Genomic DNA, 57671 nt, shown 5'->3' with positions numbered 1-57671 from the left:
GAGGAAGTACTTTCAACGCCTAAATGTGAAGAGAGGCGCCGGTATCCGAGACTACCGGGAAATACCGTTGTCTCTTCATGGAAAGTATTGGAAAAGATATAACTGACACGATCACTTCCTCCTGAAAACGAGGCGGATACTTCGGTTTTCTGAGCCGTATTTTCAAGAAATTCCTTTTGGAAATCCGTGTTGTTGTTCCGATCCCAATCCATCAGGTCGGGAGCATTATTAGAGGTGGGCGTTATCCCGTCATTGGCAAAGGCTTCCTGTCTGATGTTTAAGTACTGGGAGAGTGATAGTGTAGATACCGTATTGGTAATTTTGCCCATACCGGTATAGGTGTTTACATCCAGGCGGTGACCCTTTCCCCTGGATTTTTTGGTTTTTATGAGTATAACTCCATTGGCACCCCTGGATCCGTATATTGCAGTGGCATCGGCGTCCTTGAGTACTGTTATACTTGCAATATCATTCGGATTAATAGAGTTTAGCGGGTCTATGGGCCCGGCTGCAGATCCGTAACCGGTGACAGGGTTTACGGGAGAGGCGTTGAAAGGAACCCCATCTATAATATATAAAGGTTGTTCTCCGCTGGCTATAGATACCTGTCCGCGTATGGATACGTTTGGTTTACTCCCCGGCAACCCGTTGCTTTGTGCAATGAACATGCCGGGAACTTTTCCCTGTAATGCTTCCAAGACATTGGTTACCGGCTGCCTGGCGATGTCTTCCGAAGTGATAGTGGATACGTTTCCCGTAGCCAATCGTTTTGACGTTTTTCCGTAACCGATCAGTACCATTTCATCGAGTTCGTTGATTTCTTCCTTCAGGCTGACGTCTATGGTGCTTTGATGACCTACCGTAACCTCTTGTGTCGTGTAACCAAGCGATGAGTAGACCAGGACATTTCTGGTATCGGAAACCACGATTTCGTAATGTCCGTCCAAATCGGTAGATGTTCCCATAAAAGTACCCTTAATAAGCACCGTAGCACCGGGAACAGGCAATCCGTTCTTGTCGGATACTCTACCTGAAACCTTGATTTGTTGCGGTACGGTTTTCTCCTTGATAATAATGGTATTATTTGTCGTGAAGATGATATCGAAATTTTGAGCAGACAAACTTTTACGAATGAGCGAACCTATAGTTACCGTCCCTTTTTTTAATTCGACCCTGGGGGAATCCCGGAACATTTCCGACTCATAAATAAAGGAGTAATCTGTCTGCCGGGTAATAATGTCGAACAATTCATCTATGGAAATAGTTCGATTGTGGTCAATTCTTATACTGGTATTTTGTGCACCCAGCTCTATAGGAACCATGCTGAATACCGTTGTACAAAATAATAAAGCAATCAATTTCATAACGAAATGCAAATGCCTTATCAGGTAATGATTGTTACCTGAGTTAGCGTTAGTTTTCATAAATTTACAGGGTTGTTAGTTAGTATTATTTTCTTTCTGACGATGCACGGGAATAAAGGCGTGAATTTTTGACGAGATTTGACCTTTGTTCCCTTTTTTCATGCTTTTTGGTTAGGTGTATGTAGTATTCATTTCATTTGAAGTATGGTTAGACAATACGTTGATGATACTCTTTGTTTCTGCTACAGGAATATTATCTCATCGGATAATTAGCGTTTTTTCGTGTATTTCATAGGTATCGAAGCCCTGTTTGATGATATCCATGACCTCTTCTATGGACTGTTTTTTATGAATGGTTCCGTTAAATTTTTGCTTTTTGAGTGAGGGGTTCTGGAAAATAACATCCATGTCGTACCATCTGGAAAGTACTTTCATGATTTCGGCAAGACTTTTATCCTTAAAAGTGAAATATCCGTTTTTCCAGGACACTTCCCGGGAAGTGTCTACGGTATTAAGCCTGATACGGTTGTCTGCGCTTTGGAGAACAGCTTGTTCGCCCGGACGCATCACGCGGGAATCTTCTCCGGAAGCTATTTTTACAGATCCTTCTACCAGGGTTGTGTAAACAGTGGCTTCGTCAAGGAAAGCTTTTATGTCAAACTGAGTACCCAATACCTCAATTTCCTGCAGCTCGTGATGTACCGTAAATGCAGCACCCTGATGTGCGGATGCCGGAGATATTTCGAAATAAGCCTCGCCGTAGATAAAGCGCACTATTCTGGGTTTTCCTTCTTCGAAAGTTACAGGATAACTGATTTTTGATTCCGAGTTCAGCCAAATCCTGGAACCATCGGATAGTGTCATGGCATATTGTCCGCCCCTGGGGACCGTCAGCGTATGGAATGCCGTTGTGTTTTCATCTCCTGGTTTTTTCGTGTATATGAGTTCTTTGCCGTTGGTCGTAGCATTCGGAATGGTCTTTGTATCAGACCCGGAAAGGGTCAGCTCTGTCCCGGTGGATAGCGTCAACACTGCAGTATGCTGTCCTGGAACAATACTATTTCGGACTATCACCGGTTGTTCCTCACCGGAAAAAGGTATCAGGCCACTCCATGTGGTTTTGAGCATAAAACCTGCGAGAACGAGTATTACAGCTGCTACGGCGATATACCTGTACATTTGTTTGTTTACCGGAAGAACTTTTGGATAGGTATTGATCTGCGGTTTTATTCTTAACCAGGCCTTTTCGGGATCGAATTCGCCATGAGCTTGTTTCTTATTTCCGTACCATGTGGCTTTTCGAATATTATCGTAAATTTTTCTGTTTTCGGGAGACGTTTCTACCCATCGCTGTACGGCCTTCTTTTCGTTCTCATCGGATTGACCGATGATTACACGGGCTATGAGACGGGAAATATGGTAATACTGTTTGGAAATATTCATTGTTTTTGCTATTGTGTATATGGCATCGCCGGAGATTTCCGGAGTTTTTACCATATAACTGCGCAATAAGGATTTGGTAGTATCTTTCTTTGTGATTTTAACATAAATATTTTAAAAATGTTCCGTAAACTCCATTATGACATGTAAATTATGGGGTATAGGAGGATACTTCCGTTCTTTTTTTATATTTACCCTTTCTAATTCGTTACTGCACTATTGAAAAGCTTAATTCCGGATATCAAAAAGGGAGATCAGGAATCATTCAAGGCATTCTTTGATGATTTCTATCCCATACTGTGCTCTTTTGCCAAAAAATACGTTGGATCTTCAGATTTGAGTGAGGATATTGCCCAGGAAGCCTTTATCAGATATTGGGAACAGCGTGGAAAGTTTGATCATATCCGGAGTGTTAAAAGTTTTTTGTATATCGCGGTCAGGAACCGTTGTCTAACGGTCTTGAAAAGAAACAGGAAAATAACGGATGAGTCTGTATTGCTATCGGTGGAAGGGGCATCTTTTCTCAAAGAGAATATTCTGGATCAGGAAATATTTCACCATGTCCGGCTGGCCGTGGCAAGTCTTCCTGCCAGGCAGGCCGAGATCGTGGATATGACACTGGAGGGCATAAAAAATCCTGAGATTGCAGAAAGACTCGGAATTACAGAGAATACCGTAAAAACAATCAAAAGAAATGCCTTTAGGAAACTTCGGGAATTGTTAAAAGACAGGTACTATCTACTCCTGTTTTTTTAGAGGAGGGTATGCATCTTTTCTAAACACTGCTGAGGACGGATATCCTTTTATCGAACTTACGGAGCAGTGCCCTAATCCCGAAGCCTGTATGAAGAAGATTACACCATAGTATATTTTTTTATTTATTTTGTACGAATGGATCGGTTTATGCTGTTTTTTTATGATGAAATATTAATATTTTTTGTGAAACCTTGACGAAAAACAAATGTGAGCACTCCTTTTTTTATTAAGTTCGCAACGGGCAGATAGTAATGTTTGATCGATGAGATTTGTTTTACTTCTTGTGTTTTTTGTTTTATGCTCCGGAACCGGTCATGCGATACAGCTCCCCGACTACCGTTTTTACAGCATGCCCGAAACTTCCTATTACGGAGGAATACACAGCATTGCCAAAGATCGCATAGGGCGGATCTGGTTTAGCGGGTACGATGCCCTATTCGTATATGACGGCAACACCTACACGCAGATGAATGACCTGGCGACCTGTCATTCTCCCATGTCTTACTGGACGTACGGGCGGGTAGTCACCGACAGCTCGGGGGCCTTATACGTGGCTACGAATCGGGGGCTACTGCGTTTTGACTATGAGACCTTGAGGTTCGAACTCGTCCTGCAGGGAAATATCGGAACGGTCACAACGGCAGAAGATGGTACGGTCTGGTTGATCAGGGATCAGGAGATCGAATCTTTCGGCCCCGGTGAGTTGTCTGGTTTAAGGAAACATCCTTTATCCGGCGGAGCTACGCCGTCCGCATTGATGGATACGCCCGAGGGAGTGTATGCTGCTTCGGGAAATACGCTGTACCGTCTGGATCGGGGGCATTATACACCATATACCCATGTGGAGAATCCGCTTTCGGAAATCCGGGACGTTTTGGTTGTCGGAACATCGAAATACATACTTACTGCACTGGACGGTCTTTATGTATGTGATGACAAGGGAGAAATAACCGCTCATTTCAGGCTGGAGTCGGCAGATGGCAAAACCACCCGTGCCAAGGGCCTTTATTATGATACGGCCGGTATGGTATGGATCGCGACGCAATCGGGGCTTTTTCTTGTCGATCACGCTACGGGAGAGGTCCGCCTGCTCCGTTCCAATCTTCACTATCCTTATTCCCTGCCCAATAATTCTGTATGGAGTATATACCCGGACCCGGACGGGGGAGTGTGGATAGGCACTTACGGGGGCAAACTGGCGTATATGACCTTTTCGGATAACGATGTCAATTATTTTAAGGCTACTCCGGGCGGACTGAATCATCCTATTGTAAGCTGTTTCGAAGAAGATGAAAAGGGAAATTTGTGGATAGGAACGGAAGGAGGCGGCCTGAATTACTGGGACCGGGGTACCGACCGGTTTTCGTATTATACACAGGAGAATCATTCGGGGCTGAATTTTAACCTGGTCAAAAACCTGCATTACGATAAAGAGCAGGAGATTCTCCGCGTTTCTACGTTTAACGGTGGCCTGCAGCAACTCGACCGTAACGGGGAGCATTTCAGCGATCTGCAGGTGTACCGCCCCGAAACTTCAGAACCGTTGAGTGTCTATGATTTTGCCCGGGAAAAAGATGCCGGTATCTGGATGACCAATCCCGATGCCGAGTTGTTATATAAGGATCTGGGGACCGGGAAGGTCACGGAGGTTGCCGTTACCGATGATTCCGGGAATAAGGTTCCGATGAAGATCGAGACGCTGTTTCGTGGTGCGGGCAACGAACTATGGCTGATGACCTATGAAGGTTTATATGTTGTGAATGTAAATACTCTCGCAATTAAAAAACACTATTATATAGACCAGGCACCATATCCCGTAAATAACCTTTGCTCTTATTACATCGCTTCGGATTCGACCGTCTGGTTCGGTACTCACGGTGGCGGGGTTAACCGTCTCTACAGGGACGGGCGCTATATGAATTACGGGGCGGCAGAGGGCCTTCCGGGGAAAACCGTTTTCGGTATCTTGGAAGATACGGAAACGCACGACATCTGGATGAGCACCAATAGCGGGCTGTATTATTATGAGGATAATACCGGCGAGATCCGCGCTTCTGCCATCGACAACTCCAGGCTATGCGGTGCATTTTATGTACGATCCTGTTTTAAGACCTCCGGCGGAGAAATGCTTTTCGGGGGAACCGACGGTTTTATCATGTTTACTCCCGGAAAGATGAAGCAGAATCTTCAGAAACCGCGGGTCTTTTTTACCGGATTGCTGATCAATAACGAAAAAATAGTTCCCGGGGACAAAGGATCCCTGCTGAAACAGGATATATCCACATGGACCGGCCCGACGGAAAAGGACCGCCGGATCGTACTGACTCACAAACAATCTAACATCGAGGTGAGGATGTCATCCAACAGCTATTTGCAGGCCGATAAAAACCGGTATGCCTACCGGATGCTCGGTCTTTCGGAGCAATGGTATTCTTTACCGGAGGGACAGAAATCCGTACAGTTTTTTAACCTTCCCGCAGGTACGTATCAATTCGAAGTAAAAGCCGCAAACAACGATGGCCTTTGGGGTGATGATATTTCTACGCTGTCTTTCAGGATCACCCCTTCTCCCTTTGCTTCGGGGTGGGCCTATCTGATCTATTCCTTACTTTTACTGGGCATCGTATATATAACCTGGAGATATTTTACAAACAAAAAGATATTTGCCCACCGGCTCCGTATAGAACAGTTGAAGGAGCAAAACATGAAGATGCTGACACAGGCACGGATTAATTTTTTCACCCATATTTCCCACGATCTGAAAACGCCGCTTACCCTGGTGATAGACCCGTTAAAGCAATTAAAGACGCTTCTATCCGGTCAGCAGGCTGCGCAAGCCAATGCTTACGTGATGCTTATCGAAAAAAATGTAAACCGTATTCAGAACATGATAAGCCAGCTGTTACAGTTCCGGGAGATCGAAAGTCAGAAAATAACGAGTAACGAACAACCGGGAGACATAGTCCGGTTTGTCAAAGACATTTTTTCTTTATTTGGTGTGTATGCGGAACAAAGGGATATCGAAACCACGGTTTCAACCGGGATTACGGGTTTTTACACCCGGTTCGATCACGACATCATAGAAAAAATTTTCACCAACCTGTTTTCCAATGCTATAAACTACAACATCCGAAACGGGTATGTAAAGGTAGCGATGCGTTGGGTGTCGCCGGATGAACTTTCCGGTATGGGCCTTCCGGAGAAGGCAGATAGTGCTTATATGGCTTTTGCCGTAACCAATAGCGGAACAGAGATTCCTGACGATAAAAAAGACGTTATTTTCGAATCTTATAACCGGTTGCTCCAGGAACAGCCTGCTTTTGAAAAAGGAACGGGGCTCGGTTTGGCGATAGTACGCGAACTGGTGAATCATCTCGGAGGTAAAATCTGTCTGGATTCTGCACATTCGCAGGTGACTTTTACCGTAGTGCTGCCATTGGAGAGGGGCGTGGAAGGCATGAGTTCCGGGAGTCCTGCTTACGAACATACGATTTCGGAGATCGGGCATATTATAAACCGGCAGGAAGAACCCCGGTGGCCCGATGAACAGCGGCGTAAGGCGTATAGTATAGTGGTTATTGAAGACGACAAGGGGCTTCGCGATTATATGAGGCAGCGCTTATCGCGGTATTACAATGTCTATACCGCAGTGAACGGACAGGAGGGCATAAGCAGGGCAGAAAAGATATTTCCCCAGGTGGTGATCACGGATCTGATGATGCCCGAAGCGGACGGGTTTGATGTTTGCCGGAAACTTCGCGATAATATCAGGACCAGCCATATCCCGATCGTGGTCTTGTCGGCCCTTGGCGGAAATACCGAAAATAAGATCAGGGCGCTCGAAAGTGGTGCCAATGTCTTTATAAACAAACCCTTCGATATGGATTACCTGCTCAAACAGGTAGGCAGTCTCATTGCGGATCAGCATAGGCTCAAAGAGCGTTACAGCAGAAAATATATTGCAGAGCCTTCCGAGGTTACCATATCATCTACAGACGAAAAGCTGTTGAAAACGGCTATGGAGCATATCGAGAAAAATATGAGTACCGCAGATTATAACGTCGAGTCCTTTGTGGCGGATATGGGAATCGGGCGTACCTTACTGTACCAGAAAATGAACGATATACTGGGGATGTCCATCAAAGAGTTTATCATGGATATCCGCCTTAAACGTGCGGCCCGCTTACTGGAAAAATCCGATGTAACCATTGCGGAGATATCCTATATGACAGGGTTCAAAAACCCGAAATACTTCAGCACCTGTTTTAAGAAACAATACAATTTAACCCCTTCCGAATTCAGAAATAGGCTATAAACACCTGTTTTTTTTGCCTGATTGTCAAAATTTTACACCTTACGTACAGAATCGAACCATTTCCGTACAAACCGGGACCAACGGAACAAAACCCTTCCTCTACTTTTGAAACAGCCATACGACGATTGTCCGTCCCTGCCGGCTGAGCGATTTGTTTAACCCTTAATCGGCATCATTACCGGAAGCATCTGCAAAAGGTGTGCAGGCCGGAACGGACATCCCGAAAAGTATGTTGTTGACCATTACCAAACCACAAATTGTAAAACGATACTTGTATGTTGAAAAAAAATCATGTAAAGCCGAAAATCGGTTTTATGCTTTCCGTTTTGTTGTTGCTTTCCGTATTTCAGCTGTACGGGCAACAGGACCCGATAAAGATCACGGGTAACGTTATAGATGAGAACGGCGAACCGTTGCTCGGGGTCAATGTCCGGATAAAAGACACCAATACCGGGACAGTTACCGATTTTGACGGAAATTACGAATTGCAGGCACCTGTGGGGGCCACCCTGATCTTTACCTATATCGGGTATACGCCCAAGGAAGTCACCGTAGCGTCTTCGGGGGTTATGGATGTTATCATGGCAGGAGACATGTCGCTCGAAGAAGTTGTCGTGGTCGGGTACGGAAAAGTGCGGAAGAAGGATCTTACCGGGGGGCTCTCTGTGGTAGGAAAGGAAAAGCTGAATATGGTTTCCAGCACCAACCTGATGGACCGTCTTGCGGGCCAGGTTGCGGGGCTGAACATTACGACGTCCAATGCTGCTCCCGGGCAGGACCAGAGCATTCTTATCCGCGGACAGAACTCCCTGTCGGCCAATAACGATCCGCTTATTGTACTGGACGGAATTCCGTATAGCGGATCGCTCTCGGATCTGGATCCCAATATCATCGATAATCTTTCGGTCTTAAAAGATGCTTCGGCAGTAGCGATCTACGGGGCACGCGGATCTAACGGGGTTATCCTTATACAAACCAAAAGGGGACTCGAAGGAAAGCCCCGGGTAAATTACCGGACCCAGTTTGGTCTGGCCGAACCGATGCAGCGTATCGAAGTAATGGGGCCTAATGAGTACATAAAGCTCAAGCAGGATATCGGCCGGCTGAGACAGGGATATTCCGGAGACCAGCTCGATCCTGTAGCGGGAGACATTATCAGCGTGAGCGAACGCGAGAATTATGCCAGGGGTATTACACACGATTGGCAGGATTACGTGTTCCAGACCGGATATACCATGGATCACCAGGTGAGCGTTTCGGGAGGTACACCGTCGACGAAGTATCTTGCAGCTATTTCTCACCTGGACCAGGACGGGGTGGTTTACAATTCGAAGCTGACCCGGACCAATATCTCCACAAATATAGATCAGGTATTTAACGACTGGCTTACCGTAGGTATAGGAAGTCAGTTTATACAGAAAGAGACCGGTGGTGTTACACCGAATATCGAACATGCCATCAAACAAAGCCCTTACGGGAAATACAAGGACGAATCGGGATATTATATTACGGAACCCATGGAGTACTCCCTGATTACAAACCCGATGATCAATGTCAATGCAGATCAGGATGTGACCAGCCGTAACTTTTTTCTCAGCGCTTATGCCAATATGCTTTTGCCGGTAAAAGGATTGTCTTTTCGTACCAACTACGGCTACAATTACCGCAGTGGATTTTCGGGAATATATTATGGCCGTGATACGTTTGCAGGACGGGAACAGGCCGGGCTTATCGGGGGAAGAGCCAGTATCTCCAACAGTCACTATACCGATTACACCTGGGAAAACCTGCTCCGGTACGAATTAAAAACGGACGATCACAGCCTGGATGCCACCGGGTTGTTCAGTATGCAGCAAACCAAGAGGATAAGCAGTTCCCAGAGCGGAGAAGGGTTTATAACCGATGATTCCGGTTATCACATGATGGATACTGCCGAGCGCAACCAGAAAATATCGTCCGGACTGTCGGAAACCGCACTGTTGTCGTATATGCTGCGGCTTAATTATGCCTATAAGGGCAAGTATATGGCCACGGTAACCGCGCGTACCGACGGGTCGTCTGTGTTCGGGGAAAACAATAAGTATGCTTTTTTCCCTTCTGCTGCCCTGGCCTGGCAAATCGGAGACGAAAGTTTTATCAGGGATCATGCCACCTGGGTGGATATGCTTAAGCTCAGGGTTTCCTACGGTGCCAACGGTAACCAGGCGATAACGGCCTATCGGACCCTGGACCGGCTCCATTCGGATGTCAAATATATCTGGGGAGACGGGGGAACTGCCGTTAATACGGCCTACCTGGCCGGTGACGGTATCGGGAACCCCAATCTGAAATGGGAGACAACCTATACGACCAATATCGGTCTGGACTTCCAGTTTTTTAATAACAGGCTGGGCGGAACGGTAGAAATGTACCTGTCCAATACACACGACCTGCTGATGATACGTACCGTACCTATCATGAACGGCTATAGCCGGATATGGGATAACATCGGGCAGACCCGGAATAAGGGGATCGAAATTGCTCTGCATACCATGAATATCAATGCCGGGGATTTCCACTGGACGACCGACCTGAATTTCTCGCTCAACAGGGATAAGATTGTACAGCTCCGGGGAGATAATACCGATGACATCGGGAATAACTGGTTTATCGGAAAGCCCCTTCGCGTGTACTACGATTATAACATGACCGGGTTGTGGCAACAGGGCGATACGTATTTCTACACCGATCCTGACGGTAACCAGAGAGAAATCCAGACCGGGGCTGCCCCCGGTTCGGCCCGGCTCGAAGATGTGGACGGAAACGGGTATATCAATACAGACGACAGGAAGGTCATAGGGTCGAGAATGCCGGATTTCAGAATGTCCATGGGTAACAGGTTCAGCTATAAGAACTTTTACTCCTCTTTTCTGCTCAACGGGGTATTTGGTGTCTGGCGGGACGACCACATGGCCAATATGGGTGCCTGGACTTTCGGAATTACCAATTACGTGCACGGGGCCGATTACTGGACGCCGGAAAACCCGGATGCCGATATCGTTTCACCTGGATATGTGAATACTTTCGGGCATGGTTTTTATAAAAAGGTCTCTTATGTACAGGTAAAAAACATCACCTTCGGCTATACGATGGGGCCCGACCTGGCAAAAAAGCTGGGCCTGAGTGCTGTCGATGTCAATATCAGTGTAAACAATGCACATACCTTCTCGAACATCAGGCAGGTACTGAATTACGACAACAGCTGGATGGCTTCCTACCCTACGGCACGATCGTATATGCTCGGGCTCAATCTAACTTTCTAAACCAAAACCGATATGAAGATGAATACATACTTAAAAGCAGGCGTATTGTTGCTGTGTACCCTGATGGTCACGGCATGCCAGGACTTTCTCGATGAAGATTTTAAATCGGAACTGTCGCCGACCAATACCTTTACCAGCACGTACGGATTTGAAGTAGGTGTCAGCGGGCTCTACGCACTGACCCGTTCGGAGTATAATACCTATGGCGAAGGCGGAGCGTACATTCACAACGGGGCCTGTCCGTACGAGGCGCTGCAGGTGGCTACGGATATTGTATCCCTGGGTTATGGGGATGCCTCGCTAACGGCATTCGCCAATCTCACGCTGACCCCGGAAGAAAGATTTGTAGGGACGTACTGGAACTGGGCCTACAGCCTGATCGCTTCGGCTAATGAAATCCTGCTTTTTTCCGAAAAAAACACCAACTGGGACCAGCCTTCGGACAAAGAACTTTTTCAGGCTGAGGCCCGTTTTTTCCGGGCTTATGCCTATAGAACGCTGATGTACCTCTATGGCGATGTCCCTTATGTAGAGACGATACTTTACGATTTTCAGCTCAACTTTACCCGTACCCCCAGGGAGGAGGTACTCGGGCATGTTATCGAAGATCTGCAATTTTCCGCAGAGCACCTTCCGGAGAATCCGGACAGTGAAGGTTTCAAGCCCGGAAGACTGACCAGGTGGGCCGCTTATCACCTGCTGAGCGAAATGTACCTGCTACAGGAAAATTATGCCCTGGCAGGGGAAGCAGCCCTCGAAGTGATCAACAGCGGATATTTCGAGTTGATGAAAACACGTTTCGGAGTGAAAAAAGATGAACCGGGGGACCCGTTCAGCGATCTTTTCGTAGAAAATAACCAGAACAGAAAGAGCGGAAACAGGGAGAGTATCTGGGTGCTGCAATTCGAATTCAATACGATAGGAGGAGGGACCAATTCGGACGATTGGACCCGTAGAGCATGGAATCCGAAATATCAGAACATCACCGGTTTTGTACTGGCCGATACCCTCGGAGGCAGGGGGCTGGCCCAGATTGTCCCGATGAAATGGTGGGTAGGTACGGACGGCACCAATGCTTCCGGGGATATTGAAGGGATTTTTGATGATGCCGATATCCGGAATTCCAATTATAACATAAAGCGAAACTGGTACTATAACAATTCCGGGGAACCTTCCTTATACGGTAAGAAGGCCAATATTACCGATCAGACCTGGCTGTCTGCCAATACCCTGTTCCCGGCCCTGACCAAATTTTTCTACGGCAGGGAAGAAAACCTGAGTCTGACAGGGAGTTACAAAGACCGTATGAAGTTCCGACTGGCAGAAACCTACCTGTTGCTCGCTGAAGCTTACCTGGGGCAGGATAACCCCTCTAAAGCCGCCGAAGCCGTAAACGAGGTACGACGGCGCTCCGGGGCATCCGTAATCAATACAGGTGAAATGAACATGGATTTTCTGCTCGATGAGCGTATCCGGGAACTCGTCGGAGAGGAAAGCCGCCGTTTTACACTGGTACGTACGCACAAACTGGTAGAGCGGGTAAAGGAGCATAACGATGCACTAAGAGATAAAGTACGGGACTTTCATGCCTTATGGCCTATTCCGCAGTCGATAATTAATGCCAACAAGGATGTCGAATTCCCCCAGAACGACGGGTATGGCAACTGATAATCCCAGCCCTCCATCACACCGGATATGGTGCAAAAAACATCCGGAGAAATCACGGATATACGGGGTGTCAGACCTCAACGATAGCAAAATATTATGAAAACCCGGGGCCGTGTCAGCACACCTGCGGTGCGTACAACGACAATAGCCTGCAAATACTAATACAAATGAAAACAATACCATTTCGATATACCTTATTAGTGCCGTTATGGGGCCTTGTCCTCGGGCTGGGTGCCTGCGATCAGGGCATCCAAGATATAGACAAAACAGAAGAATTTCTGGAACTTTCGGTGTCTTCCGAAGCTGTTGCACTCGATGCCGATCATCTTACTGCAGACATCGTGACTTTTACATGGACCGAAGCCAGGTCGTTGGAAGACGATGACTATATGGTGTCCTATACGACAAAACTGGATGTAGTAGGGAATAATTTCGGAGCTTCCACAGCCATATTCAATTATGAAGACGAAGGAATATACCAACGGAGTTTTACCTCCGAACAGTTGCAAAACTGGGCGAATGAGAAATGGAGTATTCCGGTAAATACGCCATTTACGCTGGAATTCCGTGTCATAGCTCAGTGGGAAGGCGGACCTGCTTTCGAAGCGCCTGAAGTCCGTACGGTTAAGGTGGATGTAGAGCCTGTCCGTACTATAGTTTTTGATGCGGATACGGTATTTCTGAGCGGAACCGCCCTGGGGGATACCGCCCCGGTGGAGATGAGCAGGACCCTGGAAAACCCGAACACGTTTGCATACCTCCTGGATCTGCAGGGCGGGACGTTGCAGATTCCGGTAGCTTTCGAGGGAGAAACGAATTATATAGCTCCTGCAGACGGAGACGATACTTTACACGATGGCGAAGCGGTAGATGTAAAAATGAGAGAATCTCCGGTTTCATGGAAGATAGATACTCCCGGGGAATACCGTATTGTCGTGGATATGCAAAAAGCGGAAGTAACGATATATTCGCCGGAAAAGGCCCTTGAACCCCTTAGTGTGGACTGGACTACAGATGCAGGGGAAGCCGTGACGACAACCATTACCGATCTGTGGATGCACGGCGCTGTAAACGGCTGGGGCACGCCGATACCCTGTAATGTTGCCGTGAGCCTTGCAGACCCGCAGGTACTCGTATATACCGGGGGTGTAACGGGTAAAACAAAATTTATAGTTTACGGAGGTTCCGATAACAATAAGAACCTGGCCTATGCGTTTAGCTGCCCGCCCAAATCCGAAACAGAAGGACAGGAACAGTCGCTTATACCGGACAAAGCGGCCGACCTGTACGGAAGCGCTTCGAGAGGACAACGCAATTCGTATTACACCATTCCTTCGGGAACCAATATGGTCGTGCTCGACCTCAGGAACAAAACCATTGTAGCTCAAAAACGGTAGCAGTTCCGTACCGTAGCCCTGAAAGCATTTTTGTAAAGGCTTGTCCGGATGCATAACGATCGTGTTTTTCGGGGGACGGTCCTTAAACAACGGCTTAAATACGCTAAAACAATATTCAACCCGGGACCATGACAGATTTTGTAATGGCGTCATGGCCTGTAAACCTTTAAACCATGAGAACACCAAGTTACAGAACGATGACTAAACATGTCTTAACCGTACTGGTATGCCTGCAGTTGTTTGGCTGCGCTGCCAGGGACAATGAGACGGAAGACGAGACATATCGGGGCGATAATACCCTGGTAAAACCCTTGTATAACAGGAATTCCGTGTTGCGAAACCCTCTGAACGGATGGGTGATGTATGCCGGGCGTACAGCCGATGAGTCTTACTGGGATACCGAATATTATGTGCCGGATTTGGGCAAAAATGTAAAAGCTATCGATTATGCCTCGGCTTGTTATATCCGTACCAGCTGGGCATCCCTGAACCCGCAGGAAGGTGTTTATGCCTGGAATGATCCCGACTCCCGTATCGGGCAATTGATCCGGGGGGCGGAAGACCGTGGTCTCCCGATAGCATTTCGTATCGTAGTGGACGGACGCGACCAGGGCATGAACACCCCGCAGTTTGTCTTCGATGCGGGGGCGGCATATTATGTAGAGAACGAGGCATTCCCCACACGTATTACCCCACTCCCTCAGGACCCTGTTTTTCAGGATTATTATACCCGGTTTATCGAAGCCCTGGGCGAACGGTTCAATGACCCGGAGCGTACCGCTTTTATCGATGCCTATGGCCTGGGCAAATGGGGAGAAGCGCATAACGTGATCTATGAAGATCCTGCCACTGCTACTGCAGAACGTACCGAACGCCTCAAGGAAGAGGTGTTTACCTGGGTTACCGATTTGTATGTAAGGTGTTTTTCGGAAGTGCCTTTGGTGATTAATTACCACCGGTTGATCGGGCATCCCGAAAGTTGGGGAGCACCCAACGAAAACAGTGACAGGCTCCTGGTCGATGCCATCAATAAGGGATACGGACTCCGGCAGGATGCTTTTGGTATGACCGATTATTATGCCGATTGGGAAAAGCAATTTGCCAGGACCTGGAATTACAAGCGCCCCGTTATTATGGAGGGAGGCTGGATTACTACAGGGACGCACCGGTACTGGACCGATCCGAGCGGAAAATACCGGGAAGGACACCCGGAAGATGTCCGTCAGGGCGAATTCGATGCTTCGGCAGAGGCGTGTGTGAATATGATGGACTTTCGGGTAGGAGAAACGGCATCGTGGTTCGAGAAGAGTTTTCCCCTGGTACAGCGCTTTATTTCCGAAGGAGGATACCGCCTCTACCCCGATAGGGTTTACCTGCCCGAAGAAATCGCCTCCGGTGACGAAACCGTGATTACACATCGCTGGAGAAATACGGGATGGGGATATTGTCCCAATAACATTCCGCAATGGAAGTATAAATACAAGGTCGCTTTTGCACTCCTGGATGCCGATGACCAGGTGCAAAAAATCTGGGTCGATGCGGATAGCGACCCTTCCGAATGGTTGAAAGACGCCCCCGTATCCTATGACTTTAAGGCCAATATCGACGTACCGGCAGGACATTATACCTGGGCCGTAGCTATTGTAGATACGTCAAAGGAAAACCAACCCGGTATAGCAATTGCCGTCAATGATGATATCACGGGTGACGGATGGACGAAACTCATAGAGGTGGAGGTGAAATAGTGGGGCAGATGCCTGATAAACAGATGACGTATTCGTGATGATTTGGGTATTTCCCGGAGCCGTAACGGAAAAGCGTATTTGCGAACCCTGCCATAAACAGGGTGAGGCAATCTTCCAGAGGCAGGCCGCATACCCTCAAAGGCAAACGCAAACCTGCCGGGAGACGATCTTTATATTTTTAAAATTGTTGAAATGAGATTATGGATACATATCTTAAACAGTATTCACGTTAAAAAAACAAAGCATGAACCTATTTCGATTTCAATCCTTGTGCATTGCCGCCATAATCATAGTTCTTGTCTCGGCCTGTACCGGTGATCGTATTCCCGGTACCTCGGCCATGCACCCGAAAGCGCAGATCGACTTTGTAAAACGACAGTTAGAGCAAGATAAAGCACCTTTTACCGCCGCATTTGGCATATTGACGGAAAAAGCAGATGCCGCTTTCGGGACGTCCCACCATGCGGTAGAAGATTTTGCCGTGCCGGGGTTTTACCAGGACAAGGAAAATCACAGGAGATTGTCGCTGGGGTTACAGACCGATGCTATCGGGGCCTACAGTTGTGCCCTGGTATGGGCCTTGACGGGGCAAAGCAGGTATGCGGACCGGGCCCTGTATTTTCTTAAGGGCTGGGCTACGGTAAATAAGAGGTACTCGGAAATGGACGGGTCCCTGGTCATGTCCTATTCGGGGACCGCATTGCTGTTTGCGGCAAATCTCCTGAAAGATTATGAGGAATGGAACGCGGAAGACCAGCAGCAGTTTGAATGGTGGACCAGGCATGTATTCCGCGATGCGGCAAACAGTATCCGTTTCCGGAATAACAATTCGGGAGACTGGTCGCGCTTCGCCTCTTTGCTGGCTGATGTATATCTGGAAGATACTGCCGATTTCGAAGAAAATATACGCCTCATTAAAAGTGACCTCTTCGAAAAAATAGCTACGGACGGACACCTGGTAGAAGAGGTAAAAAGGGAGAAAAACGGTATTTGGTACACACATTTTTCCCTGGCGCCCCTGACCGCGTCCATGTGGGTGATCTATAACCATACCGGGGAAAACCTCTTTTTCCTGGAAAAAGACGGGGCTTCGGTAAACAAGGCCCTGGACTATCTTCTGTATTACAACCGGCATCCGCAGGAATGGCCTTTTTTTAAGGGCCCGGCTACGGGGCATGCCGATTCGAGATACGGATTTTGGCCGGCCAATCTGCTGGAAGCGATGAGACCCGTTTACCGGAGTACGGCTTACGAAACGTTTGTAGCACCTTACAGGCCACTGGTGTATGTAGCGCACGATTTTGCCTGGGTATTCCCCTCACTGATGCCTTTGAGCCTGGACGGTTATCCGTAGACCGGGACAAAAAACGTGAATCTCCGGACCGAAACCATGATCATAATACTATACAAACCTGTTAAAATGAAAAAGAATGAAATTTAAGCTTAAACACGTAATTATCGTACTCCTGGTATCAGGTTTTAGGCTTCCTGTCCTGGGTAACGATCCGGCGCCCCCGGTATCTATATTCCGGCCGTCGGAAATACTCAACATTATGCATCGCGTAGCCGATTGGCAACTCGATTCCTGGAAGACGAAAGGATTCAGCTATGGTAAAACAGACTGGATACACGCCTCCTGCTATACCGGCCTTTATGCCATGGGCAGCCTGGAAGGCGGGGAAAAGTATCTTCGTGTTCTTGTCGATATCGGGGAAGACATGAACTGGAATACGGGCCGCCGCCGTTTCTATGCGGATGATTACTGTATCGGGCAGACCTATGCACAGCTTTACGGCAGGTACGGGGAAGAAAAAATGATCGAACCCTTTACCAGGCAGGCCGACAGTATTATCGGCAAACCGAATAAGGAGTCTTTGTCCTGGAAAAATGATATTCAGTATCGCGAATGGGCATGGTGCGATGCCTTGTTTATGGGGCCTCCCGCGCTGGCCTACCTGAGTACGGTGACCGGTAAGTCCGAATATCTCAACACTGCGAGTACGCTCTGGTGGAAAACGACTGATTTTTTGTACGATCCGGAGGAACATCTCTTTTTTCGCGATGAACGTTATTTTGATAAAAGGGAAAAGAACGGGGCCAAAATCTTCTGGTCCAGGGGCAACGGATGGGTCGTCGGGGGCATGGTGCGGGTCCTGGAAAATATGCCTTCCGATCATCCCGATCGTCCGAAATTCGAAATGTTGTACAAAACCATGATGAAAAGGTTAGCCGATTTGCAACAGCCGGACGGCAGCTGGCGTACTTCCCTGCTCGATCCGGAGAGTTTCCCGGTAAAGGAGATGAGTGGCACCGGGTTTTTCTGCTATGCTTTTGCCTGGGGGCTGAACCATGGAATGCTCGATAAGGATACCTATTTCCCGGTGGTGGCCAAGGCGTGGAAGGTGCTTAACTCGGCCGTTACCAAAGACGGAAAACTGGGATATGTGCAACCCGTAGGGGCCAGCCCCGCACAGGTGAACGCCGATAGTACGGAGGTTTACGGGGTCGGTGCGTTTTTACTGGCCGGGTCGGAATTGTACCGGTATATGAAAGAACATCCGCAGGATAAATAATGTAATGTCTTTTGCCATGCTTCGGGGAGATTAAGAAGTGTGCCCGTATTGTTATCTAAGAAGTGAAAACAAAAGGATATGTGCCTGAAAGCTCCGGTGTAAGCGACAGGCACGGAACAACTTCCCTCGGAGTCTGCCGTAATTATGGGTTAGGAGGTACATACAAGGGCATGTATCCCTCACCATATTGTAGGGCGCGGTTACCGGTACGGGCCGCTCTTACATCAGCTTGAGATAATCCGTGGAGCCGTACCCATATACTGCAATGCCCAGGAGTAGCGTAATAGCGAGGCCCAGGACCAGGGCATAGCGGTTTCCGGCTCCTGCTATTTTAAGAAAAATGTACAAGCGCAAAAACGAATGTACGATAAACAGGGTCAATGCCCCCAGTTGCTCTCCCGGAGCGTACCTGATCAAAGCCATGATCACCAGGAACACCAGTGACATAAACAGGTATTCTGCCGCGATTACGATACCCTGGAATATCCGGTTTTTCACAAAGAGTAAAGGAATGTATAGCAGAAAACCACACCATACCACAGCAAAGTCCCAGCCTATATCGTTGTCGGCAGAGACCAGGAAGGCCACAGTAAGCGCAGAAACTGCGATGACCGTATAAAAATACGGGTTGCGAATGTTTTGGTTTTTCATTGCTGCATGTCGTTCAGGACTGTTCTGCAAATATAGATGTGATTATTCGAAGATAACATCATTGTTTTCAGGGGATTTTAATCTCGTTCGCTTTTTTGCCGGGCTATTGCCGGACAACCGCGTACTATACCGTATATTTTTGATATATTGTCGTATGAAGCATTTATTCCTGTATGCAATATATGCGCTTTCCTGCTGTATGATAGGTGCCCAGGAGGGAAAACCGGAAGGTGAATTTATCTTATATGGCGTCTTTAACGGCAGCGGTACCCGGGCTATTAGCATTTCTTATTTCGACAGGAATGCAGTCTGGGTGGAAGATACGGCGAAGATAGCCGACGGAACCTTCGAATTTCGCGGGTCGGTAATCCGACCTACCTTGGTCACCATACAGGGGAATACCCTATCGGGATCGGTAGACGATCCGGACAGGACCATATTATTCATAGAACCCGGGGCGATGAGGGTACGGGTCACTGAGCACGATTTTAAAAACGCGGTGACGGAAGGTTCGAAGTCCCAGGCACTGCTGGATACCCTGAACGTACGGAGAAAAGATGTCGAAGCCTTGCGCAAACCTGTGGCAAAAGCTTATGCACAGATCAAATCGGTGTATGCGAAGGGCGATACGTCCGTGACGGTGACGGAGAAGATGGAAAGCCTGAGACGTCAGCTCCTTCCTTTTCAGGACCGCCTTAAAACCATCGACCTGAACTTTGTCGAAACCTACAGCGACGCCTTTGTCAGCGCTTATGTGTTGGGCTATTATACGGGGAAAATATCCCGGGATTCCCTGGCATATTATTACAACAGGCTTTCGGATGTTGCGAAAAACAACAAATACGGCCGCGATATCCGTAAGGCCCTGGTCGCGGATGAGCAGCCTGTTGCCATGCCCGGAAGTGTTGCCCCGAAGATCGGGATGCGTGATATCGATGGCCAATGGGTATCCCTGGAATCTTTTCGGTCCGAAAAATATGTGCTGCTCGATTTCTGGGCATCGTGGTGTATCCCGTGCGTGCGGATGAACCCGCAACTGAAAAAGGTATATGAGACCTATAAAGACCGTGGGCTGGAAATAGTAAGCCTGTCTCTCGATCATAACCGTGACGCCTGGGAAAACGAGATCCGAAAATCGTCGCTGAATGCGTGGACCCATATTCTGATAGGTTTCCGGGGAGATGCTTTCGATGAGTTCCGTAAACATTACGGGCTTACGACCATCCCCTTGTATATCCTTATCGATAAAGAAGGGACAATTGTCGGGCGTTATGATTCGATAACAGAAGATGGCGCGCTGTTGCAAAAACTCGGTGAAATTTTTGAATAGCCCGTCGTGTAAGACAAAAGCGAGGCCTTTCAGGTCGCGCCGGCATATACCGCAAGAGGCTTTGTTTCCCCGCCGTCCCTTCTTCTGTAGCGGAGTTGCACATTTGTTGACGGACGGAAGCGGGATTGGAGTATATTTGTGTTTGGGCCGTATGAACACACCCTCAGAAACCATGATCCGTCCATGCCAGGTATTTCACCTTATCAGTTACCTTCAATACCCATTTATGCTGGTAGCAACAGGGTATTATATTCCTTTTGTCATTTCTCTTGCACAACGTCATCCCGACTGGGGCTATCTGAATTATGCCCTGCTGTTATTCGGTGTGGCACTGAGCTTTTCGACTTTACAGGATACGGCTAAAACCCAAAATAAATTTTCGAAAAAAATATGGGAAAGCCCCGAAAAGGGGAGAATGGCCCTGCTGCTGCTCGCTATGCTGGCTTTCGGGTTTATCGCTTGCGGTCTTTTGATGCACTGTTTTTCATCGTCGGAAGTCACGTCGAATATCGCGGTAGGGGTGATCGTTCTCGGAATCGGATTTGTCGGGGTGCTAAAGTCGGGTATAGAGATGTTTGAAAACCACCGAAAAGACAAAAATATAACCCAGGACAACCCGGAGCACCAGGACGGTTTATAGCATAGGCTTAAGCACACCCGGGCGTTGCCAGGGCCAGGTTTTGTTGCCCGTGCGATGTGCCAGGGGACGGCCTTGGAGTATATTAAATCAAAATATGCGTTTCAAGCGCTTTTACAATGAGGAAACTCGATAAAGCAAGCGCTGCAACAGGCCGGTGACCATGGCTCAGCGCTTGCCGGCCCGAGGTAGGAAACAACGCAACAGTAACCATAGAAAAAGGCCGCTTTAAACGCTTTAGGCGGTCTCTTCTGTATTTTAAGGTTTATGAAAGTGCTGCCATAACGGGTTGTTGTTTTTCCACGATCCGGGCCATAAACCAGACAAAGGGTTCTACCTGCCCGCTCAGCACACAGGAACCTGTGCTGATACCGTACAGCAGTTCCTGTATGTCTGCGTTTTGCAGGGCGGTAACCGTCCGGTTGTCTTTGAGCAGCAGGGTACACCGGGGAAGATCGGGGATATCTTCGGCAGCCGTGGTAATTTCCTGTTTACGGATAATTATGGAAGACGGGTTTTCCTCGTCCGCAGTACGTACGGTTAGCACGAGATCGGGAGTTTGCCGCACGGGGGTTCCGGCTAATGAGGCCCGGAGGTAGGCTACAAAATCGTGCTGCCACTTTTCTATGTCGGCCTGCATGGCTATCCGTGTTTCTTTGTCGGTATTCCGGCTACTTTCGGAGGGCTTCTGCGCACGGACCTCGTGTTCGGCAGCGATCAGCGCATCGAGGGTTTTGTCCACATCGTCACGGGTATGGGCGGAGGAGCATATCAGCCGGAGGCGCCCCCTTCCGTTTTCTACGATAGGATAGGTAACTGCCGAGGTTTGAACACCGCGTTTGTACATGCCCTGTACGATGGCATATAAGGTATCCTTGTCGCTGAAATGCGGGGTTACGATAGGACCGTCCCCTGTGCCGAGGTCATAGCCGGCTTCGGTAAACCGGCGGCGCATATAACGGGTCGTATCCCAGAGCCGTTCCCGCAGTTTATCGTCTTCGCGTAACCGTCGTAAGGCGGTAAGCGCCGCAGCCATGTCGGCCGGACTTACAGAGGCCTGGAAAATATAGGCCCTCGATGATGATTTCAGCAGATCTATATGATCTTTTCTGGCGGCGACTACGCCCCCGAGGCTACCCAGGGCTTTGCTGAGTGTGGTCATAATAAAATCGACTTCTTCGGTAACCCCCTGTGCGGCACAGATACCCGCACCGCCTTCGCCGTAAAACCCGAAGGAGTGGGCCTCATCCACCAGCACCAATGCGCCATACGCTTTTGCCGTACGTACAATGTCTGCCACGGGCGCAGCACCTTCGCCCATACTGTATACCCCTTCGAGAACCACAAGGACCGTACGGTACGGGGATACTTCCGATTTCAGTACGGCTTCGAGGTCGGAGGCGCTGTTGTGCCGGAATGTCCGGATCGCAGCCCCGCACAGGCGGGCGCCGTCTACGATAGAGGCGTGACAGAGCTGATCGATGACCACGACATCATTCCTGCCGAGAAGCCCTGCTACGGCGCCGACATTCGCGGTGTAGCCCGTAGGAAAAAGGCAGGCCGAGGGTTTGCCTACCAGTCCGGCAAACTCTTTTTCGAAGGTAACATGCAGGTCGGTCATCCCGGAAGCTGCTGCGGAAGTTCCCATACCGCTCCCGAACTGCTGCAGCGCTTTACCGGCTTCTGCGATCACCTCTTTGTCCCGGTTCAGCCCCAGGTAGAGGTTGGTGGTCCATATAATAGCTTCCTGTTCTTCGTCTTTATAGGCATCGGTAACAGTACCCCGGGTGGCGCTCCCGGTACGGAGTACTTTGCTGTACGGATTACGGTCCTGGTCGTTGACCATACGCAGCACTTCCCGTACCAGTTTGCTCTTGTCGTTGGCAGACCAGGAGGATACTTTTGCCGCCTGAAATGTGGGGTGGCTGGAGCGGATGTGATCCTGGAAAGTCCCCAGGGTATCCGATGCAACTTTACAGGGTGGTCTTCCCGGGGTGTCAGCCGTACCGTTGTCTTTACGCTCCAGGATATGGCGGGAGAGCGCTCCGGGAGAGGGGTATTCCATGGCTACGGTAGCAGAAAGTTTCAGGTTGAATAGTTTGGAAAGCCGGACACTCAGTTCGAGGCTCGACAACGAATCGAGCCCCAGGCTGTCGAAGGAATCGTCCGTCAGGATATATCCGGGGTCGGGGAGATTGAGAATGGCGGAGACCTCGTTACGGATTGTGGTTTGTATGGCATCCTTGCGGTGGCCCGGCAGGTTTTGCGATAGGGTTTCGCGGTGTTCCCGTCCGGGATCGGCAAGGTGTGTTAACCGGTTGCGATCGAGCTTGCCGTTGGGTAAGAGGGGGAGTTCTTCCAGCGGAATGATCCGCTGCGGGACCATATAACCGGGCAACTTTTTTGCGAGATGTTTTTTTATGTCTTCACTGCCGACCGCTGTATGGGAACTCACGATATAGGCGACGAGTATTTTCTGTCCCGTACCGCCATCGATGGCGGCAGCGGCCGCTACGGTAATGCCGGGGATAGATTCCAGTGCGGTTTCGACCTCTTCCAGTTCGATCCGGAAACCCCTGATCTTGACTTGCTGATCGATACGACCCAGAAATTCGATATCCCCGTTTTTATTTCTCCGGCAAAGATCGCCGGTTCTGTACAGTCTATGCTCCGGAATGGTATCGGTAGGTTTCATGCTGATAAAACGTTCTGCGGTACGTTCTTCGTCAAACAGATAGCCTTGGGCAAGTTTGTTTCCGGCCAGGAATAGTTCGCCTTCCGCCCCCCGGGCAACCGGGTTCATCGTTTCATCGAGAATATAGGAACGGGAATCGACGACCGATTTTCCTATGGTGATGTTCCGGGTGTCCTTAAAAATCTCGGTAGCTGTGGAGAAGACGGTATCTTCGGTAGGACCGTAGGCGTTGAATACCCGCGACCCGGTATGCAGTGCAAACCATTGGTCGGCCAGTGGCTGCTTCAGTGCTTCACTGCCAAACACGATAGTGCGTATGCCTCGCGGAACCCATCCGGAGGCGAGCAGTGCCTGTATGGCAGAGGGCACGACCACGCAGCTTTTTACCAGGTTTTTTGCTGACAAGGCCGGCAGGTCGAGCATGTTTTCTGCAAGGACCACTGTTCCGCCCAGGGTTAAGGTCCCCAGGATTTCCATAACAGAGGGGTCGAAACAGACGGAGGTTGCGGCCAGCATACCCTCCAGGGCTTTGGCATCCAGGATGTCGGCCATGGCCCGGGTCATGGTCACCACGTTGCGGTGCGTTACAGCCACTCCTTTGGGGCGACCCGTAGAACCGGAGGTATAGATGACATAGGCGAGGTCGTTTGCAGAAGGGCCTGGAGGGGGTGTGGTATTTTCCGTTTTTACCTCGTTGAGCCATACCAGTTCGTCTACACCCGTACAACGTGCTGCACAGTGCTCATCGTCTACTATAGCTGCCACGGCACGGGAATGTTCCAGCATGTAGCGTACGCGATCTTTCGGGTAAGCAGGATCGAGCGGGACATAGGCACAGCCGGCCTGTAATATGCCCAGCAGGGTAGCTGCCAGCTCCCAGTGGCGGTGCATACACACCCCGACAAGCGATCCGGATGCCACACCGCGTGCCGCGAGTTCTCCGGCAATAGCATGGGCCCGGTCCGTGAGTTGCCCGTAGGTCACAGTCCGGTTTCTATCGATAATTGCCGTACGCCCGGGTTGTGCCTGTGCGTTTTGTGCAATGAGTCCGCAAATGGTGGCTGTAGCGGGATGTTGTTGTTCGTTGGAAGCACGTCCCGTGGTTTGGGGTTTCGTGGAGTTTCCGGTAGGGGCATCAAATCTTTTTTCCATAAGTAGGGGTATATAGGGTTTTAAAAAAGGATAAAATACCATTTGGCTGGTAAGCTGTCCTGTACATTTGGGTTCGTCGTTGTTGCCTGGCAACTTTACGTACTATAATCAGAATTTTTTCTGCCATTTAATATTAGAAAAAATATACAGATCAGCCCGGCATAATATCTTAAAAGTTCCGGATTTTTTCCGGATATGGGAATTTTAAGAAAAGTAGAAGCAACTATCATAAGCCGGGGCGCTGTTCCGTTGAGGTTGTGGAGGTGTTTTTATACCGGAGAGGCGGTAGTTGAAATTCGGATAGTATCTAAGAGCTTTATTTTTTGTGGTCCCGGCAGGATTATTGTTAAGGGATTAGAAAACTGTTTCTATGCGGAAAATACAGACTCCTTTTTTTATCACCTTATTGCAAATTATGATTTTTTGCAGTTGTCAGCCGGACAAAGAAAAAGACGATCCGGAGTACCTGTTGCAACCCTTTAGTACTACGCAAACACAATGTTTTGATATCGGTACCGGCGATGCTATAATGCTTACCGGGAAAGCAGGAACTAAAATATGGTTTGAGCGGAATTTTTTTAACCTTGGTGAAGATCAAAACGTAACGTTGGTACTACGGGAGTTTTATGATTTTCGGGAGCTGTTGTTTCACCGTATCAATACGATAACGGACGATAACAGGTTACTGCGATCTTCAGGTGTGGTATTCCTGGACCTTATCGACGAAAAAGGAGCATCTGTTTCACTGCGGAAAAATCAAAGAATCCCTATACACTTCCCAGATAATCGCCTTGCAGGGCATCAGATTTTGTATGCGGATGCGAAGTCTCCCGGTGATATACGATGGAAGTTAGAGGAATCTCTCTATGTTTCCATAATTGCATTTGATACGGAATACCGTATAGATATGCCCAAAACTATTCCGAGGGACTCGCTTTCCCGTTACCATGAGATAGCTTATGAAAAGATCGGTTATCCCATCATGTCAGATAAGTTGAAATGGATCAATATAGATGCCTTTGTAGAGCCGGATGGTTACCTGGATGTTGAGGTAGAGATTTCCGGAAAAACATGCGATTATTATACTTTTTATGTGCTCTACAAGGGCATAAACTCTTTTATATCGTACCAAAAAGCGAGTGAAGACCTTTTTTTGTCAGAAATTCCTATAGTCCGGAACACCCGCTTACTGGTCGTTGGCCAAAGGGATGATGTGTTTTATTTTGGGGAAACGGTCTTAAAAAGAAATACGAAAAGGGTGCTTATCCAGACCAAACCGATAGGTGAAGATGCGCTGAGGGAGCAGTTTTAAGAAAGGGGCCGGATTATACTTCTCCCGGGGCAGGGTGCACCTTTTATAAAAGCGTGGTTGTTACACAAACGAAAGTACCCAATATGACCTTTTTCGGAGATAAATTAATCGGTAAAGCAGTGAAAATCGGATAGGGGGAGTACAGGGGGCACTCCAAACGTCTTTTGTTATGAAGAATCGTCAGGAAGGATAAAAATCGGGGATGAGGAGTTTTTAGTCTGTTGAAAAAGTTGAAAATGGGCCCGGCAGGCTGAAAATATATTTTATTTTTGCCGGAAACCGATAGCGATATGTTGCATTCATTTTTAATGATAGGTCAATCCAATATGGCGGGCCGCGGATTTTTAAACGACGTCCCATTGATTTACAATCACCATATCAGTATGCTTAGAAACGGACGCTGGCAAACGATGTGGGAGCCTGTAAATTACGATCGCCCCAATGCCGGTATAGGCCTTGCTGCTTCTTTTGCCGCTGCATGGCATTTGAGTAATGAGACCGGCAAAATAGGTCTGATTCCCTGTGCAGACGGGGGTACGAGCCTGGCGGATTGGGATGTAAACGGAGCGTTGTTTCAACATGCTGTTTCCCAGGCAAAGCTTGCTCAAAAAACGAGCAGTTTACAAGGTATCCTCTGGCACCAGGGGGAAAATGATTCGCAACCCGACAATGCCCGGTATTACGGTGAAAAATTTGCGGTTATCATCAAAACCTTAAGGGAGGAGCTCGGTGTGCCGGATATCCCTCTGCTTATCGGGGGGCTGGGTGATTTTCTTACAGAAGGTGTATACGGGGCTTACTTCGCATCTTATACCGAGGTAAACCAGGCATTGAAAAAGTATGCTGAAAACAATCCGAATTGCTATTTTGTCACGGCTTCCGGCCTGACGGCCAACCCGGATAAGATACATATAGATGCATCTTCTCAAAGGATTTTCGGGGTTCGCTATTTTGAAAGTTTTCAAAAAAGACAACATGTTTTTGAGCCGCTGAAAAATGAAACTGAAATGGTGGAACAAATATACCGGCGCCAGCTAAGTCCGGCAGAAGAAAAAGGACTTGCCGATATCGAATTCTCCATGGGTAAATTGTCGGTAGACGCGTATAAGGCTAAAATCTCGACATTGATGTGACATAGTTTCCTTGTCCATAAAAGACAGGTTAGGTTAACAATAGGTATACTATCGTCTACAGCTGCCCGGGAGCTCGAGGAGATTTTAAAATTCGTGTTCTATATTTTTCAGGGGTTGTACCATTCAGGGGCAGCTTATAAGTTTGGGCCGTTACCACAAAGAAAGTCATCATGTGCTCTCCTGATATCCGCACGGATTACTCCGGATGCTCTGGGATCGTCGCTGTTTTGCCTGGAATTCTCATTAACCGGGGTAGCATCCTAAAAAGCACCGGGAGGTTATGCCGGTCGTATCATGATTAATGCATAATTTTAACCCTGATATCTTAAATTTTCGAGAACCGGGATCATTTTGATCCGAAAAAACAAATACTCGTAAAACAAAACGTACTATAGTACCGTTTTCTATCGCGTAGTACTCAGGTTGCCGGCCTCCGTGCTCCGGTGATGATCACAGCCATGAATATTATCGGTTTCAGTATGAAGTTCCGCAACCGTACCACAATGAAGTATCCGTAGCTAAAACCATACACCCATGAAAAACGTACATGTCCTTTTACCGATCCTCTTTCTTTTTATGGGGTGGGTACCCGTAAATGCCCAATATAAGCAGGAAGAATATCAAAAACACCCGCTCCAGAAGATCTTTCCGGAGCAACAGTTCGATTCGGTTGCCGCTATAAATGCCCTGGCCCAGGGCGATGCGACCGTAAAAGGTGTGGCTTTTACCAAACCTAAAAACAACCTGGGGTTTAAAGCTCCGTTGGCTAACAGGATTTTTGCCAACCATATTACGGTAGAGCTGTTTCCGTATACGCCTTATTTTGAGGAGTGGTATGAACTTAAAAAGAAGAAGGAAAACGTCAAGAAAAACAGGATTGTTTATATGGACAGCATTGCGTACCGGTACAGGTTGTATTGCGAAACCAATGCGCGGGGAGAGTTTACGTTTCCCAAAATGAAACCCGGAAAATACATTATTATGGGAACGTTACCCTGGACCTCCGGAGGTTCCTATGACCAGTATTCCGGAAGTGGCTATGGCTCCTACGGGGGAAGGGTAGACTATTACGAGCGCCAGTATTATACGGTGTCTCACAGCGATTTCCTGATGCGTATTATAGAGGTGGAACCGGGGAAAGAAACCATTAAAGTGAAACTGAAATAATCGTTTCCCAATCCCGGGGATGTCAGGGTAAGGCGCCCCCTAAACAAAAACACTTTCAAATATTCTGTATTTTCCCGGATTGCTAATAGGCCATTACGGTTATGCGAAAAGAAAGTAAACAGTACTTATCTTAGCACAACCTTTTGCGTAGGTTACATCTGCGCTGAGATTACCTGTACGGAGTCTATCGAAGTACAGCCTTAGGTAATTGGGCACTTCGGTAAGCTCAGTATCAACATAACCGAGGCTATGATTGGGTTATGAACTTTACAGCAGGCTGAATTGGAGTTTATGGGAAGCGTATCGAAACCATGGATGGTATTGCCTTTAGTGGAAAAACCGGTCTGTACAAAGGTAAAATGGTTTCAAAAAGGTGTACACCAGAATATTTACCGGAGTTTATTGCCATGGAAAGTAACAAAAGAAATTTATAAATATGCCTGATGTCAATAGCACCTTTTATCATTTGCTTGAAGAACATCTTACACCAGAATATGCAAAGTCAAAAGCGATGATCATCCGGGAAGGAAAACGTTCGGGAAAGTTTTACTATCTGAAAAAAGGTATTTTACGAGGGTGGACGCTTCACGAAGGCAAGGAAGTTACTTTTCAGTTCCTCTTCGAAAATCATTTCTTCTGTAGCATGGAAAGCTTTTGGTATAACAAGCAAAGCCTTTATTCTGTTCAAGCGATTGAAGATGTAGAATTATTAGCAATCGATAAACAAAAAACAATGGAACTCCTGGCGCAAAAACCTGCCTTATTGGCAACTTTTAATGAATATTTGATGAACCGCCTGTTAACCTATCAAAAAATGCTTATTGACAGAATAAAAGACAAGCCCGAAAAAAGATATCAGGAGTTGTTAGATCGGGCTCCGGAGATTTTCCGTCGGGTACCACAACATTATATTGCCTCATATTTGGGCATCACATCCGTTTCTTTAAGTAGAATACGTAACCGACGTTAATTAACAATTGTTATCTGTTTCGTTCTTTCCTGTTCTTAGTTTTGTTTCGAACATTAAATCTTAATGCCATGGAAGCAATAGTAAAAGGAATGCTAAAAGACATTATCGAAAACCCGGTGTATGACGAAAAATTGATTCATCAGTATTTTACGGATAATTACACGCAAACCGTTGATCACTCCACTTTAGATTTAGCACATTTTAAGCAACATATCAGAAAGCTGAAAGACTTAATCAAGCATGTGCACGTAGAAGTCATTAACTGTGCTGGTAATTCCAATACGGTTTTTACCAAACACCACGTCTATTCCGTATTGCGAGATGGTACTACAAATACGCATAAAGTATTGGCGGAGTTTAAAATCCGGCATGGTAAAATTGCCTGTTGTGATGAATTAACTTTTCTTATAAGCGGTTCCGGGTCGGGCAAAGACCTGGGTTCGGTGTTATAATGAATAATTTATCCGGGAAACTATCTAATTTTGTCTGTAAGGCGTCCCTAAGAGGCTATAGCCTTCATTTTATGCTGTTAAGGTTGTGCGAAGCATGGCAAGGTAACGTGCACTTACGGTCTCCATGGGGTGTTATCTCCGTGCAGAGTTTATCAAAGGAACAGGCTTTAAATAGACTCCAGGTATCGAATGGCAAAATCCAGCACTTCATCTTTATTTTCTTTTAAGCCTTCGATCGTTTCTTTCCGTTCGATATCCGGGAGTATGCCCCTTGCATAGACTTTTTCGCCATTTGGTTGTACCAGATATAATCCTGTCCATAAAAATTTCAACCCCCCTAATAGCGAGCTTTTATTATAATTTCCATTAGCTCCGGCAGTAGGTTCACCGATAATGGTGCCTAATTTATAGCTTTTGATATACCCCAATAAACTTTCGGAATAGCTAATAGCTTTACCATTGGTTAAAAAAACAATGTTTTTCTGGCCCAAATAAGGTTTTTTGGGGTCAAGACGCCAATCTCCTTTTATATAACCGGCAACATTATCCTGGTCGGGATAGATATATTTAGGCAACCTCATCCACGAAGATGCCGTATCTTTTTCTTTAAGTAAATAGGAAATAACATCCGAGGAGAGATTTGGATAGGGATATCCTCTCAGGTCGAAGATAAGATTTTTGGCTTTAATCAATCTCGGAATTAAATTGTTAAAAGCCTCAATATCATTCATGGTAAGGTTTATATATTTTGTATCCTTTGAAATATCCTTGTATGCCGGCCTGTACCAATTTTTTCGCTTTCCATCATTATAAATGGTATCGGTATACGAAAGCGGGATGGTTTTGCCATTTACCCGGACCGTGATCTCCTCACCGGGCTTTCCGATGACCGATTCTTCCGCAAGTCTCACATGGAGCCAGCCCGGGGTTCCGGCAGATATTTTTGACCGGAACCTGTCTAAAAAGGTATCGGGATCTTCCCCGTTTATTTTAACGACCACATCGCCTATATGTACAGGTAATTTCTCATCTAAAACATTTGTTATTACCAGCTGGTCTTCCAGAATATCCCAGGCCACGGGGAGCCTTCCTTTTTCCTTATCATACCCATCGATTCTGGTGTGCCCATCCTTTAGCCTGGCAACCATCTCCTCGAGAGTTGCTACATGATCGGCAAAAGTCCGGTCTTCATAGGATTTTACAATAGCATTTCTAAGCTCTTTTTCCCAGTCTACATCCAACTCTTTTAAATAGGGATGAAAATGCTCGGCAATGTTATACACCTTGATGACATTGGCAATTCGGAAACCCAGTCCGCTGGTATCAATTTTAGTTTTGTTAAGCTTTTCCTTGAATTGAGCAAAATCGCGATCCGGGACTATAGGGAGCGTTTTTTCATGCTCCAGGCAAAGGGTTACGGGAAGTTCACAATAGGTTGCATTACCTAATTTTTTTGTGAGGATTTGGTTTGGTTTTGGAGTTTCTTCAAATAATTTATCTTCAACTTTTTCAATAACAGAATCTGTAAATTTTAAGGCTATGGTTGTATTTTCTTTATCGGTTTGCTCCTTCTCAGGTAAGAATGCATATCCGCTTCCCTCGCGTTCCCAATCCATTGATAAGTCCATCGGGCTGCCTTTACTGAGGATAAGTTTTTCAGAATTCGTATTTGGTTTTCCCTGTGAGATAGAATAGCTGTCTATAAACAGTGTTCCTTGATCCTTAAGGGAGAAGCCAAAAGCAATTTTATTTGCCAAAGAGTCTACCTTCGTGCTGATCGTGTATTCTGCCCATTCGCCGCTCTTTATCGGTTTGCGGGACATCGCATTATAAAATAAGGCCTCTCCGTTCTTATCTGTAATTTTCAATACCAAATGTCCGGTTCCTTTTGAAAATTCTTTCAGGCGGACTTTTGCTCTGAACGCTATTTCCTGTCCATGGTAATCTATAGCACTGAAACTTTTGAGAATTTTGCCCTGGCCGGATGCTTTACTTTCCCGGGTTATCGCATTGACCCTTACACTATAATATATTTTACTGGGATCGTATGAATCCATGCCAAGCCCCTGATGTTGCCAATAGGCCCATTTAACACAGGAATCTGTAGTGTTGATATTTTCAATCGATTGTTTTTCATTACTAAACAAAACCGTTGGGGCAATAGGGGCATATATATTTTTGAGTATGGTATTTATGGAATCTTTACCGGTATTTTCGAGTATTTGCGTTGTTCCGTATACCGAAAACAAATCCCAGTCTATGGAAGCGGCATTGTCGCTGGGATGAAAATATTTTACCAATCCGTAGGATTTTGCAAAAATCATAAGGTTGTCTATCTCCTTTTCCTGCTCAGGATCGTTGAATGTGGTATGATTTGAGCAAGCTGTGAGGAATACTAAAACAAGGACCGAATTTACAAAAGTGCTAAGGGTACGGGGCATTAATTTTAAGGCATAATGGTTTTACAAATGATTGTAAAACAAGGTTTTATTTTACCTGTTTTTCGAAATGGAAATTCTGTTTACTGGCAGGTGAACACCGCGGTCAGCACATGTTTCGGGTTTCTTTATTGTCACCTGGATTCCGTATGATGAGAACAGGCCCTGTTCAAATTACAGGAACAAGCTCCAAACTGACTGCTTTCCATACCTTTTCCGGTGCTGCTTCCAATTTCCTAAAGATACGGTTTTAGTTCTACAATCCCCAAAACTATATCTTGAGAAAACGAACCCGTCTTCTTATGAATATTTTTAACCACTTGTGTACAGGAACCATGCTATATCATCATGGTCTTTTTGTTTTTTAGAAGATAATTCTTATTTGATATAAAATTATTACTTACCAAATAGTTAAGTTGTTTTTTTAAATTGTTTTTGATTTTTACCTATATTATTATAATATTTGTAAATATTTATACTTTTTCAATGCGATTTGATTATATGTGTTCATATTTTTTGTGATGTTAACACCTTTCAGAAGACTTTTGGAACCAAAAGAAAAAGGTCCGGAAATAGATTATTTACTAAAGGTCAAAATTTCCATTCGGACGCTTACTAAAGAAAACGAAGAACATCCTGATTATCCAAGTCTTTTAAGTATTAGTGATATTTTGAACAGCTATGAAATAGAAAATATAGGTATTCAGATGGATCGGGATAAGTTCGGTAAAATCTCAACGCCTTTTATTCCGTAATTGGAAGGAAAGAAGAATTCTATGATTTTTTACTGTTGAAGGATTATCAATTATTTACATCTAAATATCCACACAATAGAGAGCTGAAACAACAATATTCTAAAATAGAGGCGATGCACAGTTGGGTGGAGAAAACTCAAATAGATTTACACCAACTTTTTTCATGTTTTTATACGATGATAATGGGGTTGTTGAATTTTATCAGTTGCCCGAAATATGTTCGGTAACTGATCTCAAATACTTTTATCGTATGACTGCTAAAACCTAAAATTAATTTACATGTCAATAGCCAAGTATTTTTTAAGGTTACAATATATTGATTTTCTGATCCGGATGAAGGCCACGGGTGATCAGGGGACGCTTGCGAGAAAAATTCATCTGAGTAAATCCGGTCTGGCCAATGTGTTAAAGGATATGAAAGGAATGGGGTTTCCGATTAAATATGATAAAAACAGGCAAACCTATTTGTATACGAGGGAAGGAAAGATGGTCAAGGAGTTATTTGTAGAAAACAAAATTACTGCTAAGGCAATATTGACAACAACGGAATTGAAGAAAATAGATCTTTCAGATGTAAAAAACCTTTGTTTTGATGAGATAAAAGTTTTTAGGCCATGTGAAAAAAATATAAAAGATTGAAAATCTACTTATAATATATTCTGATTCTGAATATTTGTAATTATTAATCAAAATTTAATAACATGAAAAAACTAAAATTAAAAGCTCTAAATCTCAATGCAGAAGAATTATTGACCAGGGCACAAATGAAAGCAATTTTGGGAGGTAGTAATGGTAGCGGAGGCAATGGTGGTAGCGGAGGCTTTAACTGTAGTGTGCCGGGTCAGAAATGTACATCTGACAGCGAATGTGGTGGAAACTGTCCGAAATGTGTTAAAATACCACAACAGGACTATAGTATCTGTGCTACTTCTTAGGGGATGTGTACTGTAATTCAATGAAGCATTGAAAAGGTTTACTAAGAATTTTTTCGATGCTTCTTACTTTATATATTTTTAATATATTATTCTCGATGAAAAATTTTTTGTTATATATAATTTGTAGTTTTTCTTTCGGGGCGATATACGCTCAAGCTGGTAAACCTGGGCATGATTTTACGATTTATGGAGAGTTTACAGGCCGGGATACAAAAGCTCTTACTATTTCTTATTTTGATGAGAATGCAATATGGACAGAGGATACGACCAAGATAGAGAACGGAAAATTCGAGTTTCGTGGTTCAATTACCGAACCCACACGCGTAACAATACAGGGTAACACCAAATCGAGAGCGGTTGACGATCCGAATATGACAGAATTTTTTATCGAGCCGGGAATAACCACCATAGCGTTAACAGAACATGACTTTAAAAACGTGGTTATAGAAGGCTCACGTTCCCAGGAAATACTGGAAGAATTGAAACTGTTGAAGAAAACCATTGAAGCCTCGAGTAAACCTGTTAAAAAGGCTTATGGACAAATAAAGGATAGCTATGCGAAAGGAGATACCTCTAAAACGGTGTTGCGTAAAATGGAAAGTCTGAGACGCGAACTTATTCCTTTTCAGGACAGTATTAAAGCTATTGACCTGCACTTTGTAGAAACTCATAACAATACATTTATAAGTTCTTATATATTGGGATATTATGCGGGGAGAATATCCGGGGATTCTCTGGAATATTATTACAGTATGCTTTCTGATGCTGTAAAAAACAATAAATATGGCCGGCAAATACAAAAGAGCTTGATACCTGATGATAAACCTACAGCTGTTGCCGGAAGTGTTGCGCCGGAGATTCTTATGCGTGATATTCATGACAAATGGGTATCCTTGAAATCTTTCCAATCAAAAAAATATGTGCTGCTGGACTTTTGGGCATCGTGGTGTATTCCGTGTGTACGGATGAATCCTTACCTGAAAAAAATGTATGAGACTTATAAAGACGAAGGCCTTGAAATTGTCAGTCTGTCTCTTGATCATAGCAAAATCGCCTGGGAAAATGCAATACAAAAGGAGAAACTGGACAGTTGGTTGCATATTTTGGTAGGGCCTCGCGGAGAAACCTTTGATCATATTAGTCATCAATACGATCTGACTACCATACCTATGTATATTCTCGTTGATAGGCAAGGGGTTATAGTGGGACGTTATAATGTTATAGAACAGAATAGCCCGTTGGTTAAAAAACTTAGTGAAATTTTTAGCTCACCAATATCTGTTGATAAAAAGCAGTAGTATTTTTGAACTCATAGGTTAGAGTTGTATATATGAATCGAAACTTTATGCGTTTATTCATTGTGATCTTAAGTAGGTATTATTACGTGTTGCAGGGCGGGAGATAGTTTTATGACCACACCAATAGGCAACGCTTTACCAAAGCTAAAACTATGATAGCTTTATTAGTATTAAAGATGTTATGTTGATTCTGCTTGTAGTATCCGGTCGTAAAATTTTACCTTGGCCATAATGGTTCTTCTATATGTGTAATGATACAAATCAATAGAACTCTGACTATATGAGAATTGTCCAATCGTTATGGTCTGGTAGTAAGAACTTACTAACCAATAATTTTGGCTGGCATTCTCCACAGTATCATGTAATGGCCTGGACCTTAAGTTGTCTTAGGTTAAAGGAATATTATAAAGATTTGTACCTGTATACAGATACCCACGGATACAATATCCTCATCGATTATTTGAAGTTGCCCTATAAAGGTGTTGAGGTATGTTACGATACGATCAATCACTATCATGAAAGCTTATGGGCTTTACCCAAGATAATGACATATGCATCTCAAGAGGAGTCTTTTATACATGTTGATGGAGACGTGTTTATTTGGGAACGATTTCCTGAGCATTTAGAGGCCGGAGATTTAATTGCACAAAATATTGAACGCGGAACAGACTATTATAAACAAATGATGACTCATCTGGAAAAGGACCTGAAATATATTCCCGATTTCCTCATAGATAATTTAAAGAAAGAATCTATAACGTCTTATAATGCTGGTATTTTAGGAGGGTCCGACATAACTTTTATAAAAGAATATACAAAAGAGGCCATAAAATTTATTAATCATAATCAAAGAGAGGGCTTTAATCCTTCGATTAATTTTAATATACTTTTTGAACAAATACTTTTTGCATCATTAACCGGATCAGAAGAAAAAAAAGTTACTACCTTATTTTCGGAAACATTTAAAGATAGCGGTTATTCGTCCAGCAGGTTTGCTGATTTTTCCGCAGTACCATTTAACCTGAAATACTTACATATTATTGGAACAAAGAAACGAGAACAAGAAATATGCGAACTTCTTAGCCGGATCTTGCTTAAAGAATATCCCGATTTTTTTTATAAAATAGTCTCTCTTTTTCGTCACGAACATGTAAATTTTGAAAAAAAGATCAGTTTCTTTCTGACTCGGACGTACGAAACCTCTAACGTACCTGTCCCTGCTCATAAAAATGAATCTCTATGTAAATCAGATCAACTTGACACTATTAATAAATGTTCGTATTCAAATTCAAAAGAAGTCAATTCATTTGCTGATACGTTGAAAGAATTAAAACAGAAATGGGGAGATATAAAAAATCAGAAATTATTGGATGGAGAGCTGGCTGCTACAGATTTTTACAGTTATTTTTATCTAAAAAAGGAACAGCAAGCTGAAACCCTTGTTCAGAAAAATTGTTATTTGGAAATACTTGAAGAATCTTTCGGTTGGGATAAAGCTGTAAAAGAAGCTATAAACCCTGATCTTTTGGGTGACGAAGTTGAGAATTTCGGACTTGCATATGTACCACGGTTGTTTTTTGAAGGATATAAAGAAGTAGTGATAAGTGAACTTGATTATAATATTTTAATACTTCTGGAAGAGCCTCATTGTATAAATGATATTGTCTTATATCTGGAAAAATGTTTTCCTCCCGGTAAAGGGAAAAGTAATTACGATATCATATATAACCTGACTTTACATCATTTAAAAAAACTTTTTATTCATCAATGTATTTATGTTAAACATCCTACAGAGCAAATATAGGCTTCTGCCAAGAAAATACCGTCTTTAACAGTGCTTCTGTCTGGGGGGAGCCTTACAGAGCATCCCGTAATATGTAATATCTCTCCTACAGGTTACTCAATAATGTCTTTAAAATTCTATAACTTCAGCTCTTTCAATTATTTTTTTTGAATCTAAGATTTCATAAATCCACTTAGGAAAAGAATTTGTAAGATAAAATTCCCGAAATATATGATTGGAAACAGTATTGAAAAAATGTAAATGAACAACGTTTTTTTCTTTCAATGATGCCATCATGTTACGTAACCGATTTTTTTCCTTTTTGTAAAGATTTGATTGCTCCTGATACTGTGTATATTCTCCATAACTTTCTTTAAATAGATCCAGAGGAGTTCCCGTTGTTAAAAATAATCGCGAGTCTGTATCTATTTCTATTTCAGGATACATCGAAAAGTATTTTAAAGTCCAATAATATTGATTACTCCATCCATATCTTTTATCATAATGATCTATAATATCATTTTTGAAACCAAATGGTTCTAAAATCTTTTTAGCATTTAGAGAAGGATTACTCAAGATTTTTAATATATGATTGGATCGGCATATAAATCCTCCGCTGTTTAAATAGTTATTATTATCATTATTTTTTATTTTATGATAAACCGTTGATAAATCGGGTTCCGGAAAACAGTTCGTTTCAGATGAGAAAATGAAGGAGCCTTCAAGTTGGCTATATAGCTCCATAAGCCGGTGGGCATTGTTGAGCATCATAGTATCATAGGCATCCGTAAATAGAATTAATTCATTAGAATTCAGTTGTTTTAAATACGGGATTAATAATTTATCCTTCATACGGTGACTTTCCCAGGGAGCCTTTGCATATAGAATGACGAGATCGAAGCCAAAATATTCGCAAGAAGGAACCAGGAATTTTCTTAAAAAGAAATTATTTAAATCGGTAGCTACAGTGATTATTTTCATATAGAAGTTTTATGGTTTATAAAGATAGGGATGATCTTCGAATATCTCTGTGTAGTTAGGTCATTGCTCCCAACTGCTTACCAGAAAATATAGGAGGGTTAAGAATGTTGTTTTTCATTTTAATTCGCTTTCTATGTCATTTCATAATAATGCGCTGTGATAAACATGAGGGTTTTACTCCAATAAGCACAAAATCAAAAAGCAGTTCATATAATTCCCCCAAATTTGATGAAGAATCTAACACGCCGTTTTTAGGGCACTAATTGATTCCGAGATATCCACCCAACAGCAAGGCAGGATGTTGACCCTTTACGCTCCTGAAGACCAAATGCAAATGGTTGATCATGATGCACCAGGCTATTATTTCCATACCTTTTTGCTTATGGCAAAAGACCGGCTATCGAGCCATACGTTCTTGGATGGGGTTCTTATGAAAAACATCCGGCCACTCCGCTACGGCAAAACGTACAAAATACAGGTCTTCGGTATGGTGGAACTTGTAGTTGCTGCGTATAGGTTAAAGCTACTCAATTTTGTGGTACGGTTGTGGAACTGGCAAGAGGGGAGAGAGAATGTGGTACAATCGCGCACCAATGGGGATGAATGAATCCCATGAATTCACTATTGTTTAAGAATAATTGCACAATAAAATATGCATTAATGAGTCATAGTGCATTTTTAAAAGTGCAAAAAATAACTTAATTTGCACTTTTATATGGTCGTTTTATGGAAGCATTATTAAATAAATCAGTAAGGTTAGTCCGCGGAGTAAAGACAGACAGTGTGCGTTATCTGTTTGATAAGATAGTGTGGAATAATAGATTAATAGGAATTAAAGGTGCCAGGGGAACAGGTAAAACCACTTTGTTGTTGCAACGGTTAAAAGCACTGAGTCTTCCACCGCACCAGGCGACCTACTGGACCTTAGACGATTTGTATTTTACCGATTCGGGTTTGGCAGATACTGCCCGGCTTTTTTACAACAGGGGCGGGAGAATTTTGTTTCTGGATGAAGTACACAAGTACCCTGCCTGGTCGCAGCACATTAAAAACCTTTATGACGAATACGATGATCTGCAAATCATATTTACGGGTTCATCCATTATAGATATAGCAAAAGAAGAGGTAGATTTAAGCCGCCGGGCATTGATGTACACACTTTACGGAATGTCTTACAGGGAATATATGAACTTCAAATACAGATCAGAACTGCCTGTGCTGTCTTTCGGCGAAATAATCAGCGGTACACAGGTATGGCAAGATAAATTTCCAGAAAAATTCCGACCATTAGAATATTTTGCGGAATACCTGCAGCAAGGGTACTATCCGTTTTCACTGGAAGATGAAGAAGGTTTTGCTACACGACTGCAACAGGTCATCCGTATTATCGTGGAGTATGATATGGCACAGCTATCGGGGTTTGATATCAAGAACGCTCAGAAACTGTTACAGCTTTTATACATTCTTTCTGCCAATGTTCCGTTCAAACCCAATATTTCGGAACTGGCCAGAAAAAGTCACATACACCGAAACACCATAAACGAATACCTGCATTTTTTGGAAGAAGCCCAGCTCATACGACTGGTTTACCCGGCAGGAATAAGTGTAAGTACCTTGCAAAAACCGGAAAAGATCTTTTTGAACAATTCCAATCTGGCCTTTGCATTGGCTCCCAATGCTACTGATAAAGGGAATCTGCGTGAAACTTTTTTTGCATCGCAAATGGCAGTACACCATAAAATATCTCTCCCCAAACAAGGCGACTTTACCATAAACGATACCTATGTATTTGAAATTGGCGGAAAGCAGAAAGGTCGCAAGCAGATTGAAGGGATGGAGCATGCCTTTGTCGTTGTTGACGATGTGGACTTTCCCGCACTCCATATTCCACTTTGGGTTTTCGGAATGTTGTACTAACCAAGAAAGCTCAAACGTCTGGGCTGTGAAGTCAGGGGACATTCGCATAACCTATGACATTTCGGAGAGCGGGAAGAGAGAACGCGATACAATCGGACACCAGCGGGGGAAGGCTATACATTTACCTACAAAAAACTGACAAATGGATAACAACTATTTACCAAAGACAGAAATCGAACTTGAAAATTGGATGGAAGAAAATTGTTTCAATTTTAACAGTTATTCAATAAACGAAAATAGTATTGAAGAAGGTTTTGGAATAGACAAATCAGATGGATTTTATATCTGGTATTATACAGAGCGTGGACAAAAAAACAATTTGAAATACTTCCAGACTGAAGTTGAAATCGTAGCATACGCTTTTAATCAAATTAATTTAGATAAATGGGCAAAGACACATTGCATTGGTTTTTCGACAGACTATAATATAATCAATGATTTGAAAAGCGAATTGCAGAAAATGAAAACAGATTTTTTTAACGACAAAATACCTTATTACGGAATAGACAGACCTGTTTACAGAGTATTTGTATTAGGTTGTGACATTCAAAAAACAGAACATTTAAAAGAAAAATATTGGACAGAAAAATAAAAACTGCCTTCAACACAGGTTTTGCATCAGGTGGGCTGACATGCAGACTTACATGACCCGGTATAAAACAGTAGGCACCGGCTCTGTTCAAAACCTTGCCTGCCCGACAGGCAGGGTTGTAGTTTCTGCTCATGTCCTAATAATACAAAAACTATCCTATTAAAGCATAGCTTTTTGTGCTAAGGAGCATTACGTACGCATACCCGCTACCAGTTGAAAACTGGCAGTAGCGGGGAGCACGTTCACCTTTTGGTTTCGGTCCCTCCCGGGGTGTCGGTTTTCAAATTTATTTAAAGAACTATTACTCAATAAAAATGCTTTGGAATGCACTTTCTATTTCCTGTACTTCTTTATTTGTTAATTCCTCAAATTCTTTGTCCCTTTTTTTCTTTGACAATTTTCCATTGTTCTGGTCAAGAAATTTGATCAATAAATCCACTTTTGTATCAGGTAAGGTTACGTGGACATTGATAAATCGGGTCAGTCGGTCATATTTTTCAAGGTAGTCTAATTCTTCCGGTATGATTCTTTCAATGGTTTCTTCCACGCATGCGTATAAAAACTCTGCTTGCCTGGTTAGATCAAAATACCGGTATAGGTCAATGGTTTCATTAAGGATTTTAACATTGTGATCCGATGTCTCTTCCCATTGAATTAAATCTACCCTTGGAGAAGAAAAATGCTCCAAAACGTCCTGATATTCGTCTATCCTTTCCAAAATAGCAGAAGATACAGGAAAAATCATTCCTCTCTTGGTGTATCCCATCCGGGTGAGCAAATGATGTATAATATACCTGTGAATCCTTCCATTACCATCGGATAGGGGATGGACAAAAACGAAACCAAAAGCTATGGTTGCTGCGGCCAATACAGGATTGTAATGAACGTGTTGCAGCAAGGCATTTGTTTCCAATAAACCTTTCATCAGTAGGGGCAGATCCTTGGCCCTGGCCGATATGTGGTCGGGCATGGGGGTAAATGTTTCTCTATCGTGTTCGCCAATAAAGCCTTCCCCTTTCCGTATGCCCATATACTTTAGCTTTTTATTTCCAATTACAATATGCTGCAACCGTTCAATTTCTTCAATGGTAAGAAGTGCTTTTCCAGATTGGCCTATGGCTTTTCCCCAATTCCTTGCCCGCATATTTGGAGGGTATTCCCCTTCGATGGCGAAGGATGCTTTGGAATCTTTCAGCAATAAAAAAGCTGCGGTTCTCCTTATCAGGTCTTTGTCCCTTTTTCCCAGTCCTTTTTCAATAGTACCGGACAAATCTTTTGCAATATACCGTTCCAGGTTTTTTGTCTTTCGTATCATAGGACAGAAACCGGGAACCCCGGGCAAGTTATTTCTCACCCTGTGCCGGGTAGAATTTTGAGGTTGGCCGGTAAATTGTAACGAAGCATCAACAACTTCTACATAAGTGCCTTTTTTCAGGTCAGGGAAGTCAAGTGTTTTTCCCATCAACCATTCATATAAAAACCAAGCTCTTCTGGTATATTGTCCGGTCGGCTCTTCTTCCAACATTTTCAGTATGATCCCATCGCCAGTCGACTCGAAGAATTTTTTTAATATGTAAAGGTCCAAAGGCTCATATTTCAAAGCAAAGACCAAATGACTTTTGAGATCAGCTTTGGGTTTATATCTAATAGTAAATACCTGCCATTGGTCTGTATTATACCGTTGGTGTTTTTCTGTTACAATGGCTAAAATATCAGGCAGGGGGACCATTATTTTTAGCTTGTTTTCTATTTCTGAAATCAACAAGGAATAGCCTGCCAAAAAGCCTTCTTCCGGTAGGGTACGACCATGAAAAACGGTTACTTTTCGTGAAAAATAATTACTCATAATTGTTCATCATGAAATTCAATGACAAATATAGTATGAAAAACGATTACTTTCCATGAAAAACGATTGTTTTTATAGGGGTGGTGTGAATTATGGTTACATTCTTTTGCAGTCGGGTCTTTTATAGCCCTTTATGGGGTCAGATCATCAACGGTTGCTCCGGGGATATTTTTCTTGCCCGATGCAATACCGGTTTCCATGGCATTTTTTAAGGAATACATTTCAGTGGTCCCTGCCATCTACCTATTGGATGCCTTTACTTAGCATGCTCAGCAACCACAGCATCTCCTCTCGCTACCGCCGGTTTGCAACTGGTGGCCACAACAGTAGGCCAGCAACTAACGAACCCAAAAAACCCATATTGTCTATTTCCAAAACGGTATAATCCCCGGCAAAATTTCTCGCGCTGCTATATTTCCATTCCGTTGGCCCGGTCACAAAACCGGTGCCGGCACCTGTTATAAAATTTGTAGTTTCTGCTCATGTCCTGAACATACAAAAACTATACTATTAAAGCATAGCTTTTTGTGCTGAGGCGCATTACGTACGCATACCCGCTACCAGTTGAAAACTGGCAGTAACAGAGCGCGTTGTTATTATTTGCTAAAAACAGAACGTGTGTGTTTACTAAATTTAGTACATTTATGTTTGCTAATATTTCCACGGAATCAAAAACTAAGAATAATCCGTTAGAACAGCAAAGTATAACTATAGAGCATATAATATCATGGCAACACCGAGAGAACGATTTGTAGAAGCACTTACCTTTCTAAAAAGCTTACAGGATCGGGGGACAGTAGGTATCCATACCGAGGATATACCCAATTCCAAGCACCGTCAATTATTGGTGAAGAACGGTTTTATACGTGAAGTGACCAAAGGGTGGTACATAGCTACTGATCCCAATGAGATAGACGGTGAGACTACCGCATGGTATAGTTCGTATTGGGAGTTTATCGCTCGTTTCCTTCAGCGTAAATATGGCGATCATTGGTGCCTTTCGGCAGATCAGTCCTTGTTACTCCATGCCGGGAACTGGACGGTGCCACAGCAATTACTTGTCCGGTCACCAGACGGTAACAATAAGCCAACCCCATTGCCATACAATACCTCCCTGTTCAATCTCAAGACCAGGATTCCGACAGCAGAGCAAATAGTCATAGAAAAAGGTATCCGTATGTATAACTTACAAGCCTCCCTGATCTATGCCGGCGCCTCGGTATATACCCGAAATGCCATAGATACCCGGACTGCATTATCCCTGATACGCAATGCATCGGAACTCTTACCCGTACTGTTGGAAAACGGCCATACCACGCTGGCCGGAAGATTGGCCGGAGCATTCCGCAATATGGGCAGGGATAAGATAGCCGATCAGATTATGGATACTTTTAAGCAAGCAGATTATGATATCCGGGAAGAAGATCCTTTTGACACCAGGCTGGAACTGAAGTTGCCCGCGAGGGAACACTCGCCATACGCCAATCGCATCCGTTTGATGTGGACACGGATGCGTGAAGAGGTCATTTCGAATTTTCCCAAGGCTCCCGGGATACAAGCCGACCATGAAGCATTTATGAAAGATGTAGATGACATTTACCTGGCGGATGCCTATCATTCGCTGTCTATTGAACGCTATCGTGTAACACCAGAGTTGATTGCAAAAGTAAGTTCCGGCCGGTGGAACACCGAAGAAAGTGAAGAAGACCGTAAACAACGTGATGCCATGGCCGCCAGGGGATATTACCAGGCCTTTCAATCGGTAAAGGAAAGTATTAAAGCTATATTGGAAGGGGGCAACCCGGCCGTACAGGCCGATAAAGACCATTCCAAATGGTACAGGCAGTTGTTTGACCCGAGTGTGACCGCAGGCTTGCTGAAGACTTCCGATTTGTCGGGCTACCGTAATCATCAGGTGTATATCGGCAATTCCAAACACGTTCCGTTGCATGTAGATGCCATGCGAGATACCATGCCCGTATTATTCGAACTCCTCGAAGAGGAGCCCGAAGCATCCGTTCGTGCTGTATTGGGCCATTTTATATTTGTGTTCATCCATCCCTATATGGATGGCAACGGACGTATGGGGCGTTTTCTGATGAATGTCATGTTGGCTTCCGGAGGATACCCGTGGACGGTGATACCAGTGGAAAGCCGGGACGAATATATGCAGGCATTGGAAAAGGCAAGCGTGGAACAGGATCTCAAACCTTTTACAGCTTTTATCAGTAGGTTGGTCAATGACAGGTTACAGGGAAAACCGGTCGCCGCCTTGCCGGGTGCAAAATAAGACAGGTTGAGGTGTATTTCCTGAAATCGACCAAAACACCTGAAGGATCTTCGCCGGCCGATCGCAATATAAAATGCACATGGTTCGGCATAAAATAGTAGGCATACATTGGCACTCCCTTTCCTAAAAATATAAAAACAACACTATGCAATCATAGCTTTTTGTGCTAAGACGCATTACGTACGCATGCCCGCTACCAGTTGCAAACCGGCGGTAGCAGGAGCAATGTCCCGGGAATTCTTACCGTATATCAGAAAAATCTTTATATTTATGAGTTGATACTACCCCGTGTAAATCTAAAAAATTATGGAGTTTACCGTACACTCCATAAAGGACATTGAAAGCTGGTTAGAGATTCATCGGACGACAGGTATGGATATAGATCTTCATTTTCACATTAAACGAAGTCCTGATATTCCCGGTGAAGATTCACTAATTGATATGCCCTTTAAAAATACCAGGGGAGAAGAACCGTTTGACTGGACTAAGGAGAAAAAAACCGGCCGATACGTTTGGAAAGAAGATGTTACTTCAGAAGAAAATACACCCGATGGTTTTGATTACGTAGGGCCAAATGAGGGTGACGTATGGAAAGACTATCAAAACAGTGCGTCGAATGGCCTAAGCAGGTTGTACCGTAAATACATAGGGGCTCCGGATATAGATAAAGATTCGTTTTATAGTGCCCGGAATGAAGATTTGAAGAAATTGCTGGAAAAAATATTTGATGCCATAAAAAATAGAGTAGACAGCGTAAACAATAATTTCGAGCCTATTGATTTGAGCGTCAGGGGAAGTGGACAATACTATGGGACAGGGCGTGCCTTCGGTATCAAAGAAGGTGCTATCCATGGAGCGATTCTAAAATTGGAGTATGAAGGCATTGTTTTTACTGCAAATGTGAGTTTCGACCCGCTGGACCCAAGAGTAGATGCTCCAAATACGCTTAGCCACATAGAATCTGCCGAAATCAGGAAAGGACATTCAAAATATAACGTATTCAAGTTTACGGGCCCCACGATTGGCATAAACCAGCCTATGATATATATACAGATGGACCGCGAGGCTTTTAAGCAAGTTTATAAGGAGATAATGGGTGATGAGTATAGAGACTAAACAAGTTTGTAATGAAGATCATTAAAGTTATATTATCCTTATTGGTCATAACCCTGTTATCCTATATAGGATATCAATATTATCAGTTTACTTCTTTCCGGGAATTCATAAAGCAGTTTAAAAATTCCGGTAATGAATTATCTGTAAGTACAGCCCTTACCTCTTCATTCGATCATTATGGGGAGTTGTGGCCCAAGAATAAAAAGGATCTGGACTCGGTTTTGGACAGGATAAAATTTTTGAATGGCCAGACAGACCGGCTATATATAGAGAAATACGGTTACAACATCCATATAGATACCGTAATGATCGACACGGATACCTTGAAAGTAAAGTATATAGCATACAAACTGTATTCTTACGGACCAGATAAAAAAGACGACCAGCTAAAAAACCTTCCTTTCAACAATCTTCCAATGGAGTATACTCCCTGGGGAATTCCCATAAAAGAAATCACTTTTTGGGAGTATCTTTTTATGGATAAAAACTTCGATGTCGTTCTTGTGTATGCTTCTCCGTATTATAATTGCGAGAATAAAAAATACAGCCAGGTAAATAGTGGAGCTCCCCAATCGAAATCAGGAAGAATGCAAGATGCCTATATCATAAAACCTGTTCAGAAAAGAAATGGTCCTTTGGATATTACCTATATTAAAAAATATGAAGAAGATAAGGAAAACTCATATACCAAAACGTTTAACCAAACCCTCAAAACCATCCGGGAAAATCTAACGGAACAATATCCCGACACGCCCACCGAAGGCCTTATTTTTAACTACAATGGCAAACGCGTAAGATGTATTTGTTCCTTTAACGTCCCGGATGCCCCGGTGACCACTATAGAAAAGATACTCACCGAAAAACTAAATGCTACCGCCAACTATATAGGCATGACGGCCTTTTATATGGAAGTCCCTGTGTTGCAGTAAAATAATGTATACCATCCGGGGCTCGCTTCCATCAGGGCTACAGTAATACCATACACCATATTAAATATGATGAAAAAAGGGATAATTCAAGATATAATTGGTTTGAATTCTATGGAAAGCAAGACAAACCAACAATCATAATAAAAATCGAGGATAAGACAGCATTTAAACAAGTGTATAAAGAGTTGTTTAATGAAGAATATAAAGGGTATTAAAACAGGCCTGGTAATTTTAACCGTGCTAATACTATTCTTTTTAGGATACCAGTATTACCGGTACACGGATTTACAAAACTATTTAGAGGATTATAAGTCTTCTTTTGTCGAGGATGATATTATACTGGATATCACGGACAGCCATGACGAATATGGAGAAGTATGGCCTCGCAATAAAAAGGAAATGGCGGAAATCCTGGAAGATATTCACAATGAACGTGAAGGGAAAACACAATTTATAGAAAAATACGGCTATAATATAAAGATCGATACTGTAGATGTGGAGGATGATACCTTAAAAAGAAGTTATGTAGAATATCAGTTGTATTCCTACGGGCCGGATAGGAGCGATGGAAAACTAAAAAATCTTCCATTTAATACCGGTGATGGTGAAGAGCTTACTAATAATGTTGCCAATATTGTATTTAGAGAGGTGCCTTTTTGGAAATACCTGTTTATGGATAAAAATTTTGATATCATCCTGGTATATGCTATATCTGAGTATGATTGTGCACTCAAAAGATACCATCAAATCAAGGTACGTACACCGGAAAAAAAAGCTGTAAAAATGACTTCTGCCCGTATATTAAAGCCAGGCAGTAAGTCCATAGGTCAGGCAGATGCTACTTATGACCGGGATGAGGAAGATAATATTCACACAAAAGAACTCAATCAAACCCTCCAAGCTATACAAATCGCCCTTGCCCAACAATACCCCGACACGCCCACCGAAGGCCTTATCTTTAACTACAATGGCAAACGCGTAAGATGTATTTGTTCCTTTAACGTCCCGGATGCCCCGGTGACCACCATAGAAAAGATACTGACCAAAAAACTGAATGCTACCACCAACTATATTGGCATGACTGCCTTTTATATGGAAGTCCCTGTGTTGCAGTAAAAATAATTACGCTACCGCACGATTGTACCTTAAATCCGCAACTCCGGATAAAAATGAAAAGAAGCCCTTTGGGATGGCTTAAGGTAGGTAAAAAAGAATGGGAAGTTCCTTTATGGAAACAAAACTGCTTGGCCACAGGGCATATTTTTTCCCTTGAAGAAACCATCCTTTTAAGGCAAAGACCAATGTTTTCAAGGAGCGACTGCTACAGATCTCCTATATTTTCAAAGCTATATCCCCATATATTTTTAAGTGCCATTGCCTTGAACGGTACACCCATTTAGCTGGTACGGCAATAAACCTGAAGATAAACTTTTTAATTCTAAAGGAAGGCAAGAGTCCCTTAACCTTTTTGGAAAATGCCTGGATAATATAATGGTACAGGTTACGACAGATGGCTGTTATTTGTAAGTAAACAAGATTTTGTTCCAGTACAGAGAACGGTAATTTCCCCCATCCAAAATCATTTTTCAGTACATCGAACTCTTTTTCTATGCTTCCCCGTTGATTATAGTAATACACGGTATCGTCCACTTGGCTTTCTTCATCGTTGGTAATGATCACCGAATAATTACAGGCTTCCCCCGTAAAAGCATTGATCTGCCCGTCCCTTCTTTTTTCCTTGGTGACGATAAACCTGTAGGCCTTTAGTTCTCCCTTTGATTTGGTATCCCTTGCCGCCCGTTCAAAAGGGACATAAAATGTTTCTCCCCTGAAAGTGTCCTCCTTTTCTTTATCAATTTGTTTCCATTGTTTTATCGAAGCTATAGTACTGGCCAAGCCTGCGGACATCCTGGCCTTGATGTAAAATTTGTCCGTATGTTTTTCAATGACCTTGATGATCTTGAAAGTGTAAGAAGCGCTGTCTGCCCTAAACCTGTTTACTTTGATGCCCTTGCTTCCAAGGTGCCCAAACATACGCTCAAGGGTTTCTTCTTGCAATATGGCGGCGTTGCTCCTCCCATTTCGATTTTCCACATAGACTATTTTTGAGCCAACAAGCCCAACTCCGGGTATGTAACCAAGTTTTTTGTGGTAGGTACATTCTGCATCCTGTTTTTTGGTAAAACAAACCGTGTTGTCATAGTCCAGATCAACTTTGTTTTTGGACAAGCTAAATAACCTATCTAATACCGAAAGGTTTAAATCCGACAGTTTTTCATTGATCGCAAAGTGATGTTGAAATTGTCCTCTTGGTGTAGAAAAAAGGGTTCCTGGCAGTGCCAGTTCCTTTAACCTGCCCAGAACCCTGTCCGGACTAGGAACTTTTAAAAACGGGGATTGGGACAGGCTTGGTTTAAAATTTCCGGACAAATCTTCGGCGCAATCCCCACCACAAAAGAAAACAGACCAATAACTATATAAAATATCACGCCAATCATAACAACTTTGGGAACCAAGGTTTGGGAGCTATTCGTTGAGCAATTGGCCTAAACCTTGCCTATCAAATTCTTCAATCACAAAATTTATCCCTCCAAATGCGGGAATATTTTTAGATTTTATTACTTTCATATTGGTGTATTTGAGCATCACCAATTTAGGTGAAAACACCAAAACCGCAAAGTATTTGTTATCAAATCTTTGCGGTTGTTTTTAACATGAACCTACGGATTTAAGGTACAATCATGCGGGGGAGGGGTATGCTGTTGATAGACCAATAAGGGTGGTCAAAAGGAAATCATCCATACTGTACTGAAAATGACATTCTACCGCTATACCGGTAATTACAAGGTTGAAATTATTTATCACTCGTTCTTCCGCTCTTTCATCTTTCATTTTACCGCTATAACAGTAAAAAAGTATTGTTTTTAAATTTTATATACATTCGCATTATTAAATTGCGTATTTTTACTGCCTAAACAGTAAATTATGGATGATTTCGAATTAGGGCCTATGGTGAAAGATCATCGAAAAAAAGCAGGGCTTACACAACTCGAATTGGCCAATCTGGCCGGAGTCGGGAAAACCACCGTTTTTGATATTGAAAAAAATAAGGAAACTGTTCGCTGGAATAATCTTCTATCGGTGCTCCGAGTTTTGAACATTAAAGTGGAATTTAAAAGTCCATTGACCAAATAGTATGAGGAAAGCAGTTGTATATGTTCACGGAAAAAGGGCAGGCGTGCTGACAGAGGTTTCCCCTAACGAATATCATTTTGAATATGATGATCACTACGAGGGAGAAGCCATCTCATTGACCATGCCCGTTGGTCAGAAAAAATACAGTTATACTTCATTCCCTCCCTTTTTTGAAGGTGTATTGCCAGAAGGTATTATGTTGGAGGGATTGCTGAGGATTGCCAAAATTGACCAGAAGGATTATTTCTCCCAATTGGTGGCAACAGGAACTGATCTGGTAGGTGCGGTAACAGTTAAACCAATGGAAGATGAATAGATGTCCCATCACATACGAATTATGCGGTACAGCAAAATATAGTGAAAGAGGACTTAAAATGATTTCGCCAAGGTTAGACCATTTAAATGACTTGCCCTATACTGCCACTGAATTGAGACAAGAGGCGGTAAACAGGGCAAAGAAGTTATCCATACAGGGGGTACAGCCTAAATTGAGTGCAACGGTTTCCGTGGTCCATCAGGAGTTTAAAATTGTGGACCAATTTGGAACCTATATCATAAAGCCACAAAACGATCTATTTCCCCAGTTGCCGGAAAATGAAGATTTGACCATGCGCATGGCCAAGATATTTGGCCTGGATGTACCCTTTCATGGGATGCTATATGCCAAGGATGGCAGTCTGTCGTATTTTGTAAAGCGTTTTGACCGCTACGGCAAGGGGAAAAAATATGCCACGGAAGATTTTGCGCAATTGACCGGAAATACAAGGGATACGAAATACCGTTTTACCATGGAAAAACTGGTTCCGGTGATCGAAGAATATTGCTCGTTTCCAGCAATTGAAAAGGCGGATTTTTTCAAACGGGTCATTTTCTGTTATGTGACCGGGAATGAGGACATGCATTTAAAGAACTTTTCCCTGATCACCAAAAACGGTAAAACAACCTTAACGCCAACCTACGATCTATTGAACTCTTCGATTGCCATAAAAAATCCCGAAGAGGAAATTGCACTGACCCTGAAAGGAAAGAAAAGTAATCTGAAAGCTTCTGACTTTACAGACTACTATGCGAAGGAGCGATTGCAGTTGAACGAAAAAATAATAGCAACGATCCTCGGACAAGTGCAAGAAGCAGCACTAAAATGGAAGGAATTGATAGAGATCTCTTTCCTTTCAGAGGAAATGAAAGAGAAGTATTTCAACTTGTTGGAAACCAGATTAAAAATGTTTTAATTAAACTGTAGTGTCGTTATCGGTAGCAGCCATTCTAAGCTAACGTGTAATCCCCAATACCCTCACTTCCTGCTTTATGCTCCCTACTTCCCACTCCATCCTTCACGCTTCGTGCTTCCTGCCCCATGCTTCGCGCTTTCTTCCTGCCGTCTTAACAAGTCCTTTCCCTGGCGTTACAAACGCCCTGAACGATAGGCACTCGTTTCCGCTTTGCTCAAACGAGCGCCAGTGGGGCTTACCCAAAAGGGGACATATCTGCTTTAGATGGCGTTCATGAATATATGCATGCCGAGAAATTACATCCTTTTATGCATAAAGAATAATTCATCTGGTAAATAGAGTAAATTCAATTATTGCTTATAAAAAGACAGCTCTTTTTTTCTTACAAAATGAGACTTTTCATGGCCTTTTCACGGGAATTTATAATCGCAAAAAGAGAAGTATAATACGTCTTTAATAATATTTTTTTTTGCGTAAAACATTCAGATTTAATATCTTGCGCGCTATATATAACTCAATATTTGATTTGGTATTTTTTATTTGTTAACCTTAATTTTTAAATTTTACGTATTATGTCATTTAAAGCAACATTATCTGTTGGCGGCAAGAAAGTGAATATTCTCAACGCCAATTATGACCTGGCACAAGAAGTAGATGCCACAGGAAGACCTTCTTCGGTTACCCGTGGCGGACGAATCTACCTGACCGTTGAATCCACCGGAGACTCTTTCTTTTTTGAGTGGATGACCAATAATTTCGAACGCAAGAACGGTGTAATCACTTATCTCAAGCGAGATACCGATGCCAAACTTCGTGAAGTACACTTTACCGAAGGATATTTGGTGAAGTATAAAGAAAACTTTGAAGCTTCCGGAAGAAACCCTTTAACAGAGACCTTTACGATCTCCTGCCGTATCATTAAGAGCGGAGACGGAGAACATATCAACGAATGGGTATAATCCCGTTCCCTTATTTATTGTAATAAGCGATCAAATCAGATATTACCAAAAGGGGAGGGTTTTGCACCATCCCCTTTATTTACCCTACCCCCCCAAGCATACAATTAAGCCAACTATACAAAAATGTCCCTGAGATCCCGAGGGACAGGATTTTATGCTTTGAAACGCCATGAGTTTCAGGCAATGATGTATTTATATAACCTAATATATACCAATAGCCAATGAGCTTCCTTGCTAAATTTGAGATCGATGATATATCATATAACATTTTGGAGTATGATATACGGATAGAAAAAGGAATAGACCACAACGGGAAACCTGCTACCAATGCAAAGGGAGGTGAAATACGTCTTGTGGTAGAAACGGATATGAAGGATCACTTTTCCGATTGGGTAGTCAGCGCTACCCAGGTGAAGGATGGAAAACTCATTTTTTACAAGCGGGACGGTATGAGCCGGATGAAGTCTGTAAGTTTTAAAAAAGGCTATTGCATCCGGTATAAAGAAAAATTCAGGGCTGTAGGAGACGAACCTATGAGTACGGAGATCACGATTTCTGCAAAGGAAATACACATAGGGAATACTCCTTATACCAAGAAATGGCCCATGCAAATGTAGTAGTGTAAGAAAAACTCAGGGAGGAACATTTTGGGAAACATAAAAACAGAGGATTTTTCGTATATTTACGGTCTGCCCTGGCTTTCCCCCCTAAGCTAACTAAACGGCCATTTGATGGTGTAGAGAAGTATTATAGTTAGGATAAATTACGTGTTGTTATGGCATTACAAACGGAGGTCACAGTTAAGATCGGGGAACTAAAGTTGGTTACTTTTTATGGTTTTTCCTTAATTCAGGATACCAACAACCATCACGAACTTACCATTAGTTGCCGGGAAGATGAGATCTACCTGCAAGACATTGGCCTAAAAGGTAATTACCAAAACCTTATAGGTGAGAATATACTGGTAACCATGCGGGGCATAGACCGTATGTTTTCTACCCATACCGGTTATTTTAAGGGAGTGGTGACCCAGATCAAAACTTGTAGTTCCGAAGAAAAGGATGGTAAACGTATCGAATTCAAGGCCTACAGTCCTACCATATTAATGGATAATGGTCCGGAATCGGCTTCTTACCTGAAAAAAGATCTTGTGGACATTGTCCATGATACTACCCGGTTATATGACCAGCAGCTTTTACAAATAACCAATAAACCGCTAAAACTTCCCGTTTACCCTTATGTTGTACAATACAACGAAAGTGATTATGACTTCGTGAAACGTATTTGTGCACGACAGGGAGAATGGTTTTATTATAATGGAACACAGCTTATCATAGGACAGGAAAATGCCGGAGAAGAAATAGAATTGCATTATGGCTATAACCTCTCCGAGTTTGACTTTGCTATGAACCTGCAACCCACGAGATTTAAATATCACGGGAATGATCTTTCCGAAGGACAGCCTTATCAAAGCCATAGCAGGGACTATGAGAACAGGGTCAATGGCATGGCTTCCGAGCTTATGAAATCCTCCGGGCAGGTGTATTCCAAAGAGACAATGGTACAACGTAACCACCTCGTCAGTGAAGGCATGGGAAAAGTGGATATGGATGATCTGGCACAATTAGACCTTCATAAGAAAGCTGCCAATATGGTCTTTTTACACGGTAAAAGTGAAAATCCAGCCATACGTCCCGGGGTTATTGTCAAAATACTGGATGATGATGCCCGTCTTCATGGCCATTACAAGGTTATAACATCTACCCACCAGTGCACCGATACGGGAGATTATAATAACACCTTTAAGGCTGTCCCCGCATCTGTACAGATACCGCCGTATGCAGTGCCGGATAGCTATCCCAAATGCGAAAGCCAGCCCGCAGAAGTTAAAGACAACAATGATCCCAGAGGTTTGGGGCGGGTACAGGTACAAATGGCATGGCAAAAGGAAAATGCCCAGACTACGGACTGGATACCTTTAGCTGCTGCAAATGCAGGAAACAACAAAGGTTTTCATTTTATCCCGGAGATCGGGGAAATGGTTATTGTAGACTTTATCAGTGGCAATGCGGAGTTACCATACGTCACAGGAACATTGTTTCACAACGGGGCAAAAAGCGGTTATCACAGCCCTACGAATCACCTGAAAGCCATACAGAGCCGCAGGGGTAACAAGGTGGTGATGAATGACCAGGACGGGAGTATGCTTGTTGAGGATGCCTATGGTGCCAAATGGTTTATGGATGGGAATGGAAATATTGAAGTAAATGCACCCAACAGGTTAAGACTAAATGCCACTGACATAGAACTCAATGCGTATAACAATTTGGAAATGAACGTCTCCAATAACATAGTGATGAATGTGATGAGCAAGTTCTTTGTTTTTACGCCTTATTTGAAACAAATGGTTAGTGGAGTAATGAGCCTGTTTGGAGGCAAGACATTAATAAATAGCAAGGAAGAGATAAAAATAGAAAGTCCTGAACTTTATGCCGCGGGGAAAAAGAAACTGTTCCTGCATTCAGAGGAAACCGCTACGATTAACTCGAAAGGTATAGCTGAAGTTAAAGGAGAACAGGGGAATAAACACAGCAATGTAGCAGACAAATATGATGTTGCTCCTGCAGAGGAAATTGCATTGGCTATCGTAGTGTTTAGAACCCAACAAAATGGCTATAACGGGGAGTTTGGATTCGACTGGCTGCGAGCAAAAGACAATGGTCTAACACAAGAGACAGATTATGAAACCATTATAGAAAGTGGCTATAAAGATGGTACAACAGATTTAACTAAAACCGAGGCTTATAACAGATTAAAAACAGAATATACCCAAATACCAATTAATAGAAAGCCTTTGCCAGCGGGAGCAACACCTCCCTCTCCTGCACCATCCAATGAATATTTTGTGCCCTATCTCACGATCTTCCCCAAAGATTATGTAGATGGACTTACCCTTCCTTCCGGAGCTGTAAAACCTTCTTATGAAGCCGAACTACGGGTGTTGGTGGAAATAGAGGAAGAAATAGACAAACTGGCGTTTGATTATGATGATAAAGTATTTACCATAGACAAACCGGAATTGTCGGATAAAACAAAGACAAGCGGTCTAGTCAATTCTGCCGATACTACTGTGAAAATCACTTGTAATAAGGACATCACTTCTGATACCGAGATAGAAATCTATGCTTATCCAAAAGATAGTACAGCTAAAAGCGAGGCAGAGCAGTTATTGGAACGAAAATTGGCAGGGAAGATAAGAGTATTGCGGAATGATGCAACTGTACGGAAAGAACTTAAATTTGTATTGGTAGATGTCGATACGGATGCAGATGGGCAATCTTTTAAAAGCGGTACACATAGCTCTACGGAAGTAAATAATATTTATAATATTTTACATCAAGCATTAATTATTCCTACTTTAGTAGAAAAGGATGATTCGGGAAGTCCTTTAAAATTAGATTTGACTTCAGAGGCTGACTTTCAAGTGGGAGGAGCCCATGTCGATAATAATGGCAAATTGAAATTTGTGGATATGACTACCGGAAGTTTGAATAAAGCAATGTTTCGTGCTATAAAAAATCTCTTTATGAATGCTTCTGATAATACAACGTATAAGGAGGGAGGCTATTTTCCTTTGTTTTTCTTAGGCATTGATCCAAATTATTCTGGTGTAGCGGGGGCAGTAGAGGACATAAATGTTAAGAATGCCATTATGCTGCCGGCAAGAAGTGATACCACTCTTGCACATGAAGGAGTACATGGTATTGGTTTATACCATACGCATAGGGACAAGACCCCAATACCAGAAAGTGATATAAAGTATATTTATGATAAATATACAACAGACAATATTATAAGTTATGCGCGCCCCAGAAAAACCACTTGGAATTGGCAGTGGGTAATTATGCGTAGAGGACTTTAACACATAATAACATGAAAAATATCATCCTTATTACGTTTTTGTTTTGTATGAGTATTAGTTGTAGATCCCAAACCAGAAAGAATGATATTGCAACACAAAAGAAAGATACTATGGAATACTTTGATATGAGCAAATACAAAGATTGGAAGACAGACCCTGAAATATCATCTCCAGGGAATTATATTTCACCTGATGGAGATAAAGTACAGGTCGTTACCCAAAGTGGAGGGAAAGGATTTGTAGAAAAAACTAAAAGGACAGGGACTCCATATTCAATAGTAAAAACTTTCCACCCTAATAAAAGATTGAAAATTAAGGGGCAAGATTTTTATTCAGTGCACTATGGAAAATGGAAATTTTATGATAAAAGCGGTGATTTAATCGAAGAAAAAGATGAGGATAAGCCCTATAAATTCTCAGTAAAAGATTTAATCAATAAATTCAAAAATGAATATAAAGTTGATTTGGAAAATCCTTCAAATGTGATCAATATTAGTAGATATGAAGAAAAAGAACATTTAAGTCGGCCACTTTATGAAGTGGTTTTAAAGACGGATAAATTTTATGAATTTAAAGAATACTTGCTTGAAGGAAATAGTGGTAAAATATTGTTTGAAGATGTAATTACTGAAGGAGAATATGGAAAGCCACTTTTAAATAGGTATTTGGATAGTATTAAAAACAATAAACAATAACTCCATTTAATGCCGCAAAAACTCACAGAAAAAGCGATATTACTATGTAACAAAGGCGCTAAACCTTCTCAACTGAAGGTAACCAGTCAGGATTTTTGTATGGCAGAAGGCAAACTTATTGCCACAGAAGAAGATAAGCAGGCAGAAACCAATATCCCTAATTTTGGTGCTTGTACTGTTACAAGAAGCAAGTGCAGCCCCTCTGTGGTAAAATGGGATAAAACCACGGAAAAAGACGAGATTAACGGCTGTAAAATCTTAACGGAAAATTCTACTTGCCAATGTAGTATCGGAGGCAAAATTTCGGTTCAGGATAAAGGGCATCAGGAATTACACGAGGCAGAGTGGGTCTGTAAATTAAACTCTGTCTGATTGTTCGGGTCTGTAAATTAAACTCTGTCTGATTGTTCTCCCCTTCGGGGGGTACCCCCCGAAGGGGAGGCCGCTAAATCCAAGGGAATCCGGTTCCCAAATTTAATGTATAATTGCTGGATGGTCAAACTCCAATTTTGCAAGGGGCTGGTCCATTTCTTCTCGATATTTTTGGTGGCCAGGTACACCAGCTTTAGCAAGGCCATATCGTTGGTAAAGGCTCCTTTGGTCTTGGTCACCTTACGCACCTGGCGGTGGAAGCCCTCTACGGCATTGGTGGTGTAAATGATCTTGCGAATCGGTTCGGTGTACTCAAAATACTGTGAAAGTTCTTCCCAATTACGTTGCCAGCTCGCG

At 43.6% G+C, this 57671-nt stretch carries 44 protein-coding genes and 1 pseudogene (1 of these 45 running past the window's edge); 35 read left to right on the top strand and 10 right to left on the bottom strand.

All coding sequences use genetic code 11. The annotated features are described in order from the left end of the window. Positions 1-1322, bottom strand: partial view of a SusC/RagA family TonB-linked outer membrane protein gene (locus BT112_RS15565; RefSeq protein WP_175545809.1) — the 5' portion only. The gene continues 1843 nt to the left of window position 1, outside the view; the window shows 1322 of its 3165 coding nt (coding positions 1-1322); it begins with the start codon at positions 1320-1322; its stop codon lies beyond the left edge, outside the window. 300 nt (positions 1323-1622) lie between these two features. Next, complete coding sequence (locus tag BT112_RS15560; protein WP_175545808.1) at positions 1623-2807, bottom strand: FecR family protein; 1185 nt, start codon at positions 2805-2807, stop codon at positions 1623-1625. A 216-nt stretch (positions 2808-3023) separates the two neighbouring features. Between BT112_RS15560 and BT112_RS15555 the strand changes: the two genes are divergently transcribed. From BT112_RS15555 to BT112_RS15520, 8 genes are all read left to right on the top strand, one after another. Further along, positions 3024-3560 carry an RNA polymerase sigma factor gene (locus tag BT112_RS15555; protein WP_072318308.1) on the top strand — a complete coding sequence of 179 codons (537 nt, stop codon included), beginning with the start codon at positions 3024-3026 and terminating at the stop codon, positions 3558-3560. A 262-nt stretch (positions 3561-3822) separates the two neighbouring features. Beyond that, positions 3823-7875, top strand: coding sequence for a hybrid sensor histidine kinase/response regulator transcription factor (locus BT112_RS15550; RefSeq protein ID WP_217652402.1), 4053 nt, complete (start codon positions 3823-3825; stop codon positions 7873-7875). Positions 7876-8150: 275 nt separating this feature from the next. Then, a complete protein-coding gene (locus tag BT112_RS15545; protein WP_072318307.1) occupies positions 8151-11177 on the top strand; it encodes a SusC/RagA family TonB-linked outer membrane protein in 3027 nt (1008 codons plus the stop codon). Positions 11178-11195: 18 nt separating this feature from the next. Further along, positions 11196-12845 carry a RagB/SusD family nutrient uptake outer membrane protein gene (locus BT112_RS15540; protein WP_175545807.1) on the top strand — a complete coding sequence of 550 codons (1650 nt, stop codon included), beginning with the start codon at positions 11196-11198 and terminating at the stop codon, positions 12843-12845. A 167-nt stretch (positions 12846-13012) separates the two neighbouring features. Next, positions 13013-14242, top strand: a complete 1230-nt coding sequence (locus BT112_RS15535; RefSeq protein ID WP_072318305.1) for a SusE domain-containing protein — start codon at positions 13013-13015, stop codon at positions 14240-14242. A gap of 173 nt (positions 14243-14415) precedes the next feature. Beyond that, the gene (locus BT112_RS15530) at positions 14416-15987 is read left to right on the top strand and encodes a DUF4832 domain-containing protein (RefSeq protein WP_072318304.1); all 1572 of its coding nucleotides are present in this window, start codon (positions 14416-14418) and stop codon (positions 15985-15987) included. Positions 15988-16231: 244 nt separating this feature from the next. Next, positions 16232-17341: an alginate lyase family protein gene (locus tag BT112_RS15525; RefSeq protein WP_083564958.1), complete on the top strand. Its 1110-nt coding sequence runs from the start codon at positions 16232-16234 to the stop codon at positions 17339-17341. 76 nt (positions 17342-17417) lie between these two features. Beyond that, positions 17418-18560 (top strand): glycoside hydrolase family 88/105 protein, encoded by a 1143-nt coding sequence (locus tag BT112_RS15520; protein WP_072318303.1) that lies wholly within the window; start codon positions 17418-17420, stop codon positions 18558-18560. A gap of 219 nt (positions 18561-18779) precedes the next feature. Here the strand turns inward: BT112_RS15520 and BT112_RS15515 are convergent, their stop codons facing one another. Next, entirely contained in the window at positions 18780-19211 is a 432-nt protein-coding gene (locus BT112_RS15515; RefSeq protein WP_083564957.1) for a hypothetical protein, read from the bottom strand. Between the two features lie 154 nt (positions 19212-19365). Between BT112_RS15515 and BT112_RS15510 the strand changes: the two genes are divergently transcribed. Both BT112_RS15510 and BT112_RS15505 read left to right on the top strand, forming a co-directional pair. After that, positions 19366-20541, top strand: coding sequence for a TlpA disulfide reductase family protein (locus tag BT112_RS15510; protein WP_072318301.1), 1176 nt, complete (start codon positions 19366-19368; stop codon positions 20539-20541). Between the two features lie 151 nt (positions 20542-20692). Then, a complete protein-coding gene (locus tag BT112_RS15505; RefSeq protein WP_139276262.1) occupies positions 20693-21181 on the top strand; it encodes a hypothetical protein in 489 nt (162 codons plus the stop codon). 262 nt (positions 21182-21443) lie between these two features. Here the strand turns inward: BT112_RS15505 and BT112_RS15500 are convergent, their stop codons facing one another. Next, positions 21444-25025 (bottom strand): amino acid adenylation domain-containing protein, encoded by a 3582-nt coding sequence (locus BT112_RS15500; protein WP_083564962.1) that lies wholly within the window; start codon positions 25023-25025, stop codon positions 21444-21446. Positions 25026-25395: 370 nt separating this feature from the next. Between BT112_RS15500 and BT112_RS15495 the strand changes: the two genes are divergently transcribed. The 5 genes from BT112_RS15495 to BT112_RS15475 all read left to right on the top strand — a co-directional run bounded on the left by BT112_RS15495 (position 25396) and on the right by BT112_RS15475 (position 30059). Beyond that, on the top strand, positions 25396-26337 hold the full coding sequence (locus tag BT112_RS15495) for a hypothetical protein (RefSeq protein ID WP_072318299.1): 942 nt from the start codon (positions 25396-25398) through the stop codon (positions 26335-26337). 290 nt (positions 26338-26627) lie between these two features. Continuing rightward, positions 26628-27470 carry a sialate O-acetylesterase gene (locus BT112_RS15490; RefSeq protein ID WP_072318345.1) on the top strand — a complete coding sequence of 281 codons (843 nt, stop codon included), beginning with the start codon at positions 26628-26630 and terminating at the stop codon, positions 27468-27470. A 534-nt stretch (positions 27471-28004) separates the two neighbouring features. Next, on the top strand, positions 28005-28637 hold the full coding sequence (locus tag BT112_RS15485; RefSeq protein ID WP_072318298.1) for a hypothetical protein: 633 nt from the start codon (positions 28005-28007) through the stop codon (positions 28635-28637). Between the two features lie 436 nt (positions 28638-29073). Next, the gene (locus tag BT112_RS15480) at positions 29074-29607 is read left to right on the top strand and encodes a Crp/Fnr family transcriptional regulator (protein WP_072318297.1); all 534 of its coding nucleotides are present in this window, start codon (positions 29074-29076) and stop codon (positions 29605-29607) included. Between the two features lie 68 nt (positions 29608-29675). Further along, entirely contained in the window at positions 29676-30059 is a 384-nt protein-coding gene (locus BT112_RS15475) for a nuclear transport factor 2 family protein (RefSeq protein WP_072318296.1), read from the top strand. A gap of 167 nt (positions 30060-30226) precedes the next feature. Here BT112_RS15475 and BT112_RS15470 read toward each other — a convergent pair whose 3' ends face one another. Then, complete coding sequence (locus BT112_RS15470; protein ID WP_175545806.1) at positions 30227-32359, bottom strand: S41 family peptidase; 2133 nt, start codon at positions 32357-32359, stop codon at positions 30227-30229. A 683-nt stretch (positions 32360-33042) separates the two neighbouring features. On the opposite strand from BT112_RS15470, the gene BT112_RS15465 reads away from it, so the two are divergent. From BT112_RS15465 to BT112_RS15445, 5 genes are all read left to right on the top strand, one after another. Beyond that, positions 33043-33252, top strand: coding sequence for a hypothetical protein (locus BT112_RS15465; protein WP_139276260.1), 210 nt, complete (start codon positions 33043-33045; stop codon positions 33250-33252). Positions 33253-33531: 279 nt separating this feature from the next. After that, on the top strand, positions 33532-33891 hold the full coding sequence (locus BT112_RS15460) for a hypothetical protein (RefSeq protein ID WP_072318293.1): 360 nt from the start codon (positions 33532-33534) through the stop codon (positions 33889-33891). Positions 33892-33953: 62 nt separating this feature from the next. After that, positions 33954-34187, top strand: coding sequence for a hypothetical protein (locus tag BT112_RS15455; protein WP_072318292.1), 234 nt, complete (start codon positions 33954-33956; stop codon positions 34185-34187). Positions 34188-34282: 95 nt separating this feature from the next. Next, the gene (locus BT112_RS15450; RefSeq protein ID WP_175545805.1) at positions 34283-35485 is read left to right on the top strand and encodes a TlpA disulfide reductase family protein; all 1203 of its coding nucleotides are present in this window, start codon (positions 34283-34285) and stop codon (positions 35483-35485) included. A gap of 280 nt (positions 35486-35765) precedes the next feature. Further along, complete coding sequence (locus tag BT112_RS15445; protein ID WP_139276258.1) at positions 35766-37289, top strand: DUF6734 family protein; 1524 nt, start codon at positions 35766-35768, stop codon at positions 37287-37289. Between the two features lie 108 nt (positions 37290-37397). Here the strand turns inward: BT112_RS15445 and BT112_RS15440 are convergent, their stop codons facing one another. After that, on the bottom strand, positions 37398-38249 hold the full coding sequence (locus BT112_RS15440; RefSeq protein WP_072318289.1) for a glycosyltransferase domain-containing protein: 852 nt from the start codon (positions 38247-38249) through the stop codon (positions 37398-37400). A 298-nt stretch (positions 38250-38547) separates the two neighbouring features. Here BT112_RS15440 and BT112_RS15435 point away from each other — a divergent pair, with 298 nt between their 5' ends. The 3 genes from BT112_RS15435 to BT112_RS15425 all read left to right on the top strand — a co-directional run bounded on the left by BT112_RS15435 (position 38548) and on the right by BT112_RS15425 (position 40758). Continuing rightward, positions 38548-38856 carry a hypothetical protein gene (locus BT112_RS15435; RefSeq protein WP_072318288.1) on the top strand — a complete coding sequence of 103 codons (309 nt, stop codon included), beginning with the start codon at positions 38548-38550 and terminating at the stop codon, positions 38854-38856. Positions 38857-38975: 119 nt separating this feature from the next. Beyond that, positions 38976-40166 carry an ATP-binding protein gene (locus BT112_RS15430; RefSeq protein ID WP_072318287.1) on the top strand — a complete coding sequence of 397 codons (1191 nt, stop codon included), beginning with the start codon at positions 38976-38978 and terminating at the stop codon, positions 40164-40166. 142 nt (positions 40167-40308) lie between these two features. Beyond that, positions 40309-40758: a hypothetical protein gene (locus BT112_RS15425; protein WP_083564955.1), complete on the top strand. Its 450-nt coding sequence runs from the start codon at positions 40309-40311 to the stop codon at positions 40756-40758. Between the two features lie 301 nt (positions 40759-41059). Here BT112_RS15425 and BT112_RS15420 read toward each other — a convergent pair whose 3' ends face one another. Both BT112_RS15420 and BT112_RS22240 read right to left on the bottom strand, forming a co-directional pair. Then, positions 41060-42604 (bottom strand): Fic family protein, encoded by a 1545-nt coding sequence (locus BT112_RS15420; protein ID WP_072318286.1) that lies wholly within the window; start codon positions 42602-42604, stop codon positions 41060-41062. A gap of 131 nt (positions 42605-42735) precedes the next feature. Then, positions 42736-42825 carry a YegP family protein gene (locus BT112_RS22240; RefSeq protein ID WP_394333368.1) on the bottom strand — a complete coding sequence of 30 codons (90 nt, stop codon included), beginning with the start codon at positions 42823-42825 and terminating at the stop codon, positions 42736-42738. Between the two features lie 506 nt (positions 42826-43331). On the opposite strand from BT112_RS22240, the gene BT112_RS15410 reads away from it, so the two are divergent. The 4 genes from BT112_RS15410 (at position 43332) to BT112_RS15395 (ending at position 48055) form a co-directional block, all read left to right on the top strand. Then, entirely contained in the window at positions 43332-44894 is a 1563-nt protein-coding gene (locus BT112_RS15410) for a Fic family protein (RefSeq protein ID WP_072318284.1), read from the top strand. A gap of 306 nt (positions 44895-45200) precedes the next feature. Continuing rightward, a complete protein-coding gene (locus BT112_RS15405) occupies positions 45201-46010 on the top strand; it encodes a hypothetical protein (RefSeq protein ID WP_072318283.1) in 810 nt (269 codons plus the stop codon). 11 nt (positions 46011-46021) lie between these two features. Next, the gene (locus tag BT112_RS15400; RefSeq protein ID WP_072318282.1) at positions 46022-46939 is read left to right on the top strand and encodes a hypothetical protein; all 918 of its coding nucleotides are present in this window, start codon (positions 46022-46024) and stop codon (positions 46937-46939) included. 192 nt (positions 46940-47131) lie between these two features. Further along, positions 47132-48055: a hypothetical protein gene (locus tag BT112_RS15395; protein ID WP_072318281.1), complete on the top strand. Its 924-nt coding sequence runs from the start codon at positions 47132-47134 to the stop codon at positions 48053-48055. Positions 48056-48271: 216 nt separating this feature from the next. Here BT112_RS15395 and BT112_RS15390 read toward each other — a convergent pair. Continuing rightward, a pseudogene (locus BT112_RS15390) lies at positions 48272-49426 on the bottom strand (IS1380 family transposase); the annotation flags it as partial. Between the two features lie 498 nt (positions 49427-49924). On the opposite strand from BT112_RS15390, the gene BT112_RS15385 reads away from it, so the two are divergent. The 8 genes from BT112_RS15385 (at position 49925) to BT112_RS15350 (ending at position 57314) form a co-directional block, all read left to right on the top strand. Then, on the top strand, positions 49925-50134 hold the full coding sequence (locus BT112_RS15385; RefSeq protein WP_072318279.1) for a helix-turn-helix domain-containing protein: 210 nt from the start codon (positions 49925-49927) through the stop codon (positions 50132-50134). A gap of 1 nt (position 50135) precedes the next feature. Beyond that, positions 50136-50450, top strand: coding sequence for a HipA N-terminal domain-containing protein (locus tag BT112_RS15380; RefSeq protein WP_072318278.1), 315 nt, complete (start codon positions 50136-50138; stop codon positions 50448-50450). Further along, on the top strand, positions 50443-51366 hold the full coding sequence (locus tag BT112_RS15375; RefSeq protein ID WP_072318277.1) for a HipA domain-containing protein: 924 nt from the start codon (positions 50443-50445) through the stop codon (positions 51364-51366). Before BT112_RS15380 ends, BT112_RS15375 begins: the two co-directional genes overlap by 8 nt. Positions 51367-51938: 572 nt before the next feature. Further along, entirely contained in the window at positions 51939-52325 is a 387-nt protein-coding gene (tssD, locus tag BT112_RS15370; protein WP_072318276.1) for a type VI secretion system tube protein TssD, read from the top strand. Between the two features lie 221 nt (positions 52326-52546). Continuing rightward, on the top strand, positions 52547-52942 hold the full coding sequence (tssD, locus tag BT112_RS15365; protein ID WP_072318275.1) for a type VI secretion system tube protein TssD: 396 nt from the start codon (positions 52547-52549) through the stop codon (positions 52940-52942). A gap of 158 nt (positions 52943-53100) precedes the next feature. Then, positions 53101-56247 (top strand): type VI secretion system Vgr family protein, encoded by a 3147-nt coding sequence (locus BT112_RS15360; RefSeq protein WP_072318274.1) that lies wholly within the window; start codon positions 53101-53103, stop codon positions 56245-56247. 11 nt (positions 56248-56258) lie between these two features. After that, entirely contained in the window at positions 56259-56942 is a 684-nt protein-coding gene (locus BT112_RS15355) for a hypothetical protein (protein WP_139276252.1), read from the top strand. Between the two features lie 9 nt (positions 56943-56951). Next, a complete protein-coding gene (locus tag BT112_RS15350) occupies positions 56952-57314 on the top strand; it encodes a DUF4280 domain-containing protein (RefSeq protein ID WP_072318272.1) in 363 nt (120 codons plus the stop codon). A gap of 17 nt (positions 57315-57331) precedes the next feature. Here the strand turns inward: BT112_RS15350 and BT112_RS15345 are convergent. Further along, the coding region (locus BT112_RS15345) for a transposase (RefSeq protein WP_139276250.1) at positions 57332-57671 on the bottom strand (340 nt) is incomplete at its 5' end.

This window comes from Sinomicrobium oceani (assembly GCF_900119185.1).
In the GTDB taxonomy this organism is placed as follows: Bacteria; Bacteroidota; Bacteroidia; order Flavobacteriales; family Flavobacteriaceae; genus Sinomicrobium; species Sinomicrobium oceani.
Note: the sequence above shows the minus strand (reverse complement) of the source record. Positions and strands in the feature narration are given on the sequence as shown.

Coding starts and splice junctions, on each gene's coding strand:
- BT112_RS15560 (WP_175545808.1), bottom strand. CDS start 2,807: ATGAATATTTCCAAACAGTATTACCATATTTCCCGTCTCATAGCCCGT.
- BT112_RS15550 (WP_217652402.1), top strand. CDS start 3,823: ATGAGATTTGTTTTACTTCTTGTGTTTTTTGTTTTATGCTCCGGAACC.
- BT112_RS15545 (WP_072318307.1), top strand. CDS start 8,151: ATGTTGAAAAAAAATCATGTAAAGCCGAAAATCGGTTTTATGCTTTCC.
- BT112_RS15540 (WP_175545807.1), top strand. CDS start 11,196: ATGAATACATACTTAAAAGCAGGCGTATTGTTGCTGTGTACCCTGATG.
- BT112_RS15535 (WP_072318305.1), top strand. CDS start 13,013: ATGAAAACAATACCATTTCGATATACCTTATTAGTGCCGTTATGGGGC.
- BT112_RS15530 (WP_072318304.1), top strand. CDS start 14,416: ATGAGAACACCAAGTTACAGAACGATGACTAAACATGTCTTAACCGTA.
- BT112_RS15525 (WP_083564958.1), top strand. CDS start 16,232: ATGAACCTATTTCGATTTCAATCCTTGTGCATTGCCGCCATAATCATA.
- BT112_RS15520 (WP_072318303.1), top strand. CDS start 17,418: ATGAAATTTAAGCTTAAACACGTAATTATCGTACTCCTGGTATCAGGT.
- BT112_RS15515 (WP_083564957.1), bottom strand. CDS start 19,211: ATGAAAAACCAAAACATTCGCAACCCGTATTTTTATACGGTCATCGCA.
- BT112_RS15510 (WP_072318301.1), top strand. CDS start 19,366: ATGAAGCATTTATTCCTGTATGCAATATATGCGCTTTCCTGCTGTATG.
- BT112_RS15505 (WP_139276262.1), top strand. CDS start 20,693: ATGAACACACCCTCAGAAACCATGATCCGTCCATGCCAGGTATTTCAC.
- BT112_RS15500 (WP_083564962.1), bottom strand. CDS start 25,025: ATGGAAAAAAGATTTGATGCCCCTACCGGAAACTCCACGAAACCCCAA.
- BT112_RS15495 (WP_072318299.1), top strand. CDS start 25,396: ATGCGGAAAATACAGACTCCTTTTTTTATCACCTTATTGCAAATTATG.
- BT112_RS15490 (WP_072318345.1), top strand. CDS start 26,628: ATGTTGCATTCATTTTTAATGATAGGTCAATCCAATATGGCGGGCCGC.
- BT112_RS15485 (WP_072318298.1), top strand. CDS start 28,005: ATGAAAAACGTACATGTCCTTTTACCGATCCTCTTTCTTTTTATGGGG.
- BT112_RS15480 (WP_072318297.1), top strand. CDS start 29,074: ATGCCTGATGTCAATAGCACCTTTTATCATTTGCTTGAAGAACATCTT.
- BT112_RS15475 (WP_072318296.1), top strand. CDS start 29,676: ATGGAAGCAATAGTAAAAGGAATGCTAAAAGACATTATCGAAAACCCG.
- BT112_RS15460 (WP_072318293.1), top strand. CDS start 33,532: ATGTCAATAGCCAAGTATTTTTTAAGGTTACAATATATTGATTTTCTG.
- BT112_RS15455 (WP_072318292.1), top strand. CDS start 33,954: ATGAAAAAACTAAAATTAAAAGCTCTAAATCTCAATGCAGAAGAATTA.
- BT112_RS15450 (WP_175545805.1), top strand. CDS start 34,283: ATGAAAAATTTTTTGTTATATATAATTTGTAGTTTTTCTTTCGGGGCG.
- BT112_RS15445 (WP_139276258.1), top strand. CDS start 35,766: ATGAGAATTGTCCAATCGTTATGGTCTGGTAGTAAGAACTTACTAACC.
- BT112_RS15440 (WP_072318289.1), bottom strand. CDS start 38,249: ATGAAAATAATCACTGTAGCTACCGATTTAAATAATTTCTTTTTAAGA.
- BT112_RS15435 (WP_072318288.1), top strand. CDS start 38,548: ATGTTGACCCTTTACGCTCCTGAAGACCAAATGCAAATGGTTGATCAT.
- BT112_RS15430 (WP_072318287.1), top strand. CDS start 38,976: ATGGAAGCATTATTAAATAAATCAGTAAGGTTAGTCCGCGGAGTAAAG.
- BT112_RS15425 (WP_083564955.1), top strand. CDS start 40,309: ATGGATAACAACTATTTACCAAAGACAGAAATCGAACTTGAAAATTGG.
- BT112_RS15420 (WP_072318286.1), bottom strand. CDS start 42,604: ATGAGTAATTATTTTTCACGAAAAGTAACCGTTTTTCATGGTCGTACC.
- BT112_RS22240 (WP_394333368.1), bottom strand. CDS start 42,825: ATGTATTCCTTAAAAAATGCCATGGAAACCGGTATTGCATCGGGCAAG.
- BT112_RS15410 (WP_072318284.1), top strand. CDS start 43,332: ATGGCAACACCGAGAGAACGATTTGTAGAAGCACTTACCTTTCTAAAA.
- BT112_RS15405 (WP_072318283.1), top strand. CDS start 45,201: ATGGAGTTTACCGTACACTCCATAAAGGACATTGAAAGCTGGTTAGAG.
- BT112_RS15400 (WP_072318282.1), top strand. CDS start 46,022: ATGAAGATCATTAAAGTTATATTATCCTTATTGGTCATAACCCTGTTA.
- BT112_RS15395 (WP_072318281.1), top strand. CDS start 47,132: ATGAAGAATATAAAGGGTATTAAAACAGGCCTGGTAATTTTAACCGTG.
- BT112_RS15385 (WP_072318279.1), top strand. CDS start 49,925: ATGGATGATTTCGAATTAGGGCCTATGGTGAAAGATCATCGAAAAAAA.
- BT112_RS15380 (WP_072318278.1), top strand. CDS start 50,136: ATGAGGAAAGCAGTTGTATATGTTCACGGAAAAAGGGCAGGCGTGCTG.
- BT112_RS15375 (WP_072318277.1), top strand. CDS start 50,443: ATGAATAGATGTCCCATCACATACGAATTATGCGGTACAGCAAAATAT.
- tssD (WP_072318276.1), top strand. CDS start 51,939: ATGTCATTTAAAGCAACATTATCTGTTGGCGGCAAGAAAGTGAATATT.
- tssD (WP_072318275.1), top strand. CDS start 52,547: ATGAGCTTCCTTGCTAAATTTGAGATCGATGATATATCATATAACATT.
- BT112_RS15360 (WP_072318274.1), top strand. CDS start 53,101: ATGGCATTACAAACGGAGGTCACAGTTAAGATCGGGGAACTAAAGTTG.
- BT112_RS15355 (WP_139276252.1), top strand. CDS start 56,259: ATGAAAAATATCATCCTTATTACGTTTTTGTTTTGTATGAGTATTAGT.
- BT112_RS15350 (WP_072318272.1), top strand. CDS start 56,952: ATGCCGCAAAAACTCACAGAAAAAGCGATATTACTATGTAACAAAGGC.